The sequence below is a fragment of the Angustibacter luteus genome (genome assembly GCF_039541115.1).
GTDB classification, from domain to species: domain Bacteria; phylum Actinomycetota; class Actinomycetes; order Actinomycetales; family Angustibacteraceae; genus Angustibacter; species Angustibacter luteus.
In genome coordinates, this window is record NZ_BAABFP010000005.1 from 1 (window position 1) to 56860 (window position 56860).

Genomic DNA, 56860 nt, shown 5'->3' on the forward strand with positions numbered 1-56860 from the left:
GGCGGCACCCGCGGCGCCGACCCCGGCGCCGCCCGTCCCGGCTCCGGTCGCGCCCGCGGCCGAGCAGGCGCCAGCCGCCCCGGCAGCGCCGGCAGCGGCTGTGGAGGCGCCGGCTACTCCGTCGGCCCGTCCGTCCGCTCGTCCCGGTCCGGCCGCGCCCAGCGCCCCGGCTGCTGAGTCCGCTCCGGCGGCCCCTGCCGCCCGGGCCGAGGGCGGCGGTCGCCCCGGTGCGCCGCGTCCGGGGAACAACCCGTTCGCACCGAGCCAGGGCATGCCGCGACCCGGTGCGCCCCGGCCGGGCAACAACCCGTTCGCGTCCGAGCAGGGCATGCCTCGCCCGCAGGGTGGGCCTCGGCCCGCGCCGCGGCCCGGCGGCTCGGCCGGTGCGGGCGGACCCCGCCCGAACCCCGGCATGATGCCGGCTCGCCCGAGCCCGGCCGTCGGCCGTCCCGGTGCGGCCGGCCGTGGCGCGCCCGGCCGTGGTGGTCCCGGTGGGGCCCCCGGCGGTCGTCCCGGCGGGGGCGGCGGCGGCGGTGGCTTCGCCGGTCGTCCCGGTGGCGGTGGCGGCGCGCCCGGTGGTGGCGGCGGTTTCGCCGGCCGTCCCGGTGGCGGCGGCCGCGGCCCGGGTGGTCGTGGTGGCACGCAGGGCGCGTTCGGCCGCGGTGGTGGCCGTCCCGTGCGCGGACGCAAGAGCAAGCGCGCGAAGCGTCAAGAGTTCGAGCAGATGCAGGCTCCGTCGCTCGGTGGCGTCACGGTTCCCCGCGGCGACGGCAAGACCGTCGTCCGGGTCCGTCGTGGCTCCAGCCTGACCGACTTCGCCGACCGCATCGGTGCGAACCCGGCGTCCCTGGTGACGGTGCTGTTCCACCTCGGTGAGATGGCGACCGCGACGCAGTCGCTCGACGAGGACACGTTCCGCGTGCTCGGCGCCGAGCTCGGCTACGACATCCAGGTCGTCTCGCCCGAGGACGAGGAGCGCGACCTGCTCGGCCAGTTCAACATCGACCTCGAGGCCGAGCTGGCCGACGAGGGCGACGAGGACCTGGTCGCCCGTCCGCCGGTCGTCACGGTCATGGGTCACGTCGACCACGGCAAGACGCGCCTGCTGGACGCCATCCGCTCCGCGGAGGTGGCCGAGGGCGAGGCCGGCGGCATCACCCAGCACATCGGTGCCTACCAGGTGCACACCGTGCACGAGGGCCAGGAGCGCGCCATCACCTTCATCGACACCCCGGGTCACGAGGCGTTCACCGCCATGCGTGCCCGTGGTGCGAAGGTCACCGACATCGCGGTGCTCGTGGTGGCGGCCGACGACGGTGTCATGCCGCAGACGATCGAGGCCCTCAACCACGCGCAGGCGGCCGACGTGCCGATCGTGGTGGCGGTCAACAAGATCGACAAGGAAGGCGCCAACCCGGACAAGATCCGCCAGCAGCTCACCGAGTACAACCTGGTGGCTGAGGAGTACGGCGGCGACACCATGTTCGTGAACGTGTCGGCCAAGCAGGGCGAGAACATCGACGGCCTGCTCGAGGCGGTGCTGCTCACCGCGGACGCCGCGCTCGACCTGCGCGCCAACCCCGACAAGGACGCTCGCGGCGTCGCGATCGAGGCCAACCTCGACCGTGGCCGTGGTGCGGTCGCGACGGTGCTGGTGCAGAGCGGCACGCTGCGGGTCGGTGACGGCATCGTCGCCGGCAGCGCCTACGGCCGCGTGCGCGCCATGCTCGACGAGCACGGCCAGAACGTGGAGGAGGCGGGTCCGTCCCGCCCGGTCCAGGTGCTCGGTCTCGCCTCGGTGCCGCGGGCGGGTGACACCTTCCTGGTGGCGCCCGACGACCGCACCGCCCGGCAGATCGCCGAGAAGCGCGAGGCGGCGGATCGCCAGGCCTCGCTGGCCAAGGCGCGCAAGCGGATCAGCCTGGAGGACCTCAACGAGGCGCTCGCGGCCGGCAAGGTCGAGACGCTGAACCTGATCCTCAAGGGCGACGTGTCCGGTTCGGTCGAGGCGCTCGAGGACGCGCTGCTGCAGATCGACGTCGGCGAAGAGGTCGACCTGCGGATCATCGACCGCGGGGTCGGCGCCATCACGCTGAACAACATCAACCTGGCCATGGCCTCGGACGCGATCATCATCGGCTACAACGTCCGGGCCGAGGGTCAGAACGCTGACGTCGCGGACCGCGAGGGCGTGGAGATCCGGTACTACTCGGTGATCTACCAGGCGATCGACGAGGTCGAGGCGGCGCTCAAGGGCATGCTGAAGCCGGAGTACGAGGAGGTGCAGCTCGGTACCGCCGAGGTGCGCGAGATCTTCCGCTCCAGCAAGTTCGGCAACGTGGCCGGTTCGCTGGTCCGCTCGGGCGAGATCCGTCGCGGCGCCAAGGCGCGCATCCTGCGCAACGGCACCGTGGTGGCCGAGAGCGTCGAGATCGCCGGCCTGCGGCGCTTCAAGGACGACGTCACCGAGGTCCGCGACGGTTTCGAGTGCGGTATCAACCTGGGCTCGTTCAACGACCTGCAGATCGAGGACGTGATCGAGACCTACGAGATGCGCGAGAAGCCGCGCAGCTGACCGCCGTCCGGCCCGGCGTGCCCCCTGCCTGCGGGTGGGCGGGCACGCCGGAGCCGCGGCTCGCAGCAGGACGAGAAGGCCCCGTTTCCGTCGGGGCAGGAGCACACGAGGACGTGACGAGATGACCGACCACCCCCGCGCCCGCAAGATCGCCGACCGGATCAAGGTCATCGTCGCCGAGACGATCGAGCGTCGGATCAAGGACCCTCGCCTCGGGTTCGTCACCGTCACCGACGTCCGCGTGACGGGTGACCTGCAGCACGCCTCGATCTTCTACACCGTGTTCGGTTCGGAGGAGGAGCGGGCGGGCACCGCTGCCGCGCTGGAGAGCGCCAAGGGCGTCATCCGCCGCGAGGTCGGTGCGGGTACCGGCCTGCGGCTCACCCCGAGCATCGAGTTCTTCGCGGACGCGATGCCGGAGAACGCCGCGCACATCGACGACCTGCTGCGGCAGGCCGCGGAGCACGACGCCGAGGTCGCGGCCCGGGCCAGCGGCCAGGTCTTCGCCGGCGAGGCCGACCCGTACAAGAAGCCGCACGAGGACGACGACGAGGCCGACGCCGAGCAGACGCCGTAACGTCCGAGTGGATGGCTGCTGTGACAGCCATCCATTCGGACGTCAGCGGGTTCGCCGGACGGTCAGCCGACCGGCGCTGCCTCCGCCAGCAGCACCTCGACCGGCTCGCTCGAGCTGCGCGGGGAGCGGCGGGGCAGCCAGCGGGCCGCGACGGCGCCCACCGCCACGACAGCCGCGCCGGTCAGGATGGCCGGCCGCAGCGCGTCGGTGTAGCCCTCCGGCGTGATCGTGCCGCCGGCGCCCTCGAACACCGCGACCAGCACCGCGACCCCGAGCGCCACGCCGATCTCGCGGATGGTCGCGTTGGTCGAGCTCGCGGTGGCGTGGTCGTCGTCGGCCATGTCGGCCAGCACGGCCGTGGAGCTGGGCGCGAACGTCAGGCCCATGCCGATCCCGGCCAGCGCAAACGCCGGCACCAGCTCCGCGTAGGTGCCGCTGGGGGTGGTGACCAGGGCGATCCAGGCGAGCGCAACGGCCTGCAGGGTGAGCCCGACCGAGAGCAGGGCTCGGACGCCGACCCGTGGGGCGAGCAGCCCGGCCACCGGTGCGACCAGCATCGGGGCCGCCGTCCAGGGCAGGGTCCGTACGCCGGCCTCGAGGGGGGAGTACCCGTCGACGACCTGCAGGTACTGCACCAGCAGGAAGACGGAGCCGAACATGCCCATCGAGAACGCGAACCCGGCGATGTTGGCGATCGAGAAGCTGCGCGAACGGAAGAGCCGCAGCGGGATCAGGGGGTACGCCGTCCGGCTCTCCCGGACGAGAAAGGCGACGAGCAGCACGGCGCTGGCGGCCAGGGCGACCAGCACGCGGGTCGACGTCCAGCCGTCGATGTTGCCTCGGGTGATACCCCAGACGCCGCTGAAGACGCCGGCCCCCACGAGGGCCAGGCCGGACACGTCCAGCGGGTCGCGGCGGCCGTAGCTCTCGGGCAGGGCCCGCAGGATGAAGGGGACGGCGACGAGCGCGATCGGGACGTTGATCCAGAAGATCGCCTGCCACGAGACACCCTCGACGACGGCGCCGCCGATCAGTGGGCCGAGCGCGACGCCGAGACCGGCGACGCCGCCCCAGACGCCGATGGCCATCGCCCGCTTGGCCGGCGGCACCGCCGCGGCGAGCAGGGTCAGCGACAGCGGCATGATGGCGGCGCCGCCGACTCCCTGCAGCGCGCGGGAGGCGATCAGCATCGCCGGGGTGGTGGCCAGGGCCGAGGCGATCGAGGCGAGGGTGAACAGGCTGATCCCCGCCACGAAGATCCGGCGACGGCCGAACCGGTCACCGAGCGTGGAGGCGCCGAGCATCAGCGTGGCGAAGGTGAGCGTGTAGGCGTTCACGAACCACTGGAGCTGCTCGACGCTGGCGCCGAGATCCGTCCGGATCACCGGGAGCGCGTTGGTGATGACCAGGTTGTCCAGGGTGGCCATGAACATCGGCAGGGACGCCGCGAGCAGTGCGAGAGCGAGCGGAACGCGTCGGGTCGAGCCGGACGACGTCCGGGCTTGCCCCAGAGTGTCGGATGTCATCGGAACTCCTTGTAAGCATTGATTGATTACTAAGCGACGACAGTAGGCATCGACTGATAACATGTCAACCATGAATTCCACGGAGATGTCAGCGGCGCCCCGACGGATGTCCGGCGAGCAGCGGCGGGACCAGATCCTGAAGGCGGCGCTCGGTGCGTTCGCCGCCGGTGGCTACGCCGGCACCAGCACCGACCAGGTGGCCCGCGCGGCGGGGGTCTCCCAGCCCTACGTCGTCCGGCTCTTCGGCTCCAAGCAGGAGCTGTTCGCCCAGGTGTACGAGCACGCGAGCAAGCGGGTCATCGACGCGCTCGCCGCGGTCCCCGCCGGCCCGGACGCCAAGCACGAGATGGGCGAGGCCTACGTGCGGCTGCTGGCCGACCGCGACCTGCTGCTGGTGATCATGCACGGCTTCATCGCGGGCGCCGACCCCAAGGTCGGGCACATCGCCCGCTTCACGCTGGCCGAGGCGTTCCGGCTGCACCGCGAACGCACCGGCGCCAGTGCTGACGACGCCCGGATGTTCGTCGCCCACGGCATGCTGATCAACGTGCTGATGGCCAGTGGCGCCCCGCTGCACCTGGGCGAGGACCCCGACCTCGACGCGCTCACCGAGTGCACGTTCGGCGCGGCGATGAGCGACGTGGCGGCGCTCGCCGCGGGCGCGTGAGCTCGCCCCCGGGGCGGACGGACGCGCCGCCTCGCCGACCGACCGCGCCGGACGGTCTGGTGGTCGTCGACAAGCCGGCCGGCTGGACGAGCCACGACGTGGTCGCCCGGATGCGCCGGCTGGCGGGCACCCGCAAGGTCGGCCACGCGGGCACGCTCGACCCGATGGCCACCGGCGTGCTCGTCGTCGGGGTCGGCCGCGCCACCCGGCTGCTGACCTACCTGGTCGGCGCCGACAAGACCTACACCGCGACGATCCGGCTCGGCGTCACGACGGTCACGGACGACGCCGAGGGCGACGCGACGTCCCGGTTGGATGCCGGGGGGCTGACCCGCGCGGACGTCGACCCCGCGGTGCGGGCGCTCACCGGAGCAATCGATCAGGTGCCGAGCGCGGTCAGTGCGATCAAGGTCGACGGCCAGCGCTCGTACGCCCGGGTGCGCTCCGGGGAGCAGGTCGAGCTCGCGGCCCGGCCGGTCACCGTGCACCGGTTCGACGTGCTCGACGTGCGGCCCGGGGTGGACGAGAGCGCCGACGACGCACTGGCCGTGCTGGACCTGGACGTCGAGGTCGAGGTCTCGTCCGGCACCTACGTGCGCGCGCTGGCCCGCGATCTCGGTGCGGCATTGGGGGTCGGCGGGCACCTGACCGCACTGCGCCGCACCGCGGTCGGGCCGTACGCGATCGGCTCGGCCCGGACGCTGGAGCAGCTCGAGGAGCGGCTCGATGTCCTGCTGCTGGCCGACGCCGCCCGGGCCGCCTTCACCAGCCGCGAGCTGTCCGAGGCCGACGTCCGGACGCTGCGGTACGGCCAGCGCGTCCCGGCCAGCCCGACGGACGACGTCCCCGTCGCCGCGTTCGGACCGGACGGCTCGCTCGTCGCCCTGCTCGAGAACCGCGGGGACAGCGCGCGGTCGCTGCTCGTCGTCCCGCCCATCGACTGACCCGCCCGCCGACTGACCTGGCGTCCGTCCGGCGCTAGTGAGCCAGCAACGGGGGAGCGGCGAGCTGGGCGAGCTGGAGCGCCTGCGCCGGGAACCAGTCGCCGGCGGCGGGGTCCGTGATGCCGCCCCACTCGGGGTCGGTGGTGGCGCCCGCGACGCCACGGTTGCACTGCCCGTCGGACTGGCCCGGGGTCTTGATCCAGAGCTTGGCGTCCAGCAGCGGGTTGCCGGTGACGGTGGTGGGGCGGTCGCCGAGGCCGCGTCCGGGCGGGTTGCACCAGTCCTGGGCGTCCGGGTACGCGACGGCGGGCTGCCACGGTCCCTGGCCGTTACGGCTCGTGTCCACCACGAAGTGCGCGGTCGGCGCGGTGCTGCCGAGCATCGAGGCGTACCGCTCGTTGACCCCGAGGGTGTTCAGGTCGGCCGCGCTGGCGGTGTCGCTCCACACGCCGTAGTTGTTCAGCGCGACGCCGTTCCACCCGTTGCTCGGACCGCCGTTCCAGTACTGGTTCGGGCAGCCGTTGTAGTCGCCCACGTTGACGCTGGTGGCGTACGCCAGGCACTGCGAGACCCAGGTGCCGTACTGCGACAGGTTCGGCGTGTACTGGTAGTTCGAGGCGTTCACGAAGAACCCGGCCGCACGCTGGACCCCGGCCTTGACCAGCCGGTCGGCCGACTCGCCGACGTTCTGCCAGGCGGTGTGCGTGGCGTCCAGGTACACCGAGACCTGCGGGTGCGAGGTCAACGTGTCCACGGCGTGGTTGAGCTGGTCGAACCGGTTCTGCGGGGTCGGCGCGCCGTCGGCCGGCGCGCCCGGCGGGGTGGCCAGGGTGCAGTTCGAGCTGCCGTCGAGCGCCGAGACGTAGTTCGGGATCAGGCCGAGGCCGTCGGGCTCGAGGACGACGGTTGCCCGCCGGTCGCCGATCCCGGCGGCGAACGCGTCGATCCACGCGTCGTACGCCGCGGTCCCGGCCGCACCGCCCGCGGAGTACTGACCGCAGTCCCGGTAGGGCAGGTTGTAGGCGACCAGGGTCGGCACAGCGCGCTGCAGCGCGGCGCCGGCCATCGTCTTGCGCACCGCCGCGCGGACCTGCGCCGGCGTGCCCTTGGTGAACCAGACCGCCTGCGGCGTGGTGACCTCCTTGAGCACCAGCGCGGCGTCCCGGAGGCGACCGCGGGGCGCCAAGGTGGCGACCTGGGTGAGCGAACCGTCCGGCGGTGGCGGCACGTAGAGCCGGGAGCTGCTCGGGTGGGACGAGCCGCCGCTGCTCCGCTCGCTGCCCTCGGCTGCGGGCGCGGTGAACGCCAGCAGCACGAGCGCGACGATCAGGACGAGGGTGGCGCGGGCGGGCGTCCGGGACATGGCACTCCTTGCGTCGTTGCGAGGAGGGACGGCTCTCGGCTGGATGGTGTGAGAGCGCTCCCACGGCCGCCACCATCCCGCCGGAACCGACCCGTTGTCAACGGTTTGGGACGGCTTGCCCGTCTCGCGCGGCCAGTTGGTCGAGGGTTGCTGCCGCTTCTCGAGGGTCGTTCGCCTCGGGAAGCGGGTCTGCACCCACTGAACGTGATCAACGCGGGGAGTTGACAGGCGATGTAGTGCCGATATATCGTCAACGCATCGCCACCCAGTCGGTAGATGGTCCCGAACCAAGCGGACCGCCCGAGGGTGGCAGCAAGGAGAACCACCATGAGCACCACACAGACGCAGCCCGGCCGTGACGGCCGGCAGCACGAGAAGCACGAGAAGCACGAGCACGACCACAGCGAGCACCACCGCGGCCACCACTTCGGGCGTCGCGGCGAGCGCCGTCCCGACTGGAGGATGGGTGAGGGCGATGACCTGGACGACGGCCGTGAGAGTCGCCGTCGCGGCCCGCGCGGTCGCGGCGGCCAGGGCGGCGGACGCGGCTTCGGTCCCGGTTTCGGGCCAGGCTTCGGTCCCGGCCCTGGTGGGTTCGGCCCCGGCGGTCCGCGGGAGCGCGGTCGCGGTCGACGCGGTGGGCGCGGAGGTCGCGGCGACGTCCGCGCGGCCATCCTGACCCTGCTGGCCGAGCAGCCGATGCACGGCTACCAGCTGATCCAGCAGATCACCGAGCGCAGCGGCGGGGTCTGGACGCCGAGCCCCGGCTCGGTCTACCCGGCGCTGTCCCAGCTGGAGGACGAGGGCCTGGTCACGTTCGAGCGGGTCGACGGTCGCAAGACCGCCAGCCTGACCGAGGCCGGTCGCGAGCACGTCGAGCAGCACGCGGCCGAGCTGGGATCGCCGTGGGACGACGTCAGCGGCGGCGTGAGCAGCCAGGCCCGTGACCTGATGGGTGAGATCGGTGCCCTGATGGGCGCCGCCCGGCAGGTCGCGCACGTCGGCACGCAGGCTCAGGTCGCCCAGGCCGCAACGGTTCTGGCCGATGCGCGACGGTCCCTCTACCGGATCCTCGCGGACGAGCCGCAGGGCGACGCCTGACGTAGCCGCACCAGCACCAGCACCAGCACCAGCGCCGGCCGCCGCGGGGGCTCACCCCTCGCGGCGGTCGGCGTTCGCGTGCACGGCGTCGTGCACGTACTGGGCGAGCCCGGTGGCGACGTCCTCGTAGTGCCTCGTGAAGCGAGGGTCCGCCAGGTACAGGTCCGCGAGCCCGCGGTGCATCGTCGGCGAGCAGTCGTAGAACCGCTCGATGCCCCGGCGGTGCCGCTCGGCCAGGTCCAGGGCGCGTTCGTCGGTCGCGGGGACGCCGTCGCGCATCGCCTGGGCGAGCTCGGCCTCGAGTGCCTCGGTCTCGGCCCTGATCGCCAGCCAGTCCTGCTTGCTCCAGCGCGCGGTGCGGCGCCGGCTCTGCCGCCAGGCGTCCGTGTCACCCCACCGTTCCTCGGCCTCGGCCGCGAGCTCCTCGCCTCGCCATCCCTCGCCGAAGACCTCCAGCTGCTCGCTCGGGGTCAGGTTGATGCCCATCTGCTCCGCCTCCAACATCTTCTCCAGGTGGGACAGCACGTTCTCGAGGCGACCGATCCGGTCCCGCACGAGGCGGTGCTGCTCGCGCAGGTGGGACGCGGGGTCCGCCTGCGGGTCGTCGAGGAGCGCGGCGATCTGGTCCAGCCCGAAGCCGAGCTCCCGGTAGGCCAGCACGTCGTGCAGCCGCGCCAGGTCGCCGTCGTCGTAGAGCCGGTAGCCCGCTGCGGTGCGTCCGCTGGGGCGCAGCAGCCCGATCTGGTCGTAGTGGTGCAGGGTGCGCACGCTGACCCCGGCCATCGCGGCCACCTCACCCACGGCGTGCTCGACGCTCTCGTCGCCCACGACGGCCTCCCTTCCTCGACCTGCTGAGCGTGCCGCCTCACGTCGCGTCAGGGTCAAGCCGAAATTCTCGGTGCGCAACGGCGACCGCGGCCAGTACGGTGCCGCGATGAGCACGAAGATCCGCCTCATCGGCCCCGACGACGCCCAGGATGGCGAGCTCCTCGACGCCCTGGCCCGGCTGCTGGCGACCCGCCACCAGGCTCACCGGGTCACTGCCCCCCTGCTGGACCCGGGCTACGAGGAAGCGGCGGTCTGCCGGGAGCACCTGGGCGCGCAGCTGAGCGACGAGAACGTGAGCGGCGCCGTCGCGGTGCGCGAGGGCCGGACCGTCGGGTACCTGATCGGTCGGACGGGGGACGGCCCGCCCTGGGGACCGAGCGTCTGGATGGAGTCCGGCGCGGTGGCCAGCCAGGACGCCGAGACCGTGCGCGATCTCTACGCGGCCGCCGCGCAGTCGTGGGTGGACGCCGGGAAGGTCGCGCACTACGTGCTGGTCCCAGCCAGCAGCGCGGCGCTGGTGGACGGCTTCTTCCGGCTGGGCTTCGGGCTGCAACACGTGCACGGGGTCCGCGAGCCCGCCCGCCGCGAAGCGCTGCCTGGCATCACGATCCGGCGAGCCGACCGCGCCGACATCCCGGTGCTGGCCGAGCTCGACCGCGAGCTCCCGCTGCACCAGGGCCGATCGCCCGTGTTCTCGGCCGGCCACCTACCCACGCTGGACGAGGCTCGCGAGGAGTGGGAGGAGGACTGGGGCGACGACCGGTTCACCACGTTCGTCGCGGTGCTGGACGGTGAGCCGGACGGCGCTGTGCTGGGCTCGGCGATCGCCTGCCCGCTCGAGCTGTCCAGCCTGCACCGCGGCCCCGCCCTGGCCGACCACAGCGGGTTCCTGGGCTTCGCGGCCGTACTGCCCGCGGCCCGCGGACGCCGGATCGGCCGCGCGCTCGGCGAGGCCGTCATCGACTGGTCGGCCCGCTCCGGCTACCGCAGCGTGGCCACGGACTGGCGGGCGACCAACCTGCTGTCCTCGCGCACCTGGCCGCGACTCGGGTTCGAGCCGACCTTCCTGCGCCTGCACCGGCTCGTGGGGCACTGAGCCGGCGCAGGCGCAGGTCGGACGCGTCTGCCGTTCGGGGTCAGTGGCCGCCGGTCACCGCCGCGTACGCGTTCACGAGGCCGTTGCCGTAGAACCCGTTCTTGGACGCCGGACCCTCGCACTTCGCGGATGCCGTGGCGACCGAGCCGTCCGGCCGGATCCGGGTCCAGGTGAACGTGCGCGGCTGCGGGCAGGCGTGGTCGACGGCCGTCTTGAGCAGGATCCGCTCCGTGGTGGCCGGGTTCAGGGTGAGGCCACCGTGCCGGGCGTCCCGCTTGCCGTACTGGCTGACGATGAGCGCGGCGACGCCGACCGCGTGCGGGCTGGCCATCGACGTCCCCTGCAGGTACTGGTAGTACCCGCAGGTGCCGCCCTGGCAGTCCTGCACGACGAAGTCGTTGTTCGGCGTTCCGTCGGGGTTGAGGTCACCGTTCGCCTCGGCGTCGTACTTCGGGTAGGCCGCCAGCACCAGGTTCCGCGGGTCGAGGGTCTCGTCCGTGGAGTCGTACGCGTCCCCACCCGGCGCGGACACGTCGGTCTGCTCGGTGCCGTAGTTGGAGAAGTACGACATCCGGGTCGAGGGACCGGTCGAGCTGACCGACACCACGCCCCGGCTCTCGGACGGGACGCTGATGCAGCGGTTGTCGATGGTGCGCTCGTGCGCGGCGCCGGCCGGGTAGTCCGGGCTGGTGTCGTCGAACGTCGGGTGGCCGAGGTCGGTCAGCTCGTTGCCCATGGCCGCGATCGGCAGGACGCCGTGCGCCCGGGCGTAGTCCAGGGCGCGCTGGGTGGTCTCGCGGATGACGCGCTGCTCGGTCTGCTCGGCGGGGGAGTCCGCCGGGTTGTTGACGCAGTTGAACAACCACGGGTCGGTGTAGAAGCTCATGTTGACGACGTCGACCCCGATGTCACCGGCGTAGGTGATGGCCTGGATGGTCGGCGCGAGGAAGAAGTAGCCGGAGTCCTGACCGGCGCGCAGGTTCAGCAGCGTGACGTTCGGTGCGACGCCCGCGATGCCCAGCCCGTTGATCGGTGAGCCGATGGTGCTGGCGACGTGGGTGCCGTGCCCGTCGTCGTCGTGGTCCACGGGGTCGATGCAGGACGGGTACTCGCACGGGCCGTCGATCACCGGGAGGTCGGTGACGAAGTTGTGCGACTCCGCGGCGTCGAAGTTGGGGGCGATGTCCGGGTGGGTCCCGTCGACGCCGGTGTCGATGACGCCGACCTTGACCGTGGCCTTGCCGGGCTGCACGGCGTAGGAGCCGTCCGGGGTCGCGCCGATCTGACGCATGTCCCACTGCCGGTTGGCGAGCGGCTCGGCGGCAGGGGCAGCGGCCGGCGCGGCGTCGGCCTGCCCGCGCCCACCCTGGCCGGTGGCCTCGCGCGCGGCGCGGTCCTTCGTCAGCCGCTCGACGTCGTCCTTCGTCAGCGCCTTGGCTCGGGCGTCCTTGGGGGCGTACCCGATGACGCGGTCCCGCGCGGCGCCGCGGACGGCGGCGGACGTGGACACCGCGGTGGAGAACGAGGACGCGCCCGAGCGCACCACGGCGAAGCCGACCTCGGTGTTCTCCGAGACGATCGTGCCGCCGGCGGCCTTGATGGCCGCGCGGGCCGAGGCCGACGCGCCGGCCGAGGTGTAGAGGACGACGTACTGCTGGCTGCCCGAGGCGGCTGCGGTCGTGGAGGTGCCGGTGGCGGCGGCCATGGGGGCTGCCGACGCCGGGGCGATGGCGGTCGCCGCAGCGACGGCCAGGACGGAACCGAGGACGAGAACGGCGGATCTGCGCATGTCGCGCTCCCTTGGTGGGGGTCCGGGTCAACCGGTGTGTCCCGCAACGTAGACCCGGGGGTCGCCACGTGGAAGGGCCGGCGAATCGCCTGCCGGTAGCGGCGTCGTCCCCGCGCCGTACGCTGTCCGCCGTGGAGCGCTGGAACGACCTGGACGACGTCCCGACCGACCTGTCGGGCGCTGTCGTGACCCTCGGCAACTTCGACGGTGTGCACGCGGGGCACCGCGCCGTGCTGGCCCGGGTCGTGGAGCGCGCCCGCGCGCTGTCTGCCACGTCCGTGGCGATCACGTTCGACCCGCACCCCGTGCAGGTGCTCTTCCCGGACCGCGCGCCCGAGCTCGTGACCAGCCTGGACCAGCGGCTGGACCTGATGTCGGCCACCGGTCTGGACGCCGCGCTGGTCATGGCGTTCACGCCGGAGCTGGCCCAGTGGTCACCGGAGCGCTTCGTGGAGCGCGTGCTCGTGGACGTGCTGCACGCGCGGGCCGTGGTGGTCGGTGCCGATACCCGGTTCGGCCACCGCAACTCCGGCGACGTGCGCACCCTGCGCGAGCTCGGGGAGCTGCACGGCTTCGACGTCGACGTCCTGGAGGACCTGCACCCCCAGGCGTCCGCCGCGCGCTGGTCCTCCACCGGGGTGCGCGAGGCGCTCGCCGAGGGCGACGTCGAGGGCGCTGCCCGGGCGCTCGGCCGGCCGCACCGCGTCACCGGCACGGTCGTGCACGGTGACCACCGCGGTCGCGAGCTGGGGTTCCCCACCGCCAACCTCGGTCCTGACTCGCAGGGGATGGTCCCGGCGGACGGCGTGTACGCCGGCTGGTTGCTCCGCCCCTCGCTCGACGAGACGGCCCAGCGGGTGCTGCCCGCCGCGGTGTCGATCGGGACCAACCCCACGTTCGACGGCACCAGCCGCCGGGTCGAGGCCTACGTCCTGGACCGCACCGACCTCGACCTGTACGGCGAGCGCGTCGTGCTGGAGCTGGTGCAGCGGCTGCGCCCGACGTTGCGCTTCGAGTCGGTGGACCGGCTGGTCGAGCAGATGCGCCTCGACGTCCAGGAGTGCCGTGAGGTCCTCGGTCACGGGGTGGTGCCGCGGTCGTACGGACCGACCTACCCGGTGCACCCGCAGGGCGACGAGCACGTGGACGGGACGACCTCGGCGGACTGATACCCTGGACACCGCCGTCAGAACGGCCGCGGAACCAGAGAGCCCGGGTGGACAAGCCCCGGTGCACCGCGCAACGACCGAAACCAGGAGAACCGCCTTGCCCCTCGACGCCGCAGTCAAGACCAAGATCATGTCCGAGTACGCGACGCACGAGGGCGACACCGGTTCGCCCGAGGTCCAGGTCGCGATGCTCACGCAGCGCATCAAGGACCTCACCGAGCACCTGAAGGAGCACAAGCACGACCACCACAGCCGTCGTGGTCTGCTCCTCCTCGTCGGCCAGCGCCGCCGGCTGCTCGGCTACCTGCGCGACAAGGACATCGCCCGGTACCGCTCGCTGATCGAGCGCCTGGGCCTGCGCCGCTAGCGCAACCGCCGCGGTCCCCATCGGGGGCCGCGGCGTTCTCATGTCGGGCGTGCCCCGGCGGAGCACCGAACCGCACCACCAGATCGCACCACCAGATCGCACCAGGCAGACCGCACCACCAGCTGGACCACAACTGAACACGCAGCACAGCGAGACGACGGCCGTACGGAGCGCCGGTCCTCGGTAGTGGCCCCCGGGAGGCACCCGCCAGTGAGCGGACGCCGGCCGTGGGCCTCGATCGAAGACCGGGACCACGCGCCGCTCACGCCGTCGGTACGACAGGCCGCCCGTGTCGGGCGGTCTGCAGACGATGACTGATGAGACGAAACGGAGAGTGACCCCGACATGGAGGGTCCCGACACCCAGTTCGCGGAGGCCGTGCTCGACAACGGCAGCCACGGCACCCGCACCATCCGGTTCGAGACCGGACGGCTCGCCAAGCAGGCAGCCGGTTCCGCCGTCGCCTACCTGGACGACGACACGATGCTGCTCGCGGCCACCACGGCCGGCAAGCACCCCAAGGACCACTTCGACTTCTTCCCGCTGACGATCGACGTCGAGGAGAAGATGTACGCCGCGGGCAAGATCCCCGGCTCCTTCTTCCGCCGCGAGGGTCGGCCCAGCACCGACGCCATCCTGACCTGCCGGCTGATCGACCGCCCGCTGCGCCCGTCCTTCGTCAAGGGCCTGCGCAACGAGGTCCAGGTCGTCATCACCGTGCTCGCGCTCAACCCGGACCACCAGTACGACGTCCTGGCCATCAACGCCGCGTCGATGTCCACCCAGCTGTCCGGCCTGCCGTTCAGCGGCCCGATCGGCGGCGTCCGCGTCGCGCTGATCGACGGCCAGTGGGTGGCGTTCCCGAACCACAGCCAGATGGAGCGCGCCGTCTTCGACATGGTCGTCGCCGGCCGCGTGGTCGAGACCGCCAACGGCTCCGACGTCGCGATCATGATGGTCGAGGCCGAGGCCACCGAGAACGCCTGGCCGCTGATCAAGGGCGAGAACGTCCCGGCGCCGACCGAGGAGGTCGTCGCGCAGGGGCTCGAGGCCGCCAAGCCGTTCATCGCCGAGCTGGTTCGCGCGCAGGCCGACCTGGCCTCCCGCGCCACCAACACCCCGCTGGAGTTCCCGACCTTCCCGGACTACGCGGACGACGCGTACGCCGCGGTCGAGCAGGCCGTCGCGGCCGACCTCGAGCAGGCCCTGCAGGTCGCCGGCAAGGCGGACCGCGAGGGTCGCCTCGACGAGATCAAGGCCGCCATGGTCGGCCACCTGGCCGGCGAGGACGGCGCGTTCGAGGGTCGCGAGAAGGAGCTGTCCGCCGCGTACCGCAGCGTGCAGAAGAAGCTCATCCGCCAGCGCATCCTGCGCGACGAGGTGCGCATCGACGGCCGTGGGCTCAGCGACATCCGTCAGCTGTCCGCCGAGGTCGAGGTCATCCCGCGCGTGCACGGCTCGGCGCTGTTCGAGCGCGGCGAGACCCAGATCCTGGGCGTCACCACGCTGAACATGCTGCGCATGGAGCAGCAGCTCGACACGCTCTCGCCCGAGACGCGCAAGCGCTACATGCACAACTACAACTTCCCGCCGTTCAGCACGGGCGAGACCGGCCGCGTGGGCTCGCCCAAGCGCCGCGAGATCGGGCACGGCGCACTGGCCGAGCGCGCGATCATGCCCGTCCTGCCGAGCCGCGAGGAGTTCCCGTACGCGATCCGTCAGGTGTCCGAGGCGCTCAGCTCCAACGGCTCCACCTCGATGGGCTCGGTCTGCGCCTCGACGCTGGCCCTGCTCAACGCGGGTGTGCCGCTGCGCGCGCCGGTCGCCGGCATCGCGATGGGCCTGGTCAGCGACCAGGTGGACGGTGAGACCCGCTACGCGGCGCTCACCGACATCCTCGGCGCCGAGGACGCCTTCGGCGACATGGACTTCAAGGTCGCCGGCACCAAGGAGTTCGTGACGGCGATCCAGCTGGACACCAAGCTCGACGGCATCCCCGCCTCCGTGCTGGCCAGTGCGCTCACCCAGGCGCGCGACGCCCGGCTGCACATCCTGGACGTCATGGCCGAGGCCATCGACGCCCCGGACGAGATGTCGCCGTACGCGCCGCGGGTCATCGCGATCCACGTCCCGGTGGACAAGATCGGCGAGGTCATCGGGCCGAAGGGCAAGATGATCAACCAGATCCAGGACGAGACCGGCGCCCAGATCTCGATCGAGGACGACGGCACCGTCTACATCGGCGCCACCGACGGTCCGTCGGCGGAAGCGGCTCGCAACATGGTCAACGCCATCGCGAACCCGCAGATGCCGGAGGTCGGCGAGCGCTTCCTGGGCACCGTGGTCAAGACCACGACGTTCGGCGCGTTCATCAGCCTGACGCCCGGCAAGGACGGCCTGCTGCACATCTCCGAGATCCGCAAGCTCGTCGGCGGCAAGCGCATCGACTCGGTCGAGGACGTGCTCGCCGTGGGCCAGAAGGTCCAGGTCGAGCTCAAGGAGATCGACCCGCGCGGCAAGCTCAGCCTGGCTGCGGTGCTCGCCGAGGACGCCGGCCAGGACGGCGGCACCGCGGACGTGACCGCTGCCGAGGCCCCGGCCGAGGTCTGAGCCACACCTTGCGAGAGCTACCAGTCCGCGCGGCGGGCGCAGTCCCGCTGCCGCTGACCGGTGAGCTGACCAGCACCCTGGCCGGGGAGGCCGGCGACGCACTCGTGCGACGTACGGTCCTCCCCGGCGGGGTGCGGGTGCTGAGCGAGCACGTCCCCGGCGTCCGCAGCGTCACGCTCGGCTGCTGGGTCGGCGTGGGCAGCCGCGACGAGGCCGAGGGCTTCCGCGGCGCCACGCACTTCTTGGAGCACCTGCTCTTCAAGGGCACCTCCCGCCGCTCCGCGCTCGACATCGCCGTCGCCTTCGACACGGTCGGTGGCGAGGCGAACGCGGTGACCGGCAAGGAGCACACCTGCTACTACGCCCGGGTGCTGGACGACGACCTGGGCCTGGCCGGTGACGTGATCACCGACATGGTCACCTCCGCCACGCTGCGAGCCGAGGACGTGGACGCCGAACGCGGCGTCATCCTCGAAGAGCTCGCGATGAACGACGACGACCCCGCGGACGTCGTGCACGAGCGGATCGCCGAGGCCGTGCTGGGTGACCACCCGCTCGGCCGCCCCATCGGGGGCACGCCCCAGACCATCGCCGCGATCGACGCCGTGCACGTCCAGGGGCACTTCCGCCAGCACTACACCTCCGACACCCTGGTGTTCACGGCCGCCGGCAACGTCGACCACGACGCGCTGTGCCGGCTGCTCGAGGCCGAGCTGGACCGCTCCGGCATCGCACGCGGTGCGGCCCATCCCGCGGCCCGCCGGGTGGGCACCACGGTCACCGCCGGCCACGGCGCCGGCGGCACCGTCGTCGTCCGCCGGCCGACCGAGCAGGCCAACGTCATCCTCGCCACCACCGGCCTGACCGCGACCGACGAGCGGCGCTACGCGCTGTCGGTGCTGAACGCGGTGCTCGGCGGTGGCATGAGCAGCCGGCTGTTCCAGGAGGTGCGCGAGAAGCGCGGTCTGGCGTACTCGGTGTACTCGTTCGCGTCGAGCTACGCGGACTCCGGCTACTTCGGTCTGTACGCCGGGTGCACGCCGGGCAAGGCCAAGCAGGTCATCTCCCTGATGAACGCCGAGCTGGAGCGCATCGCCGAGGACGGCATCGACGCCGAGGAGCTCGTGCGCGGCATCGGGCAGATGCGCGGCGGCCTCGTCCTCGGCATGGAGGACACCGGCTCCCGGATGACCCGGCTGGGCAAGGCCGAGCTGGTCTACGGCGAGTACGTGACGATGGACGACGTGCTGGCCCGGATCGAGGCGGTCTCGGCGGACGAGGTGCGCGCGGTGGCAGCCGACCTGGCCGCCCGCCCGCGCTCGCTCGCGGTCGTCGGACCCTTCGACGAGGACACCGCGTTCGGCCTCTAGGCTGACGGGCGTGACAGCCACCCGGGTCAGTGTGATCGGAGCCTCCGGCCGGATGGGCGGCGAGGTCTGCCGCGCGGTCCAGGCGGCGGACGGCCTGGAGCTCGTCGGCCGCTTCGACGTCGGCGACGACCTGGGTGACCTGGGCGGCGCTGAGGTGGTGGTCGAGTTCAGCGTCCCGGACGCCTCACCGGCGAACGTCCGACACTGCGTCGAGCAGGGCGTGCACGTCGTCGTCGGGACGACCGGCTGGAGCTCCGCTCGGCTGGACGAGCTGCGGGCGAGGCTGACCGAGCACCCCGAGGTGGGCGTGCTGGTGGCCCCGAACTTCGCCATCGGCGCCGTGCTGATGATGCGCTTCGCCCAGCTGGCGGCGCGGTTCTACGAGTCCGTGGAGGTCGTCGAGCTGCACCACCCCGACAAGGTGGACGCGCCGAGCGGCACGGCGGCCCGAACGGCGTCGCTGATCGCTGCCGCCCGGGCGGACGCTGGCCTCGGCGCCGTCCCGGACGCGACGACGACCGACCCGGACGGGGCGCGGGGGGCTGACGTCGACGGGGTGCGGGTCCACGCCGTGCGGCTGCGGGGCCTGGTGGCCCACCAGGAGGTGCTGTTCGGTGCCGAGGGGGAGCAGCTGACCCTGCGGCACGACTCGTTCGACCGCGTCTCGTTCATGCCCGGTGTGCTGGCCGGCGTGCGCGCGGTCGGGGGGCACCCCGGCCTGACAGTCGGTCTCGAGCACGTGCTCGACCTCGGCTGAACCGGGCCCCTGCTGATGCGCACCAAGCTCGTGGTCGTCGTCCTGGTGCTCGCGTTCGCCTTCTACGCGCTCACGATCGGCTGGCGTGGGGTGCTCCTGGTCGGCGACGGCCGCCCGGTGACCGTGCTGCTCGGCCTCGCGGTGCTCGTACTGCCGTTCGTGGCCGGCTGGGCGGTCTGGCGGGAGGTGCGCTTCGGGCTGGCCACCGAACGGCTCGGGCGACGCCTGGACGACGAGGGTGGGCTGCCGCCGGACGACCTGCCGCGCCGGCCGAGCGGCCGGGTTGACCGCGGGGCGGCTGACGCGGCGTTCACCGGGTACCGGGACGCCGTCGAGTCCGACCCGCAGAACTGGCGCGGCTGGTACCGCCTGGCACTGGCCTACGACGCGGCGGGGGACCGGCGTCGCGCCAGAGCCGCTGCGCGAGAGGCGATCGCCCGGGCCCGCAGCGCCGAAACGTAGCAAAGCGATCAAGCGGCCGAAGGCCGGTAAACAGAACGAATCGTCGCAGACCCGGGTACCGGCGTCCGTTCAGCGACGCCCGGCGTCCGCTTCGGTCGTCGTGTCGCCGGGGTTAAGCGCTTGTTGCCCAATCGTTACCGCGTGAACGTGAAGGTCTTGTGGACACCCTCGGTGCAAGCGCTTAGATTTTCGGCTCAACCCACCCGGCACCGGCGCCGGGCGGGACCCAGATGGGAGGCGGCCTCGATGGCCCTTCGCGTGACCCGGTCTTCCAAGGCCCTCGCCATCACGGCGGCTGCAGGCCTTGCGCTCATGCTCACCGCCTGCGGGAGCAACGACGACGACAGCAGCAGCTCGGCGAGCAGCACGGACTGCGCCGCCTACAAGACGTACGGTGACCTCAAGGGGAAGACGGTCAGCGTCTACACCTCGATCGTGGCCCCTGAGGACCAGCAGCAGATCGACTCGTACAAGCCTTTCGAGGAGTGCACGGGCGCGACGATCAAGTACGAGGGCTCCAAGGAGTTCGAGGCCCAGCTGCCGGTCCGCGTCAAGGGCGGTAACGCGCCTGACATCGCGATCGTCCCGCAGCCCGGTCTGCTGAAGACCCTGGTCGCCACCGGCAAGGTCAAGAAGGCCCCCGACGCGACCGCGGCCAACGCCGACAAGTGGTTCGGGCCGGACTGGAAGGGCTACGGCACGGTCGACGGCACCTTCTACGCGGCGCCGCTGGGCGCGAACGTGAAGTCGTACGTCTGGTACTCGCCGTCCGCCTTCAAGGACAAGGGCTACGAGGTCCCGCAGACGTTCGCCGACCTGATGACCCTGACCCAGAAGATCACCGACGACAACGGCAAGGGCTCGGCGTGGTGCGCCGGCATCGGCTCCGGTGACGCCACCGGCTGGCCGGCCACCGACTGGCTGGAGGACATGCTGCTGCGCACCGGTGGCGTGGACGTCTACGACCAGTGGGTCAACCACGAGATCCCGTTCAACGACCCCAAGGTCGCGGACGCGCTCGCCAAGGTCGGCGGCATCCTGAAGAACCCGAACTTCGTCAACGGCGGCGACGTCAAGTCCATCGCCACGACGACGTTCCAGGACGCGGGCCAGCCGATCCTCGACGGCTCGTGCTGGATGCACCGGCAGGCCTCGTTCTACGCGGCCAACTGGCCGGAGGGCACCAAGGTCGGCCCGGACGGCGACGTGTGGGCGTTCTACTTCCCGGCGGTCGACCCGGCTCAGGGCAAGCCCGTCCTGGGTGGTGGCGAGTTCATCACCGCCTTCGCCGACCGTCCCGAGGTGCAGGCGTTCCAGACCTACCTGAGCTCGGACACCTGGGCCAACAACAAGGCCAAGGCCACCCCGGCCGGCGGCTGGGTCAGCGCGAACAAGGGCCTGGACGTCAACAACCTGGTCAGCCCGCTGGACAAGCTGTCCGCCCAGATCCTGCAGGACCCGAAGGCCAAGTTCCGGTTCGACGGGTCCGACCAGATGCCCGGTGCTGTCGGTGCCGGAACCTTCTGGAAGGGCATGACGGACTGGATCACCGGCAAGTCCGACGCGGACACGCTGAACTACATCGAGAACTCCTGGCCGAAGAGCTGATCTTTCGGTAGGACTGAGCCCGACGAGCAAGGAAGTCTCGATCCTGGCCGGGGGCACCCCCTGGGTGCCCCCGGCCAGAACACCAAAGGCGGTGGTTCGGTGTCAGCAGCGGAGAAGTTCGGCCAGATGTTCTTCGCCATCGGTCTGTTCGCGGTGGTCTTCATCGGAATCCTGTTGCTGGCCAGCCTCGCCAAGGGCCGCAAGGGCGAGCGGGTGCAGAGCCTGGCCTTCGTCGGCCCGGCGCTCCTGCTCCTGGCGGTCGGCCTGCTGTACCCGGCGATCCGCACGGTCGGGCAGTCGTTCAAGAACGGTGACGGCACCAAGTTCATCGGCTTGGACAACTACACCAACATCTTCACCAGCCCCGAGCAGCTGCTGGTCATCCGCAACACGGCGGTCTGGGTGCTGCTCGTGCCGATCTTCGCCACGGCGATCGGCCTGATCTACGCGCTGCTGGTCGACAAGGCGCGCGGCGAGTCCTTCGCCAAGGCCTTGATCTTCCTGCCGATGGCCATCTCGATGGTCGGCGCGTCGATCATCTGGAAGTTCATGTACGACTACCGGCCGAAGACCCGGCCGCAGATCGGTCTGCTGAACGCCATCTTGGTCAAGCTCGGCTTCGACCCGCAGAACTTCATCCTGAACGCCCCGGCGAACACGGTCTTCCTGATCGTCATCATGATCTGGATCCAGTGCGGCTTCGCCATGGTGATCCTGTCGGCAGCGATCAAGGCGATCCCCGAGGACATCATCGAGGCGGCCCGGCTGGACGGTGTGCGCGGGATGCAGATGTTCCGCTTCATCACGCTGCCGAGTATCCGTGGCGCCGTGGTGGTCGTCCTGACCACGATCGGCATCGCCGTCCTCAAGGTCTTTGACATCGTCCGCACGATGACCGGTGGGCAGTTCGACACCAGCGTCGTCGCGAACGAGTTCTACAACCAGACGTTCCGCTACGACAACACCGGGCTCGGTGCGGCGCTGGCCGTGGTGCTCTTCGTCCTGGTGATCCCGTTCATTGTGTACAACGCTCGGCAGCTGCGACGTTCGGAGGGCCGATGAGCACGCTGACCCCGGCAGTGACCCCCGAGGACACGCCGGCCCCACCGACCAAGAACCGTCCGTCCGCGCTGGCCAACGCCAAGTCGATGCTGTCCTCGCGGGTGGCCACGGTCATCGCGATCGTCATCGCCGTGCTCTGGACCATCCCGACGGCCGGCCTGCTGATCACCTCGTTCCGCAAGCCGCTGGACATCAACCGCAGCGGTTGGTGGACGGTCCTGCAGAACCCCAGCTTCACGCTGGACAACTACCGCCTGGCCCTGGGCAGCGGGACCTCCAGCCTGGCCGACGAGTTCGTGAACAGCATCGTCATCACCATCCCGGCCGTGCTGCTGCCGATCCTGCTGGCCACCCTCGCGGCGTACGCGTTCGCCTGGATGGACTTCAAGGGCCGCAACCTGCTGTTCGTGGCGGTCTTCACGATGCAGATCGTGCCCATCCAGGTGACGATGATCCCGCTGCTGTCGCTGTACGTGAACACGCTGCACCTGAACGGGACGTTCTGGAGCGTGTGGCTCTCGCACACGATCTTCGCCCTGCCGCTGGCGGTCTTCCTGATGCACAACTTCATCAAGGAGATCCCCGCCGAGCTGGTCGAGGCCGCGCGGGTGGACGGCGCCGGGCACGTGCGGATCTTCTTCCGCGTCATGCTGCCGCTGCTCACTCCGGCGCTGGCGGCGTTCGGCATCTTCCAGTTCCTGTGGGTGTGGAACGACCTGCTGGTCTCGCTGGTGTTCCTGGGCGGCTCCCCGGAGTTCCGGCCGATCACCGTCGCCATCTCCGAGCTCGCCGGCACCCGTGGCAGCGCCTGGTTCCTGCTGTCCGCCGGGGCGTTCATCGCGATGGTCGTGCCGGTCGTCGTCTTCCTGTCCCTGCAGCGGTACTTCGTCCGTGGCCTGCTCGCCGGTGGCCTGAAGGGGTGAACGGGCCTGACGGGTCCGCTCGGGTGCTCGGGTGAGCCGGATCGAGGACGTCGCCAAGGCGGCGGGCGTGTCGACCGCGACGGTCTCGCGGGCCCTGCGTGGGCTGCCCAAGGTCAGCGAGCAGACCCGGGCGAAGGTGCTGGCCGCGGCCACCGAGCTGGAGTACGTCGCCTCACCGACGGCCTCCAGCCTGGCCTCGGGCAAGACCCACGTGGTGGGGGTCGTCGTCCCGTACGTGACCCGGTGGTACTTCGCCGGCCTGATCAGCGGCGCCTCGGAGGTACTGCGCGAGCACGGGTTCCACGTCCTGCTGTTCGACGTCGGCGACGAGGGCCCGCAGCGGGCGCTGCTGCTGGACTCCCGCATGCTGTTCAAGCGGGTGGACGCCGTGCTGGTGCTGTCCCTGCGGCTGCACGAGGCCGAGCGTGAGCTGCTCTGCCGGCTCAACATCCCCGTGGTCACCGTCGGTGTGCCGGATCCGAACTGGCCCTGCGTGCGGATCGACGACCTGGGTACGACGCAGCAGGCGACCGAGCACCTGATCGGGCTCGGCCACACCAGGATCGGCTACATCGGTGGCGACACCGTGCCCTCGATGGACTTCCCGACGCCGGCCGACCGGGCCCGCGGCTTCCGGGACGCGATGGCCCGGCACGGGCTGGACGTCGAGCCCAGCTCGGTGGTGATGGGGGACTGGTCACCGCTCAGCGGGTTGACGGTGGGCCTGGAGCTGCTCGGCCGCCCGGATCGCCCGACTGCCGTGGTCGCGGCGTCGGACGAGCTGGCCCTGGGGATCCTGGCGGCGGCCCGGCAGCTGGGGCTGCGGGTGCCGCAGGACGTGTCGGTGGTCGGCATCGACGACCACGAGATGGCCGAGCTCTACGGGCTGACCACGATCGCGCAACCGGTCGTCGAGCAGGGTCGGATGGCGACCCGGCTGCTGCTCTCCGCCGTCGCCGGCCTCGACACGGGCCACGACGTCGCGACCGTGCCCACGACCTTGGTGCTGCGCACCTCCACGGCCCCGCCGACTCAACCCTGAGTCGCCGCCTACGCCCTGAGCCGGCCGAACAGGCGCCCGACCGCACTGCTCGCGACGTGCACGAGTGACTCCAACGGCCCGCGCGCGAACGTCCGCCGCCACAGCACGGCCGCCAGCATGGCGACCGCCACGTGGGTGAGCAGCAGCGCCTTGCGGTGCACCACGTCCTGCTGGGCGTCGGCTGCCACGACGTGGAGCGTGTAGAGGGTCAAGGTCATGGAGCCGGTGGCGGCCAGGGCTCCGACGATCCCGCCGGTGAGCCGACCGAGGCGGCGGTCGCAGACGAGCAGGGCGAGACCGAGCACCGCCAGCGCGGAGCCGGTCGTGCTGACCAGGTCGAGCGTCGTCCCGGAGTGCGCGCTCGCGACGGCCTGCCACCACCAGGTCGTCGTCGGCGTCGTCCCGTAGAGGCCGCGCAGCTCCAGCTGCGTGACCCCCAGCCAGGGTGCGACGACCTCGGTCGGCCCGGCGGCGACCAGCCGGTCCCAGCCGCCCGCGGCGAGCAGGAGGCGGGAGGCGACCGCGGCGGTGACCACCATGACCGCGCCGGAGCCGAACAGGAGCCATGCGGTCCGCCTGCGCCGCAGCGACATCCGTCCCACCGCGATGCCGACGGCGAGGAACACCAGCCAGGTCAGCACGGGGTAGTAGCCGGTCAGGGACAGCCGGGTGATCAACCCGAGCGGGTCCGCCGTGAGGTCCGAGAACGAGGGTTGCTCACCCGGGCCGGGGGCGAGGTCCGCTCGCCACGCCTGGCTGAGCAGGGGCATCACCACGGCCCACGCGGCGGCTCCCACGAGGAGCGCCCGGGACGGGCACCACAGCAGGGGCAGGGCGAGGACGAACAGCACGGCGTAGTTCACCAGGATCACGGCGATGGGCGGGTCGAGCTGGACCAGCAGCAGGCCGATCACGGCGATCAGCGCCGCCCGGGTCACCACCCGGGCGACGACGACCCGGGCGGGGCGCAGCCGGGGCTGCCGCCCGCCCGTGGCCAGCGCGAGGCTGACCCCGGCCAGCACCGCGAACAGCGCCGACGCACGCCCGCCGGCGAACCAGAACCAGGGGGTGACGTGGTCCTGGGAGTCGAGCTCGGGCAGCAGGTGCGTGCCCATCATCCCGATCAGGGCCAGGGCACGGGCGGCGTCCACCCCGCGCAGCCGCTGGCCGGCCAGCGCCGGACCGCTCACGCCGCCCAGCCCGCTGCGCGCACGGCGGCCGCCACGGCCGCCGCGACCAGGATGACCACCAGGAACGGGGCGCGCAGCAGCAGCGCGACCACGGCTGCCGCGAGTCCGGCCACCCTCGCGTCCAGCACCAACCGGCCACCAGGGGCGCCGAACGCCTGGACCGCGACCAGCCCGGCGAGCAGGCTGACCGGCAGCAGCACGAGCGCCCGGCTGGCCAGCGGTCCCTCGAGGAGTCGGGGAGGAACCGAGAAGCCGATCCGCTTGAGGGCGAACGACAGCGCGCACGCCACGAGGACGGCGACGACCAGCGTCGTCCCGCTCACGGTCGGGCCTCGCCCGTCGTCGGCCGCTCCCGCCGCCGTTGCAGCACGGCACTGGCGAGGGCGACCACGCCCGCTGCGAGCACGGGCAGCCCGGCGGGCAGGACCGGGACGCAGACGAGCGCCACCGCGGCGGCGAAGACCGCCACCACCCGCGGCTCGCGGGCGGTGAGCCGTGGCCAGAGCAGCGCCAGGAACGCGGCCGCCGCCATGGCGTCCAGCCCGTAGCGTCGTGGGTCGCCCAACCGGTCCCCGGCAAGGGCGCCGACGGCGGTCATGAGATTCCAACCGGCGAAGACCGTCACGCCCGTGACCCAGAAGCCGATCCGGCGGGCCACCGGCTCGGCCTGGGCGCTGCCGACGGCGAACGACTCGTCGATGGTCAGGTGCGCCGCAACCACCCGTCGCGGTCCGCGCACGTGCAGCCAGCGGGCGACCTGCATGCCGTAGACGGCGTTGCGCACGCCGAGCAGGGTGGAGGTCGCGACCGCCGCGAACGGTCCACCGCCGGCGGCCACGACCCCGACGAACGCGAACTGCGAACCGCCGGTGAACATCAGGGCGGACAACGCGATCGTCGACCAGAAGCCCACGCCCGCCGCGACGGACAGCGCGCCGAAGCTGACCCCGTACAGGCCGGTGGCCAGGCCGACCGAGAGCCCCTGGCGCACCACCTCGCGTCGCCGCCCGGCCGGCAGCGGCGGTGCGACGCAGGTCACCGGCGGGTCACCGGTCGGCCGCCGACCCGATCGCGGCCGACCAGCGCAGCTCGCGCACGGTCGCCGTCCCGTCGCCGGACGCATCCAGCACCCGGGTCGCCCCGTCCACCGTGAACCCGGCCTCGGCCAGGAACCGCTGCCGATCCTCGTCGGGCTCGGGCACCCAGGCCCGCAGCACGCCGAAGCCGTTGTCCCGCAAGGTGTCTGCGCTCGCGTTGAGCAGTCGCGAGCCGTGCCCGCTCCCGGTGCTGGCGGGGTCGACGAGCAGCACGAGGATCTCGGCGTCCTGCCCGTCGACCGCGTCGGCGTCCGTGCCCGGGCTGAGCGCCACGAACGCGACGACGTCGGGCCCGGCGGTGGCCACCAGTACCCGGTGCTGCGGCGAGGGCGGGTCGGTGATGGCAGCCAGCCAGGACTCGGCGAGGGCTGGTGGCGCCAGGGCCGCCGCGGTGCGGTCCGGCAGCAGCTGCGCGTAGGCGGCCTGCCAGGCGTTGGCGTGCACCTGTCCGATCGCGTCGGCGTCCTGAGGGCGCGCGGGGCGGACGCCAGCGTCCGGGGTCGGGGTGCTCATCCGGGCATTCTCGCAGCACGTAGGGTCGTGCCCGTGACCGATCAGCTGCCCCGCACCGCCCTCGCCGGCCGGACGTTCGCGGCCGTCCTGTTCGACCTCGACGGCACGCTCGTGGACTCGACGGCCGCGGTGGTGCGCAGCTGGGTGACCTGGGCGGTGGAGCACGACGTCGACCCGGTGCGTCTGCAGGGCTTCCACGGCGTGCCCTCGCAGCAGATCGTCCGGGAGGTGCTGGGGGAGGAGCGGCTGCCCGGTGCCCTGGCCCGGATCGACGAGCTCGAGCTGCAGGACGTCGACGGCGTGGTCGTCCTGCCCGGCGCCTCGCAGGCGATCGCGGCCGTGCCCGGCGGCCGCGCCGCCATCGTCACCTCGTGCACCCGGCGGCTGGCGGCGGCGCGCATCGGGGCGTCCGGGCTGCTGGCACCGCAGGTCGTCGTGACGGCGGACGACGTCACCCGTGGCAAACCCGATCCGGAGCCGTTCCTGCTCGGAGCGCAGCGCCTCGGGGTCGCCGCGCGCGCCTGCCTGGTCGTCGAGGATGCACCCAGCGGCCTGGCCGCGGCTCGCGCGGCCGGGATGGCGACCCTGGCCGTCACCACCACGACCTCGCGGTCCGAGCTGGACGCCGACCTGGTGGTCGGGACCCTGGAGGACGTCGTCTTCCGGGCGGTGCCCGACGGCATCCAGGTCGTCGCCGGCTAGCTGGCGGCCATCCGCCGGTAGCGACGGAACCGGTACGGCAGGCCGTTGGCGGACTGGTGCCAGCCCTCGGCCGGGTCGGTGCCGGCGAGCGCCCAGTCCGCGCCGGTCAGGGCCGGGGCGTACGCGTCGCCCGCGACGTCGAGGTCGATCTCGGTGACGACGACCTCGTCGGCCAGTGGCAGCGCGGCGGCGTAGACCTGCGCACCGCCGATCACCCATACCGTGCCTGCGCTGGCCTCGCAGTGCAGGGCTTGGGCCAGGTCGTCGGTCACCTCGGCACCTTCCGCCTCGAACCCGGCGTCCCGGGAGAGGACGACGTTGCGGCGTCCGGGCAGGGGGCGGAACCTCTCGGGCAGGGACTGCCAGGTGGCCCGGCCCATCACGACCGTGCTCCCGGACGTGGCCTCGCGGAAGTGTCGCTGGTCCTCGGGCAGGTGCCAGGGCAGGGTGTTGCCGGCCCCGATCACCCCACCCCGGGCCTGCGCCCAGATCAGGGCGACGCTCACACGGCCACCGGGGCCTTGATGGCGGGGTGGTGCTGGTAGTCGACGACGGTGAGGTCGTCGTACTCGTACTCGAACAGCGATGCGGCCCGGCGCAGCTCGAGCTGCGGGAACGGGTACGGGTCGCGGCTGAGCTGCTCGGTGACCTGCTCGACGTGGTTGTCGTAGATGTGGCAGTCCCCGCCGGTCCAGATGAAGTCGCCTGGCTCGAGGCCGACCTGCTGGGCGACCATCCGGGTCAGCAGCGCGTAGCTCGCGATGTTGAAGGGCACGCCGAGGAACAGGTCGGCGCTGCGCTGGTACAGCTGGCAGGACAGCCGGCCCTGCGCGACGTAGAACTGGAACAGGGCGTGGCACGGCGCCAGCGCCATCTGCGGGATCTCGCCCACGTTCCAGGCCGACACGATCATGCGGCGCGAGTCCGGGTCGCGGCGCAAGGTGTCGAGCAGGTCGGTGATCTGGTCGACGTGCCGCCCGTCCGGCGTCGGCCAGGCCCGCCACTGCACGCCGTAGACCGGGCCGAGGTCGCCGTTCGCGTCGGCCCACTCGTCCCAGATGGTGACGCCGCGCTCCTGCAGCCAGCGCACGTTGCCGTCGCCGCGCAGGAACCAGAGCAGCTCGAGCGCCACGGACTTGAAGTGCACCCGCTTGGTGGTGACCAGGGGGAACGCCTGGTCGAGCGGGAACCGGAGCTGGGCGCCGAACACGCTACGGGTGCCGGTGCCCGTGCGGTCGCTCTTGGCCGCGCCGTTCGCCATCACGTGCCGCAGCAGGTCCTCGTACTGGGTGTCGGGCCGCCCGGCCAGGTCCGCGTGCATGCCACCACGGTAGCCAGCGCCCCCGACAGCCGACGGGTGCCGCGCCGCCCGAGCCGACGGCGGTAGGTTGGTCCCATGCCCAGCACGCCTTCGGCGAACCTCGACCAGACCCCGTTCGGTCGCGTCCTGACAGCCATGGTCACCCCGTTCACCGACGACGGTGCCCTCGACCTCGCCGCCGCCCAGACCCTCGCCACGCACCTGGTCGACCAGGGCAACGACGGCCTGGTGGTCAGCGGGACCACGGGGGAGTCGCCGACCACCACCGACGACGAGAAGGTCCTGCTGGTCCGCGCGGTCGTGGAGGCCGTGGGTGACCGGGCCCAGGTGGTCGCGGGCGTCGGGACCAACGACACCGCGCACAGCGTCGCGGGCGCCCGCCAGGCCGCAGCGGCCGGCGCGCACGGGCTGCTGGTCGTGACTCCCTACTACAGCAAGCCGCCGCAGGCCGGGCTGCTCGCCCACTTCACGACCGTGGCCGATGCCACGGACCTTCCGGTCATGCTCTACGACATCCCGGCTCGCAGCGCGACGGCGATCCACACCGAGACGCTGGTGCGGGCCGGTGAGCACGAGCGGATCGTCGCCGTGAAGGACGCCAAGGGCGACCTGTACGCGGGCGCCTGGGTGATGGCCCGCAGCGACCTGGCCTTCTACTCCGGGGACGACGCCGCGAACCTCGCGTGGCTGGCGCACGGGGCCGTGGGCATGGTGAGCGTGGTCTCGCACGTCGCGTCGTCGCACTACCGGGCGATGGTGGAGGCGGTGCTCGAGGGCGACCTGAACACCGCCCAGCGCATCTACCGCGAGCTCCTGCCCGCGGTGCGCGGCATCATGACCCGCACCCAGGGCGCCATCATGGCCAAGGCCGCCCTGCAGCTGCAGGGCGTGCTGAGCTCCAGGGCCGTCCGCCTGCCACTGGTGGAGGCGACCTCCGACGAGGTCTCCCTGCTGAAGACCGACCTGTCCGAGTCAGCCCTGCTGGAGGCACGCGCGTGAGCCATCCCCATCCCGAGCTGTCGCCGCCGCCGCCGCTCCCCCCCGGCGCCCTGCGCGTCGTCCCGCTCGGCGGGCTCGGCGAGGTCGGCCGCAACATGGCCGTGCTGGAGTTCGACGGCAAGCTGCTGATCATCGACTGCGGGGTGCTGTTCCCCGAGGACCACCAGCCCGGCGTCGACCTGATCCTGCCGGACTTCGAGTACATCGCCGACCGCCTCGACGACATCGTGGCCGTCGTGCTGACGCACGGTCACGAGGACCACATCGGCGCCGTCCCGTACCTGCTCCGGCTGCGCCGGGACATCCCGCTGGTCGGTTCGCAGCTGACGCTGGCGCTGGTCGAGGCGAAGCTGAAGGAGCACCGGATCGCCCCGCTCACGCTGGGGGTGCGTGAGGGCCAGACCGAGCAGTTCGGACCCTTCGCCTGCGAGTTCGTCGCGGTCAACCACTCGATCCCCGACGCGCTCGCCGTCGCGGTGACCACGGGCGCCGGCACGGTCCTGCACACCGGCGACTTCAAGATGGACCAGCTGCCGCTGGACGGCCGGATCACCGACCTGCGCGCGTTCGCGCGGTTGGGCGAGGCCGGAGTGGACCTGTTCATGGTCGACTCGACGAACGCCGAGGTGCCGGGCTTCACCGTCTCCGAGCGCGAGATCGCGCCCGTGCTGGACCGCGTCTTCGCCGGGGCCGAGCGCCGCCTGATCGTGGCCTCCTTCGCCTCGCACGTGCACCGCGTGCAGCAGGTGCTCAACGCCGCGCACGCGCACGGCCGCCGGGTCGCGCTGGTCGGCCGCTCGATGGTGCGCAACATGGGCGTGGCCAAGGAGCTGGGCTACCTCAACGTGCCCGACGGCGTGCTGATCGACGTCAAGGCGGTCGACGACCTGCCGGACGACCAGGTGGTGCTGATGTGCACCGGGTCGCAGGGCGAGCCGATGGCCGCGCTGTCCCGGATGGCCGGCAACGACCACCGGGTGCGGATCAACGAGGGCGACACCGTGGTGCTGGCCTCGTCGCTGATCCCGGGCAACGAGAACGCGGTCTTCCGGGTGATCAACGGGCTGACCCGGCTCGGCGCGAAGGTCGTGCACCAGGGCAACGCCAAGGTGCACGTGTCCGGCCACGCGAGCGCGGGCGAGCTGCTCTACTGCTACAACATCCTGCGCCCGCGCAACGTGATGCCCGTCCACGGCGAGACCCGGCACCTGGTCGCCAACCGGGACATCGCCGTCTCCACCGGCATCCCGTACGACCGGGTCGTGATGGCCGAGGACGGCGTCGTCGTCGACCTGCAGGACGGCGTGGCCCGGGTGGTCGGCGCCGTGCCCTGCGGGTACGTGTACGTCGACGGTTCCAGCGTCGGTGAGATCACCGACGCCGACCTGAAGGACCGCCGCATCCTCGGCGAGGAGGGCTTCATCTCCATCGTCGTGGTGGTCGACTCCGGCACCGGCAAGATCGTCGCCGGTCCCGAGATCCACGCCCGCGGCTTCGCCGAGGGCGACGAGGTCTTCGACGGGATCCGGCCGCAGCTGGAGTCCGCGCTGGCCGAGGCGATCGACCAGGGCACCACCGACAACTACCAGCTCCAGCAGGTGGTGCGCCGGGTCGTGGGGCGCTGGGTCGGCGGCAAGCTGCGTCGTCGTCCGATGATCATCCCGGTGGTCGTCTCCGCCTGAGCCGTCCTGGTCAAGGTCGCGCCGCTTCGTGCCGACACTTCAGCGCACCAGGTCCGAGGGCGACGAGGAGGTCACCATGCCGGCGTGGAGCGCCCTGGGCGCCCGATCTCGTCGGCGTGCCCGCCAGACGGGGCTGGCAGCGGTGGTCGACCGCAGCTTCCGGCTGGTCATCGCCGGCTCGCTGGTGATCGTCGTGGTGCTCGGCCTGCTGCTGCTCTGGCTGACCACGACGTCGCGTGACGAGGTGGACCGCTACGAGCGCGCCCTGTCCGCGACCCAGGCCGGGCACACCGCGATGCTGGACCAGGAGAGCAGCCTGCGCGGGTTCGTCTCCACGAACGACCTGGCGTTCGTGCGCTCGTACGCCAAGGCGCGCGGTGACATGGAGCTGGCGAACCAGCGACTGCTCAGCACGGACGGGCGGGGTCAGGTCACCAAGGCCCTGGTCGACCTGCGGCTCGCGCAGCAGCGCTGGGTCAGCGAGTGGGCGGTCGAGGCCGCCGGTGGCCTGGCGCCCGGCGCGGTCGGCAGCGACGAGCGGACGGCCTTCCTGCTGCACGACAAGGTCCTGTTCGACCAGTACGGCGACGCGCGGGCCGATGCGGACGAGCTCATCACCGCCCAGCTCGCTACCGCGCGTCACCACCAGGTCGTGGCGCTGGGACTGGTCGCCGGAGCCAGCATGGCGATCGGCCTGGGCATGTTCGTGGTCGCCCTGAGCCGGCGCCGGCGGCTGCGCCGCGACGTCCTCGCACCGGTCCGGGGCGTGCTGGACGGGTTGGACGCGGTCGCGGACGGACGCTACGACGAGCCGGTACAGGTCCAGGGCGCCCGCGAGCTGATCGACGTCGTCGACGGCCTCAACCGGATGACCGACCGGCTGGCCCGGGCCCGCGACGCCGCCGCCGCTCGCGAGCAGCACATCTCCGACCAGTCGGAGCAGCTGCGCAGCATCCTGACGATGGTGCGCGAGATCGGCGGCAGCCTGAACCTGGACTACGTGGTCGCGTCCGTGGTCGGTGGCGTGGGCCGGATCGTCGGCGCCGACCGGGTCGCGGTCTGGCTCACCAGCCCGGACGGCGGTGCGCTGGTCGAGGCGCTCGGTGCGCGTCCCGCCGGCAGCCCGACGCGCCCCCCGGTCGAGCTGGGCGGTGGCGTGATCGGCCGGGCGGCGAAGTACAGCCGGCTGGTGACCGACACCGGCGAGGGCGGCAGCCAGCGCCTCGCCGTCCCGCTCGTCGTGGGGTCCCGCGTGGTCGGGGTGCTCGACCTCGAGCTCGACGACCTCACGCCGCTGACCGACGGCGCGATCGAGGTCCTGGAGACGCTGGCCGTGCACTCGGCGACGGCGCTGGAGGCGGCCCGCCTGCACGAGGACGCCTCGCACGCGAGCGAGCACGACGCCCTGACCCAGCTGGCGAACCGCCGACGTCTGGACGCCGACCTGGCGCTCGAGTGCGAGCGCAGCGCGCGCTACGCCCGGCCGCTGGCGTTCGTGATGCTCGACCTCGACCACTTCAAACGGGTCAACGACGAGCACGGTCACGCCCGGGGCGACCAGGTGCTGCAGGCCGTCGCGGACGTGCTGACCGCAGCCCTGCGGGCGTCCGACACGGCGTACCGCTACGGCGGTGAGGAGCTCGCGATCATCCTGCGCGAGAGCGACCTGAGCGCGGCGATCGAGGTCGCGGAGCGGCTGCGCGAGCGGATCGAGACCGTGTTCTCGGCCCCGGGCGAGGTCGCCGTGACCGCCTCGTTCGGGGTGGCCGAGCTCGGGCCCCGGACCGCCATGCCGTCGGCGATCGTCGCGGCGGCCGACGAGGCCCTGTACGAGGCCAAGCGCGGTGGCCGCAACCAGGTGCGCGCCGGCGGTCAGCACTCCGCGGCCTGAGGGCGACCCGAGCCCGAGTCACCTGGTGTGCGTGTGGCGGACGTGAAAACTGTGACTCGGGCGGTACCGTGCTCATCATGGCGACCCGTACGTCTTCCCCCGTACGTCGGTCGGGCAGCACCCGCACGAGCAGCAAGACCGGCAGCACGCGGACCACGTCCCGCAGCTCCGGCGGCTCGCGGGGGAGCACGCGCCCGGCCGGCCGCAAGCCTGCCCCCAAGTCCGGACTGCCGCTGCCGCTGCGCGCGCTGCGCGGGCTGTGGATGGGCACCGCCCACCTTGCCGGCGGGACCGCCCGCCGGATCGGGCACAGCGCGCGCGACCTGGACCCCGCGCACCGTCGTGACGGCATCGGCTTCGCGCTCATCGCGGTGGCCATCGTCGTCGCGGCCCGCGAGTGGTGGGGCCTGGACGGCCCGGTGGGCGACGGGGTGCACGCGATCGTCGCCGGCACCTTCGGGCGGGTCGCGCTGGTGCTCCCGCTGGTGCTGCTCGCGCTCGGCGTCCGGATGCTGCGCCACCCGGAGGCGACGGGTGCCAACAGCCGGGTGTCCATCGGCCTGACCACGCTGGCGGTCGCGGCCTGCGGGCTGGTGCACATCTCCCGCGGTATGCCGGACATCAGCGACGGCTGGGACCAGGTGCGCGACGCCGGTGGGGTCATCGGCTTCCTCGCCTCCAGTCCGCTGGACCAGGCGATCACCGTCTGGGGCGCCGGGCTGCTCCTCGGCCTGGTCGGCTTCTTCGGCCTGCTCGTGATCACCGCGACCCCGGTGCACGCCATCCCGAGCCGGCTGCGCCACCTGGTCGACGTGCTGACCGGGCACGCCGGCGACGCCGACGCCGCCGCACCGGTCACCGACGAGGACGCGCCGACCCCGCGCGGACGCCGGGCCCGGCGCAGCGCGGCTGACCTGGCCGACGGCGAGCGGGACGGCGACGAGGCCTTCGAGAAGGCGGCCGTGGTGGATGCGGAGGGCCGGCGCCTGCGGCCGGGCCAGAAGCGCCCGGCCGGGTCAGGCTTCCCGGGTGCCCTGGCCGAGACCGCTGCCGCCGGGTCGGCCGCCGTGCCGGCCACACCCTCGCCGGCCGAAGAGGACCTGGTCGCCCCGCCGACCAACCCGCTGCCGACCCGGGTCGAGCAGCTCGCGCTGGCCGGGGACGTCACGTACACGTTGCCGGGCAACGAGATCCTGGCGCCGGGCAGCCCGCACAAGGCCCGCAGCGCAGCCAACGACCGCGTGGTGGAGGCGTTGTCCGGGGTGCTCGAGCAGTTCGACATCGACGCCCAGGTCACCGGCTTCACCCGGGGTCCCACCGTCACCCGCTACGAGGTCGAGCTCGGCAAGGGCACCAAGGTCGAGCGGGTCACCGCGCTGAGCAAGAACATCGCCTACGCGGTGGCCAGCGCCGACGTCCGGATCCTGTCCCCGATCCCGGGCAAGAGCGCCATCGGCATCGAGATCCCGAACACCGACCGCGAGAAGGTCAGCCTGGGTGACGTCCTGCGCAGCAGCACCGCCCGGGACAACCACCACCCGATGGTCATGGGTGTCGGCAAGGACGTCGAGGGCGGCTACGTCATCGCCAACCTGGCCAAGATGCCGCACCTGCTGGTGGCGGGTGCGACCGGCGCGGGCAAGTCGTCCTTCGTGAACTCGATGATCACCTCGATCCTGATGCGCTCGACGCCGGACGAGGTGCGGATGGTCCTGGTCGACCCCAAGCGGGTTGAGCTCACCGGGTACGAGGGCATCCCGCACCTGATCACCCCGATCATCACGAACCCGAAGAAGGCGGCCGAGGCGCTGCAGTGGGTCGTGCGCGAGATGGACACCCGGTACGACGACCTGGCGGCGTTCGGGTTCAAGCACATCGACGACTTCAACCGGGCGGCGCGGGCCGGCAAGGTCGTCCCGCCGCCGGGCAGTGAGCGGGTCGTCAAGCCCTACCCCTACCTGCTGGTCATCGTCGACGAGCTGGCCGACCTGATGATGGTCGCGCCGCGTGACGTCGAGGACTGCATCGTCCGGATCACCCAGCTGGCCCGGGCCGCCGGCATCCACCTGGTGCTCGCCACCCAGCGCCCGAGCGTGGACGTCGTCACCGGCCTGATCAAGGCCAACGTGCCGAGCCGGATGGCGTTCGCCACCTCCAGCCTGGCGGACAGCCGGGTCGTGCTCGACCAACCCGGCGCCGAGAAGCTCATCGGGCAGGGCGACGCGTTGTTCCTGCCGATGGGGGCGAGCAAGCCGATGCGCGTGCAGGGCGCCTGGGTGACCGAGAGCGAGGTCGCCAAGGTCGTCGAGCACGTCAAGAAGCAGCTCAGCCCTCGCTACCGGGACGACGTCGTGGTCACCCAGGCCAAGAAGCAGGTGGACGAGGACATCGGCGACGACCTCGACCTGCTGCTGCAGGCCACCGAGCTCGTGGTGACCACGCAGTTCGGCTCGACGTCCATGCTGCAGCGCAAGCTGCGGGTGGGCTTCGCCAAGGCGGGGCGGCTGATGGACCTGCTCGAGTCGCGCGGCGTGGTCGGCCCGAGCGAGGGCAGCAAGGCTCGCGACGTGCTGGTGAAGGCCGACGACCTGCCCGCCACGCTGGCGCTGCTGCGGGGCGAGGAGCCGCTGCTGGACGACGTCTACGACGCCGCGGCCGACGCGGTCGGGCCGGACCCCCTCGGCGGCACCTCGCGGGACTACTCGGACGACGGCTCGGACGACGCCTCCGAGGACGCCTGGGACCTGACCGACCGGCGCTGACCTGCTGGTTCGGGTGGCCGGACTGGGGGACGCCTATGTCACTCGGCGGTCCGATTCGCCCGTAGGATGGTGGGGTTGATCAGCAGCGGGAGGACCCCGGCATGAGCGGGCAGGAGCACGGCGAGAACGCCGCGCCGCTCGGTCATGCCCTGCGTGAGGCGCGCGAGGCCAGGGGCCTGTCGGACGTCCAGATCGGCGAGGCGATCAACCTGCGGGCGACTGTGGTGCGAGCCATCGAGAGCGACGACTTCACCCTCTGCGGGGGTGACGTGTACGCCCGCGGGCACGTCCGCGCCTACGCCAAGCAGGTCGGCCTGGACGCCGCACCGCTGCTCGACGCGTACGCCCAGCGCAAGGGAGTCCAGGCTCCGCCGCCCGTCCGGACCACCGGTCCGGTGGACCGGCCGCTGACCGGTCCGATCCCGACCAACCGGCCCGGCCGCTCCGGTCAGCCGACGGTGGTGCCGGACGGTGCGGTCCCACCCACGGGCCCGATCGCGGCCCGGCCGACCCTGCGGCGCGCCCCGGGCTGGAGCTCGAAGGAGCGCCCGCTCGAGCGTTCCGGGCCGAACCGGGCGCTCATCGTGGGCGCTGCCCTCGCCGTGCTGCTGGTCTTCCTGCTCGTCCAGGTCATCGGCGACCTCCGCTCACCGGGCCGCGGGACCACCCAGGTCGCGTCGCCCAGCGTGTCCGTGCCGGCCGGGCAGGCCGGGGAGCCGACCCCGAGCCCGACGCCCAGCGCCACCTCGACGTCCACGGGCGAGCCGACGTCCACGTCGTCGCCCACGTCGACGAAGCCGTCGAACGCGGCGGGCGTCGCGGTCGCGATGAACGTCACCGGTGACTCCTGGGTCTCGGTGCGGGACGCGTCGGGCAAGTCGGTGTTCTCGGGCCTGTTGGTCAAGGGCGACAAGCGCAAGTTCAGCGACGGCAAGGGGTTGCGGCTCACCCTGGGCAACGCCGGTGGCGTCCGGCTGACCGTGAACGGCAAGCCGCTCGGTGCGGCCGGCGCGGAGGGTCAGGTCGTCCGGCTCAAGTTCGGACCTGACGACCCTGCGTGATGTGTGCTGCCGCAACGAGTTTAGTTGCTGAACGTCACTGATCCTTTGCGGTTCGTGACCGTTGTGGCCCGTATGAGGTCTTGATCCGACATAGCCATCGAATGTGGCTATGGTGTGCTCGGGCTCGAGGCGCGGGGGCGTCTTGTCGTCGGGCCGGGGGATGCCGAGATGCGAGGTACGGATTCGTGGTGGTCGTGGCCGCACTGCGCGGCGGGGGAGCCGATGCTCCGGGAGTCGTGCGCTGCGAGGTCGCTGAGACGGGGTCGATCCTGGCGGCGGTGCCTCCCGGTGACGAGGCCGTCGTGGTCCTCGGCGAGGAGCGCGACGCGGCCCTGGTCCGGGCCCAGGCCAGCGTGCTGGCGGACCGGGACGACGACCGCGCGGTAGCCGCTCGACCCATCCCGCACTCTCCGCTCGCCGTGCTGGCGCTCGCCGCGCTGGCCGCCGGCAGCCCGTCGCGCGACGCCGGCCAGGTCATGGCCGAGCTCGACGCCGCGATCTCCGCCACCCTGTCGCTGGCCTGGACCCGGGGCGTCGGCGGCCTCGCCGAACCGCAGCCGACCCTGCGCCAGCACCTGCGCTCCTGGCTGCCCTGGGGCGCCGGTTTCGTCGTCCAGCACTTCCCCGCCCGGGGCGTCCTGCCGGTCGGCGGCAGCCCACGCACCCCGTGGCCCGCCGGCTCCGAGGCCATCCGGCACGAGCTGTGGGTCAGCGGCGACGCACCGCAGCGCGCCCTGGACTGGGCGCACGCCGCCGGTGGCACCCAGACCGCCCGTCGGGTCGCCGCCGCGGTGGACCCCAAGCAGCGCTACGGCGCGCCCGGCGCCGTCGAGATGTGCGCCGTGCCCACCAACCCCGGCGCGCTCGTCCGCTGGGTCACCGACTCGACCTGCCCCGTCTGCACCCGACTGACTCCCACCGGCACGTGCGCCTTCTGCAAGCGCTCGTCGTCTCCCATCGCCCTTCTTGGAGGTACCGAGTGAATCCTCGTCAACGACGAGGCGTCCTGCTGATGGTGATGGCCGGGCTCGCCGCGGTCGTCGTGTTCGTGGCGCTCGCTTCCTACGTCGGCCAGGTCAACAGCCAGGTCGGCGCCAAGATGACCGTCTGGAAGGCCAGCAAGGACGTGCCGGCCTTCAGCCAGCTCACCTCGGCCGACCTCGAGCAGGTCTCCGTGCCCGAGAAGTGGGCCCCCAGCACCAGCGTGACCAACTCCGAGCAGCTGGACGGGCGCAAGGTCGGCTTCAACGTCAAGGCCGGCACCTTCATCACCCAGGACATGCTGGTGCCGCCCTCGGACCTGAGCCCGACCGAGCGCGAGATCGCCATCGACGTGAACGCCGTCACCGGCGTGGCCGGGCGGGTCCAACCCGGCGACTTCGTGGACATCTACGCGGTGTTCGCCGACGTCCCCGGGCTGGCCAAGCAGGTCCGGGTGCTGGTCCGCAACGTGCGGGTGATCTCGGTGGGTGGTCGTCAGACCGTCCAGGCCGACCCGTCCCAGGACGAGGACGGCAAGGCCTCGGACGTGATCCCGGTCTCCCTCGCGCTCGAGCCGAACGACGCGCTCGCGGTGACCTACGCCGGTGCCTTCGCCGAGGAGGTGCGCCTGGTGAAGCTGCCGACCGGCAACACCCAGAACCGCAGCGGCGAGAGCGACAAGTACGACGCCGAGCGGCTGGGCGGCAAGGCCGTGGCCGAGGAGGGCAAGTGATCGTCGTCGTCCTCGGCTGCGCCGAGCAGGCCCTGAGCTACGAGCTCCGCTCGCGACTCGCCGAGATCGGCGACGTCGAGGTCGCCTACGTCGCCGAGTCCAGCCAGGAGCTGACGAACGCGGTGCTGCGCTTCGAGCCCGACGTGGTGTTCCTGCACGACGAGCTCGGCCCCCAGCCGTACGCCGACGTCGTGCGCGACCTGTCGATCCGTCGTCCCGGCACCGCCTCGGTGGTGGTCAGCAGTGACACCGGGAGCGAGTCGTACGCCGCCGCGATGGAGGCTGGCGCTCGCGGCATCGTCACCTACCCGCTCAGCTTCGAGGAGGTGCAGACGCGCCTGCAGTCCGCGAACGACTGGGCCCGCACCATGAAGCGCATCGTCTCCGGCGACAGCGGGCAGGACGGGCTGGGCGGCGCGAACGTGATCGCGCTCTCCGGTGCCAAGGGTGGCGTGGGCACCACGACGCTCGCGGTGCACTTCGGGCTGGACGTCGTCGCCCAGGTCGAGGGGTACCGCGTCGTGCTGGTCGACCTAGACCTGGAGAAGGGCGACGTCACGAGCCTGATCGACGTCCGCTGGCGCAGCTCGATCGCCGACCTGGCGAAGGTCGCCGACGACCTCAGCGCCCGGACCGTGGTCGACGCCGTCGTCCCGCACGAGAGCGGCCTGCACCTGCTCCCGGCGCCGACCGACGTCCGGGACGTCGAGTACGTGACGCCGTCCGCGGTGCGCCGGATCATCACGCTGCTGCGCCAGCACTACGACCTGGTGCTGCTGGACGTCGGCAGCCACGTGACACCGGTCCAGGCCGCCGCGGTCGAGCTGGCCGACGAGGTGCTCGTGGTGACCACGCCGGACGTGCTGGCCCTGCGGGCGTTGCGTCGTCAGACCACGGCCTGGGAGCAGCTCGGCGTCCGCAAGCACGACATGGTGCGGGTGCTCGTCAACCAGGCCAGCCGGGACGACGAGGTGCAGGCCGACACGCTGCGCAAGCTCGCCCAGTCGCCGGTCGTCTCCGCCGCCATGCCCGCTCTCTACCGCAAGCTCGAGCCCGCGGTGAACGCTCGGGACGCGTCCGCGCTGAAGGAGCCGGTGTGGTTCCAGGCGCTGCGGGCCATCGGTGCCGAGGTCGGCATGGTCCGGGTCACCGCGAACGAGGGCGCGGCGGCCGCCGCGCTGGAGGAGTCGGCGACCCGTCGCGGCCGGCGGCGCGAGGCGTCCCGGCTGAGCCGTCGCCGTCAGCCCAGCCCGGACGCCGGACAGGTGACGCTGGAGACGGTGGCCCTCCTGCCGCTCGTGCTGCTGATCCTGGCGATCTGCTGGCAGATCGGCGTCACGGCCATGTCGTCGGTCTGGCTGAACAGCGCCGCCACGGCTGCCTCGCACGCCGTGTCGGTCGGGAGCAGCGCCGCCGAGGTCAACGACGCGGCCAAGGACCGCGTTCCGGACGGCTTTCGCGACCGGGTCGCGGTGACACCCGCCGTCGGCGGCGACCCGAGCCGGGTGCGGGTCACCGTCAACGTCCCGCTGGTCACCTTCGCGCTGGGCTCGCCGTGGGACCTCTCGGTGACCCGCAAGGTGGTGACCGAGCCGTGAGCCCCACCCGTGCGAACAGGGTCCGTCCGCGCCGGGCTGGCGGCGACCGCGGCGTCGCGTCGCTCGAGCTCGTCGCCCTGCTGCCGGTGACCCTGTTCATCATGGCCGTGGTGGTCCAGCTCGTCCTCGGCCTGGCCACGGTGCAGGCCACCAACGACGCCGCGCGGCAGGCGGCCCGGGCCTACAGCCAGGGCCGCAGCGCCTCGCAGGCCGCGCAGGACTCGCTGCCGGCCCGGATGGACGTGGAGTCCCTGAGCACGTTCGGCCCGGACTACGGCGTCTCGATCACGGTCCAGGTGCCGATGGTCGCTCCCGGGCTGCCGGCGTGGACGGTCACCCGCAAGGCCGTGATGCCGTGAGGGGCCAGTTCTCCGAAGGCTTCGCCGGGCCGGGCCGCGACGACGACACCCGGACCGGCTCGGCCGCGGCCACCGGCACCTCCGGCGCCTCGGCCGGGGAGACCGACCAGCGGCTGGTCGAGCGCTTCAAGACCAAGCTGCTCGACGAGGTCGACCTGCACGAGCTGGGCCGGCTGGACGCCGCTCAGCGCCGCGTGCGGCTCGAGCGGGTCCTCGCCCACCTGGTCTCCCGCGAAGGCATCATCCTGTCCAGCCGGGAGCGCAACGCGCTCATCCGGCGCGTGGTGGACGACGCCGTGGGCCTCGGCGTGCTCGAGCCACTGCTCGGCGACGACACCATCAGCGAGATCATGATCAACGGCCACCAGGAGCTCTACGTCGAGCGCTTCGGCCAGCTCCAGCGGATGCCCTCGGGGTTCACCAGCGAGGAGCAGCTGCTGCAGACCATCGACCGGATGGTCAGCACCGTGAACCGCCGGGTCGACGAGTCGAGCCCCATGGTCGACGCCCGGCTGCCACCGGACGCCCGGATGCCGCGCGGCGCGCGCGTCCACGTCGTCCTGCCGCCCCTGGCCCTGAACGGACCGACGGTCACGATCCGGCTGTTCCCCAAGGCGTACGGGCTGGACGAGCTGCTCAAGCGCGGCAGCCTCAACCGGCAGACGGCCGAGCTGCTGGCCGCCTGCGTGCGGGCCCGGATGAACATCATCGTGTCCGGCGGTACGGCTTCGGGAAAGACGACGATGCTGAACGCGCTGTCGGCCTTCATCCCCGAGCACGAGCGGATCATCACCATCGAGGACGCCGCCGAGCTGTCCCTGCAGCAGCAGCACCTGGTCCGGCTGGAGACGCGCCCGCCGAACGTCGAGGGTCGCGGGCAGGTGACGATCCGCGACCTGGTGCGCAACGCCTTGCGCATGCGGCCCGACCGGATCATCGTCGGCGAGGTCCGGGCCGGCGAGGCGCTGGACATGCTGCAGGCGATGAACACCGGTCACGAGGGCTCCCTCGCCACCGTGCACGCCAACACCAGCGCGGACGCGCTGGCCCGGCTCGAGACGCTGGCGTCGATGAGCGACGTCGAGGTGCCGTTCCGCGCGTTGCACGAGCAGGTGAACGAGGCGGTCGACATCGTCGTCCAGCTGCAACGCGGGTCGGACGGCACCCGGCGGATCACCGAGGTGGCCTGCCTGGAGTCCCGCCGCGACGCACCCTTCGAGGTCCGGCCGGTGATGACCTGGGAGCCGGAGCACATCGGGCCGGACGGCAAGCGCGGAAGCTTCGTCAGCCACCCGGTCCCGCGTTCGCTGGTGCGCAAGCTGCGCCGCGCGGGCGAGGAGCTCCCGGGATCGGTGCACGCTCTGGACCCGCTGACCGGCTCGTCGATGGAGTGGGCCGAGTGATGCTCGCGCTCGCCTTCGCCGCGCTGCTGGTCGCCTCCTTCCTGGCGGTGGCCGGACTGCGGGACGTGCTGGTCGCCACCGGCCGCACGCAGCGGCTGCGGCTGCTGGTCGTGGACGACTCCCTGGACGCGCGGGCCTCCGCCATGTTCGTCTGGAACCGGCGCTTCGTGCGGACCCGCCCGGGTCGCTGGGTGCAGCGCCAGCTCGTGCTGGCCGGCGTGGAGCGGCCGCCGCTGCTGGTGGCGATCGTGGTCGCCGCGGCCGCCGTGGCCTCGGGCTGGGCGCTGTTCGTGGTGCTCGCGCCCGTGTTCGCCCTGCTCGGCGCCGTGATCGGCCTGCAGGGGCTGCGGGTCTTCCTGGCCCGGGCCCGCGACCGCCGCCTGGAGGCGTTCATCAACCAGATGCCCGAGCTCGCTCGGGTGCTGGCGAACGCGACGAGCGCCGGGCTCTCGATCCGCACCGCGATCGACATGGCCGCCGACGAGCTGGCCGACCCGGCCAGCACCGAGCTGCGCATCGTGGCCGACCAGATGCGCGTCGGTGCGGACCTGGAGACGGCGATGGCGCAGATCAACGAGCGGCTGCCGTCGCGGGAGATCCGGGTGCTGATCTCGACGCTGCTGGTCTCCTCCCGCAGTGGCGGCTCGCTGGTGACCTCGCTGCGCGACATCGCCGACACCCTCGAGATGCGCAAGGAGGTGCGCCGCGAGGTGCGCACCGTCCTGGCGCAGGCGGTCCTCACGGGCTACCTCGTGGTCGGGCTGGGCCTGATGCTCACCGCGGGGTTGAACCTCTTCCACTCGGGCACGGTGCAGCGGATGACCACCGAGCCGCTCGGTCAGGCGGCCCTGCTCACCAGCGGCGTCCTGTACGCGATCGGGCTGCTGATGATCCGCCGGATCACCCGGATCGAACCATGACGGCGCTGTTCGCGGTGCCCGCGCTGTGCGGACTCGTGGGGCTGGGGCTGGTCGTGCTGTTCGCCGTGGGCTACCGGATGACGAAGTCCGACGCGACGACCGGGCTGGCCGTCGAGGACCTGGTGCTGCTGCGCGACGAGCAGCGACGCGAGGCTCGGGGGCTGGGGCCGCTGGAGCGGCTGGCCGGCAAGCTGGTGCCGTCGGTCCGCTCGGTGATCGGGGTCCGTGGAGTGGCCTCCCTGCAGCGGCGGATCGACGCCGCCGGCCGTCCGGACGGCCTGACCGTCGACGTGTTCCTGCGCCGGGTCGCCATGTGGCTGCTGATCTTCCTCGCTCCGGGTCTGGTGTTCCTGGTCAACGGTCAGCCCCTGTTCACGGTGCTCTGCGTGGTCGCGGCGGTCTTCCTGCCGCTGGGTCGGCTGGCGGGCGCACAACGGATCCGGTCGGAGACGATCGACCGCGACCTGCCGGACTTCCTCGACGTCCTCGCGGTGACGGTGACCGCCGGCGTCGCCTTCCGGCCGGCGCTGGCCCGGGTCAGCGAACGCTTCCAGGGCCCGTTGGCGGACGAGATCCTGCTCACCCTCGGTCAGCTCGGCAACGGGGCCAGCCTGCGCAGCGCCTTCAACGCGCTGCGCGATCGCACCGGCTCGGAGCCGGTCTCGCAGTTCGTCACGGCCTTCCTGCAGTCCGAGGAGCTCGGCGCCCCGCTGGCCGACACGCTCAACCAGATCGCGGCGGACATGCGGCGCGACAGCGGCCAGCGGATGCGGCGACGGGCCGCGCGGGCTGCACCGCGGGTCACCCTGGTCACCTCCATGATCCTCGTGCCCGCGGTCATGGTCACCCTGCTGGTGGGCTTCTTCATCGGGTCCGGTGTGGACTTCGGGGCGCTGTTCGGTGGCTGAGGCGACGTGGGTCGTCGGCGACCAGGAGCACGACGGCGGGCTCGGCCGGATGATCCGGCTGTCCTTCCTGCTGCGCCTGGGGACGGTCGCGCTGACCACCGTCTCGTTCGTGCGGACGCCGCCGACGCCGTGGGTGCTGGCGGCGACGGTCGCGGTCGGTGCCGTGAGCATCGCCGGCTTCCTGGCCGAGGAGCGCGTGACGGCGCTGTGCGTGCGTCATCCGCTGATCGTGCTCGCCGACGTCGTCGGGTCGATGGCGGTGGTGAACATCGTCGGCGTGAACAGCCCCCTGGTGCTGGCCAGCCTGACGACGGTGTTCATCGTCGGCCTCATCCTGGAGCTGCGGGCCGGCACCGTGGTCGTGGTCGGCGCGGTCGCCCTGTACCTGCTGGCGGTCGCGGACAGCGAGAACCCGGACTTCCTGACCTCGGCGGTCATCCCGCTGCTCTACGTGGCGCTGTTCACGATCGCGCACGCCTACCGACGCTCGACCCGTGAGCAGGTGCGGGGCTTCGAGACCCTGGCCCGGGTCCGCGCCGACGAGAGCACGGCGAACGAGCGCGCCCGGCTCGCCCGCGAGATGCACGACTCGCTGGCCAAGACGTTGCACGGCATCGCCATGGGGGCCACGGCGCTGCCGGACTGGGTGGAGCGCGACCCCGCCCGGGCCATCGAGTACGCCCGCGCGCTGGCGGACGGAGCGGAGCAGGCTGCCGCCGAGGCCCGCGCCATCCTGGTGCGGATGCGGGCCGACCAGCCCGATCGCCCGTTGGCGGAGATCCTGGGTGCGCTCTGCCAGGAGTTCGCCCAGGAGGCGGGCCTTCGCTGCACCTTCGAGGCGCACGACGTGGCCGACGTGCCGCACGAGGCGCGCTACGAGCTGGTCAGCATCGCCGGTGAGGCGCTCGAGAACGTCCGCCGGCACGCGGACGCCTCCGAGGTCGGGGTCAGCCTGCAGGGGCGCCCCGACTCCGTCGAGCTCGTGGTCGCGGACAACGGCCGGGGCTTCGACGCCACTGCGGCCGGCCCCAAGGGTCACTTCGGGATGCAGGGCATGACCGAGCGCGCGCGCCAGGTCGGCGGCGACCTCACGGTCACCTCGTGCCCCGCTGAGGGCACGACGATCCGGGTGCGGATCCCGGTGGCTCAGGAAGGCGACGAGAGAGGGATCGCATGAGCAGCGCACCGACGCCGGACGTCGACAGCCAGGACGTGCCGCGCGAGCGGCCGGTCACGGTGGCGGTGGTGGACGACAACTCCCTGATCCGGATGGGCCTGCGCAGCCTGCTCGAGGCCGACCCGCGGGTGCACGTGGTGGGTGAGGCGGGCGACGGCGAGGCCGCCGTGCAGCTCGTCCGGCAGACCCTGCCGGACGTCGTGCTGCTCGACGTCCGGATGCCGCGCCGGGACGGCGTCTCGGCACTGGCCGAGATCCGGGACCACTCCAAGGTCGTCATGCTCACCTACAGCGACGCGCCCGACGTCATCCGGGCCGCGCTCGAGGCCGGGGCCACGGGCTACCTCGTGCACGGGCAGTTCCGCCCCGAGGACCTCGTCTCCTCGGTGCTGGGGGCCGCCGCCGGGTCCTCCGTGATGTCCGCACCGGCGATGGACGCCTTGCGGAACGCCCTGATCCAGCAGGCGCCGGAGCCTGCGGCGCCGCACCGTCCGGACGCCGGGCTGAGCGAGCGCGAGGTCGAGGTGATGGACCTGATCGGGCGGGGCCTCACGAACGGCCAGATCGCCCGCGAGTGCTACCTGTCAGAGAAGACGGTCAAGAACCACGTGAACCACATCTTCGCGAAGCTGGGCGTGCGCACCCGCGCCGAGGCGGTCTCGCTCTGGCTCGGTGGGGCGTCGTGACCCACCGGAGCAGTCCCGCGGGTGGGCCCGGCGGTAGGTCCGGAAAGTGGGTCCGGCGTGGGCCCTGCGGCTCATGAACCAGGCTCCGACGGCTCATAACGTTGTCCTTGTCAGCAGGGCCCCCCGGCGGGGGGAGCGGGGCAGGCCCGCAACGACAAGGACTTCGACCAGAGGAGCAGATCATGACCAAGGCACTCGTCGCCATGCAGGTTCGCGCGCAGAAGGCGCTGGAGAGCCGCGAGAGCGGCCAGGGAACGCTGGAGTACGTCGGCATGATCGTGGCGGTCGCCGTGATCGTGGGGGCCGTCGTCCTGGCGCTGAACAACCAGAAGCTGGGCGACAAGGTCACCACCGCGTTCAGCAAGGCGTTCCCCGGCTGATCGACGCACCGACCCGGCCGGTGGGTCGCTCGGGAGGCACAGGGCCTCGAGCGGCCCACCGCCGCGTGCCAGGGCAGACGGACTACAGCGCGGAGGTACGGCGGTGAGCACGAAGGTGCTGCGGGCGCGGCTGAGGCGGCCGACCGGGGACGACGGCCAGGCAGTGACCTGGCTGATCGTGGTCGGCCTGCTCGGCATGGGCATGCTCGCCATGAAGCTCGCGCTGCCCCTGGCCGAGGGAGGGGATCGGCTGGGGAAGGGCCAGACCGGCGCGGAGAGCGCCGCGCTGGCCGGCGCGAAGGACATCAGGTCGAACGTCGTGCTTCAGCTGCTGCGCGACGTGACCAGCGAGGACGACTTCCAGCACCGCACCTCCAGCACCTGTAGCAGTTGGGGGTCGGACGCCGCGGCGGACCTGGCCCAGCGCAACGACGAGGACGTCGTCTCCTACTGCTACGACTTCCGGGACGACCGGGTCCGGGTCACCGTGCACAGCAGGACGCCGACCTCGACCGGCCACCGCGTCGAGGCGAAGGCGGAGGCGAAGGTCGGCATGCCCTGGGGGAGCTGCCGCTTCGCCGACCGCCCCACGCCGTCGACGACGACCACGCCGCCGGCCCCGTCGCCCACCACACCCACCACACCTGCCACACCCACCACACCGCCACCGCCCCCGGACGTGGACCTGCCGCTGGACTGCGGGCCCTTCTCACTGCACTTCGTGATCGACGGCGACACCGGCAAGCTACGGCTCGAGAACGCGGACGACCTGCTGGATCGGCTGGAACCGCGGCTGACCCGGTGACGTCGTAGCAGGAGCGAGCCGCTGGTACCGTCGCGGCGGGACGAACTGGACATGCGGTCGGCGAACCGACCGCACGGGAGGGTGACACGTGATTCGGCGAACATCGTCGCTTGCCGCCTTGGGCGGACTGCTGGCGCTGGCCCTGCTGGGCCCCGCTGCCGGGGTCGCTGCCGCGGCCCCGGTGGACGACGTCCCCGTGGCCGGGTCGTTCGACTTCTCGCCGAACCGCTCGGCGCAGGACGGGCAGCTGCGCGGCGTGGTGAACGCGGTCCGCCGGATCGACGGCGGCACGGTCGTGTACTGGAGCATCGGGCTGCCCCAGGGCGCGAAGGACGTCGTGGTCGGGCCGCAGACGCTGAACGACATCTCGGTGCTCGACAAGTCCGGCTACCGGCCCGGCGACGTCTTCAACGTCGACGTGATCGACCCGGTCGGGCTCAAGCGCTACCGGCCGATGGTGTCGGGGGACGCCTGCCTGTGCTCGCGCTACCAGGACTTCGAGGTCAGCAGCTTCGCCCCGGGCACCCTGTACGCCGGCTACGCGGTCGTCCCGCCGCTGCCGGCCTCGGTGACCTCGGTGTCGGTGATGGCGTTCGGGGCCGCGGTCAGCGACGTCCAGGTGGGCGACGGCGCCCTGACCCCCGTCTCCCCGCAGGGCAAGGGGATCGTGGAGCTGACGACGGGCTGGCCGACGGTGCCGACCGACGCCATCGCCGCCGTCGGTAACCCGGGCAGCTTCATCCTGCCGCTGCAGGAGCGCACGAGCGACCTGGAGAAGACGGTCCGCAAGACCGAGACGCCGACCAAGGTGACGGTCGACCTGGCCGCCGACGTCCTGTTCGCCACGGACAGCGCCAAGCTCAGCCCCAGGGCCGCCAGCAAGATCGACGCCGTCGGCAAGGACATCGCCGCCCGGGGGACCGGCACGGTCACGGTGACGGGGTACACCGACTCGACCGGCTCGCCGGCCCACAACCTCGTGCTGTCCCGCCAGCGGGCGGACGCGGTGCTCGCCGCGCTGAAGCCGGTCGCGGGTGGCGACGTGACGTTCGAGGCCGCCGGCCGGGGCGAGGCCGATCCGGTCGCGACCAACGCCACCGCCCAAGGGCGCCAGGAGAACCGCAGGGTCACCATCACCTACTCCGTGAAGGGCAAGTGACGATGACCAGGCACCTGCTGCGCTCCGTCGCGCTCCCCGTCACGGTGCTCGCCCTGGTCGCCGGGCTGGCCGCCTGCTCCGGGGACGACGACAAGAAGTCGTCCGGCCAGACCAGCCCCGGCGCCTCGGCGTCGCCGAGTGGGCAGTCGGCCGACCAGCTGGCCCAGCAGCTGCTGGCGACGGCCACCGCCTCGCCGCCCATCGCGTCCGCGCAGGCGAACGTGCAGCTGAACCCGCAGCTGAGCGGCAGCACGCCCCTGGCGCTCACCGCGGACGTCATCGAGGTCAGCGCCGCCGACACCATGACCGTGCTGCACTGGCGGTTGCGCAGCACCAGTGGCGACTCGGTCCAGCCGAGTGGCACCTGGTTGAACGGCGGCACCGCCGGCTCCGACACCAGCCAGGTCGCCATGGTGGACACCGCGGGCAAGCTGCGGCTGCTGCCCTTCAAGACCGACACCGGCGACTACGCCACCGGCTGCATCTGCTCACCGATGCCGCGCGACGTCGACGGGACCGGCGTGGACATGTACGCCACCTACCCGGCGCTGGCCGCCTCGGCGACCACGGTGGACGTGGCGCTCCCGCAGTTCCCGGTGATGAAGGGCGTGAAGGTCACTCGCTGACCCGCTCGGTTGGTTGGTCCGGGGCCCTGCCCAGGGCCCGTAGAGTTGAGGTCATGCCCGCACGAACCGTCGCCCTCGTCACCCTCGGCTGCACCCGCAACGAGGTGGACTCCGAGGAGCTCGCGGGGCGGCTGGAGGCCGAGGGCTGGACGCTCGTGGACGATGCCGAGGCGGCCGACGTCGCGGTGGTCAACACCTGCGGCTTCGTCGAGTCCGCGAAGAAGGACTCGGTCGACGCGCTGCTGGAGGCCAGCCAGCTCAAGGACGACGCCTCGGCGCGCACCCAGGCCGTCGTCGCGGTGGGCTGCCTGGCCGAGCGCTACGGCAACCAGCTCGCCGAGTCGCTGCCGGAGGCCGACGCGGTGCTCGGTTTCGACTCCTACGCCGACATGTCCGCGCACCTGGACTCGATCCTGCACGGTGGGCGACCGGCGTCCCACGTCCCGCGGGACCGCCGCACGCTGCTGCCGCTGACCCCGGCCAGCCGGCAGGACGCCGCCGGGGACCAGCTCGTCGCCGTCCCGGGCCACGCGAACGCGCCGGACCTGCCCGCGGGGGTCGCGCCGGCGTCCGGGCCCCGGGTGCTGCGCCGACGGCTCGACGGCCGCCCGTGGGCGCCGCTGAAGATCGCGTCCGGCTGCGACCGGCGGTGCGCGTTCTGCGCGATCCCGGCCTTCCGCGGCGCGTTCCTGTCCCGTCGTCCTGCGGACGTGCTCGCCGAGGCCCGCTGGCTGGGCGAGCAGGGCGTGCGCGAGATCTTCTTGGTCAGCGAGAACTCCACGTCGTACGGCAAGGACCTCGGCGACCTTCGGCTGCTCGAGACGATGCTGCCCGAGCTGGCGGCCGTCGAGGGCGTGGACCGGGTGCGGGTGTCCTACCTGCAGCCTGCCGAGATGCGTCCGTCACTGCTGGAGGCGATGGCCTCCACGCCGGGTGTGGTGCCGTACTTCGACCTGTCGTTCCAGCACGCCGCGGGGCCGCTGCTGCGCCGGATGCGCCGCTTCGGCGGCACCGAGTCGTTCCTCACCCTGCTCGAGCAGGTGCGAGCGGCCGCGCCGCTGGCGGGGGTTCGGTCGAACGTGATCGTCGGCTTCCCCGGGGAGACCGAGGACGACGTCGACGAGCTCGAGGAGTTCCTGACCGAGGCCCGGCTGGACGTCGTGGGGGTGTTCGGCTACTCCGACGAGGACGGCACGGAGGCCGAGTCCTACGACGGGAAGCTGCCGTCCGACGTCGTGGCCGACCGGGTCAACCGGCTGACCGACCTGGTCGAGCAGCTGACCGCCCAGCGCGCCGAGGAGCGGGTGGGGGAGCGCGTCGAGGTACTCGTCGAGCTCGTCGAGGACGGCGAGGCCGAGGGTCGCGCGGCGCACCAGGGCCCGGACGTCGATGGTGTCGTGCGGCTACCCGCCGGCGGTCTCCAGGTGGGTGACCTCGTCCCCGCCGTCGTGACCGGCAGCGAAGGGGTCGACCTGCTCGCCGAGCTGGCCCGGTAGCGGCCCGTCAGGTCGCGGTGTAGCCGTTGGGTGTGCTCACCGGGGCGCGATCGTCGGCTGCCACGCGCGTGCAGGCGACGGCGACGAGCACGAGCCAGAGCATCAGGTCGGCTACCGCGGTCGCGGGGCCGGCGTCCAGCACGAGCTGGGTGACGAAGCTCCGACCGCTCCACGAGTAGGGGTTGATCAGGTAACCGAGGGTGGCACCGGCGAGGACGCTCGGGTAGAGAGCGGTGGCGGCGATCCGCGGCTGCCGGTCCAGGACCGAGGGCAGCACGAGAGCCAGCAGAACGGCGACCATCAGCGAGCGCAGGACGATGTCCAGGGTCACCTGGTTCTTGGGCGTGGAGATGATGCCGGCGACCAGGGCGATGGCCGTCGACCCGAGTCCCGTCACGAGTGCCGTGACGGCGACGGCGCGCAGGTCGATCCGGTGCTGGGGCGGTGTGGTCATGCGTTCCTCCTGCTCTGTGCTTGGCGGCGCCCCCTGGCAGCCAGGCCGATGGTTCCGATGATCAGGGCGCCGATCCCGGCGAAGGCCAGCAGGCCGGTCAGCACGAGTCGCGGGGTCCTGTTGTCCTGGGTGACGAGCACGCTCTGCAGGTGCGGTCCGCTGCAGGTCAGCGTGCGGTCGTCCGTCCAGCCGTGCTTGATGGAGACGAAGGGGCGGTAGGTCACGTCGTCCCGGACGGTCTTCGCACCGCCCAGGATCGGGCTCGTGCGGTTGTCGCCGGGGGAGACCCGGCAGGCGTCGTCCAGCGTGGTCTGCGCGTCGTCCTTGGTCGCGACCAGCACCGTGAGCCCGGCACTGGTCGCCTCGTCGGACAGGGTCAGCGCCGTGCCCGCCGGGCCCTGGGCGAGCACGGTCGTCCCGGTGCCCAGCACGGACAGCCCGCTCACCACGGCCGCGACCAGCATCAGCAGGCCGACCACGACCAGCACCGGGCCGAAGATCCTGGCCGGGCGGACCCCGGCCTCGACGAAACCGCTCATCGTCGCGTGCTCACCCACCGCATCCGGTCCAGGGGACGAACTTCGTGCCGTCCCAGTACTGGCCGCCGGTCGCGGTCCGGCTGTTGGTGGCGACCTCGACCTTGCCGCCGACCTTGGCGATCGCCTCGGCGTCGAAGTTGGCGCCGTTGGTGCTGCTCTCGTGGTCGTACGACTGCTCGGTGATGAAGCCCCGGGCCTGCGCGGCGTGCGCGAAGGCGGTCGTGGCGCCCAGCAGGTCGGGTGCGCCGGCGACCTGGGTGGCCAGCCCCGGCGGCACGTTGATCCCGGCCACCTCGGGCATGCCCATCGCGGTCAGGAAGCGGTCGGCCAGCACCCGGTCCGAGTCGTTCTTGACCGGCAGCTCCACGGTCCGCTCCACGTAGCCGCTGTGGTCGACGTCGTCACTCTCCAGGGTGTCCTCGTTGGCGTCCGCCTCGCCCGCCATGATCGAGCGGACCCGCACCGCGGTGATGTTGCCCTTGGCGTCGCGCTCGATCTCGATGATCGCGGTGACCTCGCCCTCGGCCTTCGCCTTGGCGAGCTGGTAGCTCGAGTCGTCCTCGTCGCCGCCGAGGACCGACGCCTGGGCGTAGCCGTCGACCGAGGCCCGCAGGTACTCCGTCGTGGAGCCGTCGCGCTTCTTCTGGTAGCCGAGGATCTCCTTGACCCCGGCGCCGGCGGCCGCGCTCGCGGTCCCGAGCGTCGCGTTGGCGTCCGCGTCGAGCGAGATGCCGCCCTCGACGAACTCCGCGTCGGGGGTCGGCAGCGGGTGGTCCTGCCCGACGATGCCCTCGGCGTGGTCGAGCAGCCACCGGCCCGGGCCGCTGTCGCCGGCGACCTGGTCGTCCGCGACGTCCTGGGCGTGCGCCACGATCAGCTTGTTCAGGTCGTCCTCGTTCTTGACGTAGAACACCTGACCCGCACCGAAGGTCGCGGTCGCGCTCGCCTCGGCCTTGGCGGCGGCACCGTACTTGTTGTCGTCCACCGTGACGGTGACGTCGAAGCCGACGCCGGCCTCCACCCCCACTCCGCTGCTGCTCGACCGGGTGACGCGGTAGGTGCCGTCGCTGAGCTGGTCCACCTGGAACTTCTCGCCGTTCGACAGCGTCACCACGAAGCTGACCTCGGCGTTCGCGTCGTAGCCATCGCTCTTGACGACGCACGGGGCGGTCGGCTTGTGCTCCTGGGCAGTCGTCCGGGCCGGGGCGCAGTCGCCCTGACCGAGGGTGAACACCAGGCAGAACGCGCGCTGGACGTTGTCGCTGAAGACCGGGCTGGCCGCGATCAGCACGCCGACCACGGCGGCGACGAGCAGGGCGACGCCGGCGATCATGCCGGTGGTCTCCAGGGACGCGGCGCCGTCGTCCCGACCCATGGCCCGCCGGATGCGCGGCATCGCCTTCGCCTGGCTCATCGAGGCCCCCCGTCCGCTGGTGTGGTCACCGGACCATCCTGTCGGTCGCCCGGCGCCGTGGCGTGGGTCCTGGTACCCGGTTCGGGCCCATCGTGGTTGGGTCTGGTGGGGCCGTTCGCGTGCCTATAGTGGACGTCGAGCCGCAGTCGGACGTCGTCCGGCGGCTCTTTCCGTTCCGTCGAGGGGGATCGTCCGCATGCTGCGCAGGACTGCTCTGCTGCTCGTTCTCGGTGTCGTCGCGGTGACGACCGCGGGGTGCAGCGGCGACGGTGGGTCGTCGTCCCAGCCGGCCGGGAAGCCGACCGCCACGCCAGCGGTCACCCCGGGGGCCGCGCCCGCCGATACGAAGTCCGTGACCGTGGGCCCGATCAGCATCGCGGTGCCCACCACGATGACGCTGTTGAGCGGGCTGAGCGCCCAGCCGGGCCAGACCGTGGTCGGCTACCGGACCGCCGCCCCTGGCGCCGACGGGCGTTCCGGCGCGCTGGTCGTGACGACGTCCGTGGATGCCACCCGGACCGCGCAGGCCGAGGCCGAGGCGCTGGCCAAGGCCAAGGTGGACCTGCACCAGGCCAAGGACGTCCAGGTGGCACCGGTCACCTGGCCCGGCCTGGACAGCGCCTACACCGTGACCTACGAGGACGCCTCCGGCACGGCGGCCGGGCAGCAGCCCCTGCACACCCTCGTGCTGATCGGCACCACCGCCGACAAGAAGGGCGTCAACGTGACGGCCAAGGCGCCCCCGGACGTGTTCACCAGCCAGTCGTTCGCGCAGATCGTCGGCTCGGTGCGCGCGGCGGGCACCAGCAGCTGAGCACGCGGGTCCCCGGCGTCCGCACCGGCGTGACGTAGGGTGACGGCGTGACAGCGTCGACGCCGCGGCCCTCAGCCGCAGAGCCGGCCCCGACGCCCGTCCCCGTGACCATCTGGAACGTGGCCAACGCCCTCACCGGGCTGCGTCTGGTGCTGGTGCCGGTCTTCGGGGTGCTCCTGCTGCACGACGACGGGACGCAGGCGGGGTGGCGGGTCGCCGCCTTCGTCGCCTTCTTCGTCGCCTCCATCACCGACCGCTTCGACGGCGAGCTGGCCCGCAAGCGCGGCCTGGTCACCGACCTCGGCAAGATCGCCGACCCGATCGCGGACAAGGCGCTCACCGGGATGGCGCTGATCGGGCTGTCCCTGCTCGGCGAGCTGCAGTGGTGGGTCACCATCGTCGTGCTGGTCCGCGAGGTGGGCATCACCGTGCTGCGCCTCGTCGTGATCCGGCACGGCGTGATGCCGGCCAGCCGCGGCGGCAAGATCAAGACCTTCGTCCAGGCCCTGGCGATCGGGCTCTACGTCCTGCCGCGCGACGTCATCCCGCTCGAGGTCGCTCAGGTGGTGATGGCGGTCGCCGTGGTGATCACGGTGGTGACCGGGCTGGACTACGTGGCCCGGGCGGTCCGGCTGCGCCGCACCAGCCCGCGGGCCGCCGCCAAGCGCGCTCGCCGGCAGGCCGGTGGCTGAGGAGCGGGTGGCTGAGGAGCGGGTGGCTGAGGACCCCGAGGCCGCCCGGCTGGTGTCGCTGCTGACTGCGGCGAGGCTGACCGTCGCGACCGCGGAGTCGCTGACCGGCGGGCTGTTGGCCGGGGCGGTCACCGCCGTGCCCGGCGCCTCCCAGGTCTTCCGTGGTGGCGTGGTCGCCTACGCCACCGACCTGAAGCACGACCAGCTCGGCGTGGACGCGGACCTGCTGGCGGGGGTCGGTGCCGTGCACCCTCGGGTCGCGGCCGCGATGGCGGACGGGGCGCGGCGCCGGCTCGGCGCCGACCTCGGGCTGGCCACCACGGGGGTCGCCGGACCCGATCCGCAGGACGGCCACCCACCCGGGGTCGTGTGGGTCGGTCTGGCGGACGCGCGGGGATCGTGGGCCGTCGACGCGACCACCGACGGAGCCGCCGGGCGCGCGGGTGTGCGGGCCGCCACGGTGCGCGCGGCGCTCGCCGCCGCCGTCCGGCTGCTGACCGGGGAAGATCCGCCAGCCGCCCACCGTTAGTCCGTTCGGCGTGCCGTGCCGCAGGGGGCACGCTGTGGCTGCGACCGACGAGGTACGGTGGTCGTTGCAGGGCGAGTACGTGCCGGGGTCGAACGGCCGCGGGCACCCGAGAGGGACCAGGGAGGCGTCATGGTGCTGCTCCGTCAGGAGATCGGTGATGTGCTGCGCGAGCAGCGCCAGCAGCAGAGCCGCACCCTGCGCGAGGTCTCGGCCAAGGCCCGGGTCTCCCTGGGGTACCTCAGCGAGGTCGAGCGGGGCCAGAAGGAGGCGTCCAGCGAGCTGCTGGCCTCGATCTGCGGCGCACTGGACTTCCCTCTCTCCCGCGTCCTCAGCCAGGTCAGCGAGCGGGTGGCGGACGCCGAGCGCGTCGTCACCTCGGGTCAGCCGCACGTCGCGGCGCTGCCGGTGAGCCCGCAGACCATCAGCAACAGCCTGGTCAGTGCGGCCTGACGGTCGCTAGACCGGCAGCACGCTCGCGCGGATCGTCGCGCCCTCGTCGCGGGACGGGTAGGACGTCTGCGTCCCTTCCCGACTGACGCTCCACGACGCGCACGCGCAGCCCAGCCGGGCGGCCTCGACCGCACCCAGACCCTCGGCGAGGCCGACGGCAAAGGCGCCGACGAAGCCGTCGCCGGCCCCGGTGGTGTCCACCGCGCTCGTCGGCGGAGCAGGCACCCGGTGCACGGCGCCCTCGACCAGCACGCTCGCGCCGTCCGGGCCCAGGGTCACCACGACCGCGCACCCCAACGCCCGGCCCAGGGCCTGCACCTGGGCGTCGTCGTGCGCGTCCGCGTCGTCCGCGCCGCAGATCCCGTGCTCCACGGCGAGCTCAGCGAACTCGACCTCGTTGGGTGCCACCCAGTCGGCCGCAGCCAGCAGGTCGGGCTGGACGGACGAGTACGGCGCCGGGTTGAGCACCGTGACCGCGCCACGGCGCCGTGCCGCGGCCAGTCCGGCTGCGGTGGCGGCCTGGGGAACCTCGAGCTGCCCCACCACGACCTGGACCTCGTCAAGCCCTTCGACGGCCGTCGCGGCGTCCGGTGCCGTCAGCGCCGCGTTGGCGCCGGGGACCACGATGATCCGGTTGGTGCCGTCCGCCTCGACCCAGATGGGTGCCACGCCGCTCGGGCCGGGTCGGCGCGCCAGGTGCCCGACGTCCACGCCCTCGTCCGCGAGGTGGCGGTGGTACGCCTCCCCGTAGGCGTCGTCCCCCAGGCACCCCACGAACACCACGCGGGCGCCGAGCCGGCTCGCCATGACGGCCTGGTTCGCGCCCTTGCCGCCAAACCCCACCACGAAGCGGTCGCCGACGACGGTCTCACCGGCCGCGGGCGCGCGCGCCACGTACGTCACGAGGTCCGTCATCGTGCTGCCGACTATGGCGATCACCGGGGAGGTCATGGCGGTGATCCTGCCGCAGGTGGCTGGCAGTGCGGGCAGAAGAACGCGACCCGCTCGCGCGGGGCGCTGCCGATCGGCTCGACCCGGATCGGCGTGCCACACCGTCGGCACGGCTGGCGTGCCCTGCCGTGCACCCAGCTGGTGGCACCACGGCGGGTGTCGCCGGTCGTGCTCTGCACCGCCCGGTCGACGTTCGAGCGCATCAGGGCGCCGATCCGTTCGAGCAGCCGGTCGCGACGACGGACGTCGGCGACGGGCGTCCAGGGGCTGGTGCCGTGCAGGAAGAGGCTCTCGGCCATGTACAGGGTGCCGACCCCGGCGAGCACCCGCTGGTCCAGCAGCGCGTCCCCGATGCGGCGGTCCGGCTGCCCGTCGAGGGTGGCGAGGACCACGGCGGCGTCCCAGTCCGGGCCGAGCACGTCCGGACCCAGATGGCCGACCAGCGTGTCCTCCTCGGCCGTCGGGACCAGGTCGAGCATGCCGAGCCGGTGTCCGACCGCCGTCCACTCGTCGTTGGCCAGGATCGCTCGGACCCCGTCGGCGCCGCGGGCCGACGTCCACGGCCCGCCCGTGCGGTGGACGTGCCACGAGCCTTCCATGCGCAGGTGGCTGTGCAGCGTCCGCGGCGTGCTGCCGGTGACCCTGATGAGCAGGTGCTTGCCGCGCGGAACGACCTCGCGCACGGTGCGGGCGCTCAGGTCGACGGTGGCCAAGGAGGGCCACCGCAGGTCA

At 72.4% G+C, this 56860-nt stretch carries 55 protein-coding genes (1 of these 55 cut by a window edge); 40 read left to right on the forward strand and 15 right to left on the reverse strand.

Translation table 11 applies throughout. The annotated features are described in order from the left end of the window. Both infB and rbfA read left to right on the forward strand, forming a co-directional pair. Positions 1-2575 (forward strand): translation initiation factor IF-2 (infB, locus tag ABEB17_RS09130; RefSeq protein ID WP_345716392.1); only part of this gene is annotated, 2575 nt, incomplete at its 5' end. A gap of 121 nt (positions 2576-2696) precedes the next feature. Continuing rightward, positions 2697-3152: a 30S ribosome-binding factor RbfA gene (rbfA, locus tag ABEB17_RS09135; protein ID WP_345716393.1), complete on the forward strand. Its 456-nt coding sequence runs from the start codon at positions 2697-2699 to the stop codon at positions 3150-3152. A gap of 62 nt (positions 3153-3214) precedes the next feature. Here rbfA and ABEB17_RS09140 read toward each other — a convergent pair whose 3' ends face one another. Continuing rightward, positions 3215-4678 (reverse strand): MFS transporter, encoded by a 1464-nt coding sequence (locus ABEB17_RS09140; protein ID WP_345716394.1) that lies wholly within the window; start codon positions 4676-4678, stop codon positions 3215-3217. A gap of 70 nt (positions 4679-4748) precedes the next feature. On the opposite strand from ABEB17_RS09140, the gene ABEB17_RS09145 reads away from it, so the two are divergent. Together ABEB17_RS09145 and truB are read left to right on the forward strand one after the other, a co-directional pair. Beyond that, complete coding sequence (locus tag ABEB17_RS09145) at positions 4749-5345, forward strand: TetR/AcrR family transcriptional regulator (protein WP_345716395.1); 597 nt, start codon at positions 4749-4751, stop codon at positions 5343-5345. Continuing rightward, entirely contained in the window at positions 5342-6289 is a 948-nt protein-coding gene (gene truB / locus ABEB17_RS09150) for a tRNA pseudouridine(55) synthase TruB (protein ID WP_345716396.1), read from the forward strand. Before ABEB17_RS09145 ends, truB begins: the two co-directional genes overlap by 4 nt. 34 nt (positions 6290-6323) lie before the next feature. Here the strand turns inward: truB and ABEB17_RS09155 are convergent, their stop codons facing one another. Next, positions 6324-7652, reverse strand: coding sequence for a glycoside hydrolase family 6 protein (locus tag ABEB17_RS09155; RefSeq protein ID WP_345716397.1), 1329 nt, complete (start codon positions 7650-7652; stop codon positions 6324-6326). A 462-nt stretch (positions 7653-8114) separates the two neighbouring features. Between ABEB17_RS09155 and ABEB17_RS09160 the strand changes: the two genes are divergently transcribed. Beyond that, positions 8115-8753, forward strand: coding sequence for a PadR family transcriptional regulator (locus ABEB17_RS09160; protein WP_378226963.1), 639 nt, complete (start codon positions 8115-8117; stop codon positions 8751-8753). A gap of 51 nt (positions 8754-8804) precedes the next feature. Here ABEB17_RS09160 and ABEB17_RS09165 read toward each other — a convergent pair whose 3' ends face one another. Continuing rightward, positions 8805-9581, reverse strand: a complete 777-nt coding sequence (locus ABEB17_RS09165) for a MerR family transcriptional regulator (RefSeq protein ID WP_345716399.1) — start codon at positions 9579-9581, stop codon at positions 8805-8807. Between the two features lie 106 nt (positions 9582-9687). Here ABEB17_RS09165 and ABEB17_RS09170 point away from each other — a divergent pair, with 106 nt between their 5' ends. Beyond that, positions 9688-10677 carry a GNAT family N-acetyltransferase gene (locus tag ABEB17_RS09170; protein ID WP_345716400.1) on the forward strand — a complete coding sequence of 330 codons (990 nt, stop codon included), beginning with the start codon at positions 9688-9690 and terminating at the stop codon, positions 10675-10677. Between the two features lie 40 nt (positions 10678-10717). On the opposite strand, the gene ABEB17_RS09175 is transcribed toward ABEB17_RS09170, so the two are convergent. Beyond that, positions 10718-12466: a S8 family peptidase gene (locus ABEB17_RS09175; RefSeq protein WP_345716401.1), complete on the reverse strand. Its 1749-nt coding sequence runs from the start codon at positions 12464-12466 to the stop codon at positions 10718-10720. Positions 12467-12597: 131 nt separating this feature from the next. On the opposite strand from ABEB17_RS09175, the gene ABEB17_RS09180 reads away from it, so the two are divergent. The 10 genes from ABEB17_RS09180 to ABEB17_RS09225 all read left to right on the forward strand — a co-directional run bounded on the left by ABEB17_RS09180 (position 12598) and on the right by ABEB17_RS09225 (position 23836). Further along, the gene (locus ABEB17_RS09180; RefSeq protein WP_345716402.1) at positions 12598-13635 is read left to right on the forward strand and encodes a bifunctional riboflavin kinase/FAD synthetase; all 1038 of its coding nucleotides are present in this window, start codon (positions 12598-12600) and stop codon (positions 13633-13635) included. A gap of 97 nt (positions 13636-13732) precedes the next feature. Then, entirely contained in the window at positions 13733-14002 is a 270-nt protein-coding gene (gene rpsO / locus ABEB17_RS09185) for a 30S ribosomal protein S15 (RefSeq protein ID WP_345716403.1), read from the forward strand. A 345-nt stretch (positions 14003-14347) separates the two neighbouring features. Continuing rightward, positions 14348-16612, forward strand: a complete 2265-nt coding sequence (locus ABEB17_RS09190) for a polyribonucleotide nucleotidyltransferase (protein ID WP_345716404.1) — start codon at positions 14348-14350, stop codon at positions 16610-16612. Between the two features lie 8 nt (positions 16613-16620). Continuing rightward, complete coding sequence (locus tag ABEB17_RS09195; RefSeq protein WP_378226916.1) at positions 16621-17982, forward strand: M16 family metallopeptidase; 1362 nt, start codon at positions 16621-16623, stop codon at positions 17980-17982. A gap of 10 nt (positions 17983-17992) precedes the next feature. Beyond that, complete coding sequence (gene dapB / locus ABEB17_RS09200) at positions 17993-18739, forward strand: 4-hydroxy-tetrahydrodipicolinate reductase (RefSeq protein WP_345716405.1); 747 nt, start codon at positions 17993-17995, stop codon at positions 18737-18739. Between the two features lie 15 nt (positions 18740-18754). Next, positions 18755-19201: a hypothetical protein gene (locus ABEB17_RS09205; RefSeq protein WP_345716406.1), complete on the forward strand. Its 447-nt coding sequence runs from the start codon at positions 18755-18757 to the stop codon at positions 19199-19201. 246 nt (positions 19202-19447) lie between these two features. Beyond that, the gene (locus tag ABEB17_RS09210) at positions 19448-20809 is read left to right on the forward strand and encodes an ABC transporter substrate-binding protein (protein WP_345716407.1); all 1362 of its coding nucleotides are present in this window, start codon (positions 19448-19450) and stop codon (positions 20807-20809) included. A gap of 99 nt (positions 20810-20908) precedes the next feature. Beyond that, positions 20909-21871, forward strand: a complete 963-nt coding sequence (locus ABEB17_RS09215) for a carbohydrate ABC transporter permease (RefSeq protein WP_345716408.1) — start codon at positions 20909-20911, stop codon at positions 21869-21871. Continuing rightward, the gene (locus tag ABEB17_RS09220; protein ID WP_345716409.1) at positions 21868-22794 is read left to right on the forward strand and encodes a carbohydrate ABC transporter permease; all 927 of its coding nucleotides are present in this window, start codon (positions 21868-21870) and stop codon (positions 22792-22794) included. Before ABEB17_RS09215 ends, ABEB17_RS09220 begins: the two co-directional genes overlap by 4 nt. A 31-nt stretch (positions 22795-22825) precedes the next feature. Beyond that, positions 22826-23836, forward strand: a complete 1011-nt coding sequence (locus ABEB17_RS09225; protein ID WP_345716410.1) for a LacI family DNA-binding transcriptional regulator — start codon at positions 22826-22828, stop codon at positions 23834-23836. Between the two features lie 8 nt (positions 23837-23844). Here the strand turns inward: ABEB17_RS09225 and ABEB17_RS09230 are convergent, their stop codons facing one another. The 4 genes from ABEB17_RS09230 to ABEB17_RS09245 are packed head-to-tail and all read right to left on the reverse strand — an operon-like array spanning position 23845 to position 26636. Continuing rightward, entirely contained in the window at positions 23845-25026 is a 1182-nt protein-coding gene (locus ABEB17_RS09230; protein ID WP_345716411.1) for a heparan-alpha-glucosaminide N-acetyltransferase domain-containing protein, read from the reverse strand. Next, positions 25023-25349: an AzlD domain-containing protein gene (locus tag ABEB17_RS09235; RefSeq protein WP_345716412.1), complete on the reverse strand. Its 327-nt coding sequence runs from the start codon at positions 25347-25349 to the stop codon at positions 25023-25025. The genes ABEB17_RS09230 and ABEB17_RS09235 overlap by 4 nt, the downstream gene beginning before the upstream one ends. Next, positions 25346-26065: an AzlC family ABC transporter permease gene (locus ABEB17_RS09240; protein WP_345716413.1), complete on the reverse strand. Its 720-nt coding sequence runs from the start codon at positions 26063-26065 to the stop codon at positions 25346-25348. Before ABEB17_RS09240 ends, ABEB17_RS09235 begins: the two co-directional genes overlap by 4 nt. Before the next feature lie 7 nt (positions 26066-26072). Then, a complete protein-coding gene (locus tag ABEB17_RS09245; RefSeq protein WP_345716414.1) occupies positions 26073-26636 on the reverse strand; it encodes a GNAT family N-acetyltransferase in 564 nt (187 codons plus the stop codon). Between the two features lie 33 nt (positions 26637-26669). On the opposite strand from ABEB17_RS09245, the gene ABEB17_RS09250 reads away from it, so the two are divergent. Continuing rightward, positions 26670-27338: an HAD-IA family hydrolase gene (locus tag ABEB17_RS09250; RefSeq protein WP_345716415.1), complete on the forward strand. Its 669-nt coding sequence runs from the start codon at positions 26670-26672 to the stop codon at positions 27336-27338. On the opposite strand, the gene ABEB17_RS09255 is transcribed toward ABEB17_RS09250, so the two are convergent. Both ABEB17_RS09255 and ABEB17_RS09260 read right to left on the reverse strand, forming a co-directional pair. After that, a complete protein-coding gene (locus ABEB17_RS09255; protein ID WP_345716416.1) occupies positions 27335-27844 on the reverse strand; it encodes a dihydrofolate reductase in 510 nt (169 codons plus the stop codon). The genes ABEB17_RS09250 and ABEB17_RS09255 overlap by 4 nt on opposite strands. After that, positions 27841-28659 (reverse strand): thymidylate synthase, encoded by an 819-nt coding sequence (locus ABEB17_RS09260; protein WP_345716417.1) that lies wholly within the window; start codon positions 28657-28659, stop codon positions 27841-27843. Before ABEB17_RS09260 ends, ABEB17_RS09255 begins: the two co-directional genes overlap by 4 nt. 75 nt (positions 28660-28734) lie before the next feature. Between ABEB17_RS09260 and dapA the strand changes: the two genes are divergently transcribed. The 19 genes from dapA (at position 28735) to rimO (ending at position 50285) form a co-directional block, all read left to right on the forward strand. Then, positions 28735-29658 (forward strand): 4-hydroxy-tetrahydrodipicolinate synthase, encoded by a 924-nt coding sequence (dapA, locus tag ABEB17_RS09265; protein ID WP_345716418.1) that lies wholly within the window; start codon positions 28735-28737, stop codon positions 29656-29658. Then, on the forward strand, positions 29655-31340 hold the full coding sequence (locus tag ABEB17_RS09270) for a ribonuclease J (RefSeq protein ID WP_345716419.1): 1686 nt from the start codon (positions 29655-29657) through the stop codon (positions 31338-31340). Before dapA ends, ABEB17_RS09270 begins: the two co-directional genes overlap by 4 nt. 28 nt (positions 31341-31368) lie before the next feature. Beyond that, a complete protein-coding gene (locus ABEB17_RS09275) occupies positions 31369-33231 on the forward strand; it encodes a diguanylate cyclase (RefSeq protein WP_345716420.1) in 1863 nt (620 codons plus the stop codon). Positions 33232-33308: 77 nt separating this feature from the next. After that, complete coding sequence (locus ABEB17_RS09280; protein ID WP_345716421.1) at positions 33309-35993, forward strand: DNA translocase FtsK; 2685 nt, start codon at positions 33309-33311, stop codon at positions 35991-35993. A gap of 101 nt (positions 35994-36094) precedes the next feature. Then, a complete protein-coding gene (locus ABEB17_RS09285; RefSeq protein WP_345716422.1) occupies positions 36095-37054 on the forward strand; it encodes a helix-turn-helix domain-containing protein in 960 nt (319 codons plus the stop codon). 278 nt (positions 37055-37332) lie between these two features. Continuing rightward, complete coding sequence (locus tag ABEB17_RS09290; protein WP_345716423.1) at positions 37333-38037, forward strand: hypothetical protein; 705 nt, start codon at positions 37333-37335, stop codon at positions 38035-38037. After that, positions 38034-38768, forward strand: coding sequence for a Flp pilus assembly protein CpaB (cpaB, locus tag ABEB17_RS09295; protein ID WP_345716424.1), 735 nt, complete (start codon positions 38034-38036; stop codon positions 38766-38768). Before ABEB17_RS09290 ends, cpaB begins: the two co-directional genes overlap by 4 nt. Next, positions 38765-40366 (forward strand): CpaE/TadZ family protein, encoded by a 1602-nt coding sequence (locus tag ABEB17_RS09300; RefSeq protein ID WP_345716425.1) that lies wholly within the window; start codon positions 38765-38767, stop codon positions 40364-40366. Before cpaB ends, ABEB17_RS09300 begins: the two co-directional genes overlap by 4 nt. Next, positions 40363-40725: a TadE/TadG family type IV pilus assembly protein gene (locus ABEB17_RS09305; RefSeq protein WP_345716426.1), complete on the forward strand. Its 363-nt coding sequence runs from the start codon at positions 40363-40365 to the stop codon at positions 40723-40725. The genes ABEB17_RS09300 and ABEB17_RS09305 overlap by 4 nt, the downstream gene beginning before the upstream one ends. Next, positions 40722-42128 (forward strand): TadA family conjugal transfer-associated ATPase, encoded by a 1407-nt coding sequence (locus ABEB17_RS09310; RefSeq protein WP_378226920.1) that lies wholly within the window; start codon positions 40722-40724, stop codon positions 42126-42128. The genes ABEB17_RS09305 and ABEB17_RS09310 overlap by 4 nt, the downstream gene beginning before the upstream one ends. Then, the gene (locus ABEB17_RS09315) at positions 42128-43048 is read left to right on the forward strand and encodes a type II secretion system F family protein (RefSeq protein WP_345717313.1); all 921 of its coding nucleotides are present in this window, start codon (positions 42128-42130) and stop codon (positions 43046-43048) included. The genes ABEB17_RS09310 and ABEB17_RS09315 overlap by 1 nt, the downstream gene beginning before the upstream one ends. Next, positions 43045-43956, forward strand: a complete 912-nt coding sequence (locus ABEB17_RS09320; RefSeq protein ID WP_345716427.1) for a type II secretion system F family protein — start codon at positions 43045-43047, stop codon at positions 43954-43956. The genes ABEB17_RS09315 and ABEB17_RS09320 overlap by 4 nt, the downstream gene beginning before the upstream one ends. Further along, positions 43949-45133 carry a sensor histidine kinase gene (locus ABEB17_RS09325; RefSeq protein WP_345716428.1) on the forward strand — a complete coding sequence of 395 codons (1185 nt, stop codon included), beginning with the start codon at positions 43949-43951 and terminating at the stop codon, positions 45131-45133. Before ABEB17_RS09320 ends, ABEB17_RS09325 begins: the two co-directional genes overlap by 8 nt. Beyond that, a complete protein-coding gene (locus ABEB17_RS09330; protein WP_345716429.1) occupies positions 45130-45819 on the forward strand; it encodes a response regulator in 690 nt (229 codons plus the stop codon). Before ABEB17_RS09325 ends, ABEB17_RS09330 begins: the two co-directional genes overlap by 4 nt. A gap of 182 nt (positions 45820-46001) precedes the next feature. Then, on the forward strand, positions 46002-46199 hold the full coding sequence (locus ABEB17_RS09335; protein WP_345716430.1) for a hypothetical protein: 198 nt from the start codon (positions 46002-46004) through the stop codon (positions 46197-46199). A gap of 103 nt (positions 46200-46302) precedes the next feature. After that, positions 46303-47004 (forward strand): hypothetical protein, encoded by a 702-nt coding sequence (locus tag ABEB17_RS09340; protein WP_345716431.1) that lies wholly within the window; start codon positions 46303-46305, stop codon positions 47002-47004. 118 nt (positions 47005-47122) lie between these two features. Next, on the forward strand, positions 47123-48163 hold the full coding sequence (locus tag ABEB17_RS09345; RefSeq protein ID WP_345716432.1) for an OmpA family protein: 1041 nt from the start codon (positions 47123-47125) through the stop codon (positions 48161-48163). 2 nt (positions 48164-48165) lie between these two features. Further along, positions 48166-48789 carry a hypothetical protein gene (locus ABEB17_RS09350; protein WP_345716433.1) on the forward strand — a complete coding sequence of 208 codons (624 nt, stop codon included), beginning with the start codon at positions 48166-48168 and terminating at the stop codon, positions 48787-48789. Between the two features lie 53 nt (positions 48790-48842). Then, the gene (gene rimO / locus ABEB17_RS09355) at positions 48843-50285 is read left to right on the forward strand and encodes a 30S ribosomal protein S12 methylthiotransferase RimO (protein WP_345716434.1); all 1443 of its coding nucleotides are present in this window, start codon (positions 48843-48845) and stop codon (positions 50283-50285) included. 7 nt (positions 50286-50292) lie between these two features. On the opposite strand, the gene ABEB17_RS09360 is transcribed toward rimO, so the two are convergent. From ABEB17_RS09360 to ABEB17_RS09370, 3 genes are read right to left on the reverse strand one after another with little or no spacing between them, the layout of a single operon-like run. Next, positions 50293-50739, reverse strand: coding sequence for a hypothetical protein (locus ABEB17_RS09360; protein ID WP_345716435.1), 447 nt, complete (start codon positions 50737-50739; stop codon positions 50293-50295). After that, complete coding sequence (locus ABEB17_RS09365; RefSeq protein ID WP_345716436.1) at positions 50736-51278, reverse strand: hypothetical protein; 543 nt, start codon at positions 51276-51278, stop codon at positions 50736-50738. The genes ABEB17_RS09360 and ABEB17_RS09365 overlap by 4 nt, the downstream gene beginning before the upstream one ends. Positions 51279-51288: 10 nt before the next feature. Beyond that, the gene (locus tag ABEB17_RS09370) at positions 51289-52692 is read right to left on the reverse strand and encodes a hypothetical protein (RefSeq protein WP_345716437.1); all 1404 of its coding nucleotides are present in this window, start codon (positions 52690-52692) and stop codon (positions 51289-51291) included. A 196-nt stretch (positions 52693-52888) separates the two neighbouring features. On the opposite strand from ABEB17_RS09370, the gene ABEB17_RS09375 reads away from it, so the two are divergent. The 4 genes from ABEB17_RS09375 to ABEB17_RS09390 all read left to right on the forward strand — a co-directional run bounded on the left by ABEB17_RS09375 (position 52889) and on the right by ABEB17_RS09390 (position 55177). Next, positions 52889-53506 (forward strand): hypothetical protein, encoded by a 618-nt coding sequence (locus ABEB17_RS09375; RefSeq protein ID WP_345716438.1) that lies wholly within the window; start codon positions 52889-52891, stop codon positions 53504-53506. A gap of 47 nt (positions 53507-53553) precedes the next feature. Then, entirely contained in the window at positions 53554-54198 is a 645-nt protein-coding gene (gene pgsA, locus ABEB17_RS09380; protein WP_345716439.1) for a CDP-diacylglycerol--glycerol-3-phosphate 3-phosphatidyltransferase, read from the forward strand. After that, entirely contained in the window at positions 54191-54727 is a 537-nt protein-coding gene (locus ABEB17_RS09385) for a CinA family protein (protein WP_425551682.1), read from the forward strand. Before pgsA ends, ABEB17_RS09385 begins: the two co-directional genes overlap by 8 nt. 129 nt (positions 54728-54856) lie before the next feature. Further along, a complete protein-coding gene (locus ABEB17_RS09390) occupies positions 54857-55177 on the forward strand; it encodes a helix-turn-helix domain-containing protein (protein WP_345716440.1) in 321 nt (106 codons plus the stop codon). 6 nt (positions 55178-55183) lie between these two features. On the opposite strand, the gene ABEB17_RS09395 is transcribed toward ABEB17_RS09390, so the two are convergent. Further along, on the reverse strand, positions 55184-56128 hold the full coding sequence (locus tag ABEB17_RS09395; protein ID WP_345716441.1) for a ribokinase: 945 nt from the start codon (positions 56126-56128) through the stop codon (positions 55184-55186). Continuing rightward, positions 56125-56860, reverse strand: the 3' portion of a protein-coding gene (locus ABEB17_RS09400; protein WP_345716442.1) for a DNA-formamidopyrimidine glycosylase family protein. Its footprint extends 77 nt past the window's final position; the window shows 736 of its 813 coding nt (coding positions 78-813); the start codon falls outside the window, past its right edge; the stop codon is at positions 56125-56127. Before ABEB17_RS09400 ends, ABEB17_RS09395 begins: the two co-directional genes overlap by 4 nt.

What these genes read in the sequence shown, in the direction of transcription:
- ABEB17_RS09320 (WP_345716427.1), top strand. Translation starts at nt 43,045, where the DNA reads ATGACGGCGCTGTTCGCGGTGCCCGCGCTGTGCGGACTCGTGGGGCTG.
- dapA (WP_345716418.1), top strand. Translation starts at nt 28,735, where the DNA reads ATGCCCAGCACGCCTTCGGCGAACCTCGACCAGACCCCGTTCGGTCGC.
- rbfA (WP_345716393.1), top strand. Translation starts at nt 2,697, where the DNA reads ATGACCGACCACCCCCGCGCCCGCAAGATCGCCGACCGGATCAAGGTC.
- ABEB17_RS09170 (WP_345716400.1), top strand. Translation starts at nt 9,688, where the DNA reads ATGAGCACGAAGATCCGCCTCATCGGCCCCGACGACGCCCAGGATGGC.
- ABEB17_RS09280 (WP_345716421.1), top strand. Translation starts at nt 33,309, where the DNA reads ATGGCGACCCGTACGTCTTCCCCCGTACGTCGGTCGGGCAGCACCCGC.
- ABEB17_RS09335 (WP_345716430.1), top strand. Translation starts at nt 46,002, where the DNA reads ATGACCAAGGCACTCGTCGCCATGCAGGTTCGCGCGCAGAAGGCGCTG.
- ABEB17_RS09220 (WP_345716409.1), top strand. Translation starts at nt 21,868, where the DNA reads ATGAGCACGCTGACCCCGGCAGTGACCCCCGAGGACACGCCGGCCCCA.
- ABEB17_RS09245 (WP_345716414.1), bottom strand. Translation starts at nt 26,636, where the DNA reads ATGAGCACCCCGACCCCGGACGCTGGCGTCCGCCCCGCGCGCCCTCAG.
- ABEB17_RS09365 (WP_345716436.1), bottom strand. Translation starts at nt 51,278, where the DNA reads ATGAGCGGTTTCGTCGAGGCCGGGGTCCGCCCGGCCAGGATCTTCGGC.
- ABEB17_RS09260 (WP_345716417.1), bottom strand. Translation starts at nt 28,659, where the DNA reads ATGCACGCGGACCTGGCCGGGCGGCCCGACACCCAGTACGAGGACCTG.
- ABEB17_RS09145 (WP_345716395.1), top strand. Translation starts at nt 4,749, where the DNA reads ATGAATTCCACGGAGATGTCAGCGGCGCCCCGACGGATGTCCGGCGAG.
- ABEB17_RS09395 (WP_345716441.1), bottom strand. Translation starts at nt 56,128, where the DNA reads ATGACCTCCCCGGTGATCGCCATAGTCGGCAGCACGATGACGGACCTC.
- ABEB17_RS09390 (WP_345716440.1), top strand. Translation starts at nt 54,857, where the DNA reads ATGGTGCTGCTCCGTCAGGAGATCGGTGATGTGCTGCGCGAGCAGCGC.
- ABEB17_RS09190 (WP_345716404.1), top strand. Translation starts at nt 14,348, where the DNA reads ATGGAGGGTCCCGACACCCAGTTCGCGGAGGCCGTGCTCGACAACGGC.
- ABEB17_RS09205 (WP_345716406.1), top strand. Translation starts at nt 18,755, where the DNA reads ATGCGCACCAAGCTCGTGGTCGTCGTCCTGGTGCTCGCGTTCGCCTTC.
- ABEB17_RS09285 (WP_345716422.1), top strand. Translation starts at nt 36,095, where the DNA reads ATGAGCGGGCAGGAGCACGGCGAGAACGCCGCGCCGCTCGGTCATGCC.
- ABEB17_RS09160 (WP_378226963.1), top strand. Translation starts at nt 8,115, where the DNA reads ATGGGTGAGGGCGATGACCTGGACGACGGCCGTGAGAGTCGCCGTCGC.
- ABEB17_RS09175 (WP_345716401.1), bottom strand. Translation starts at nt 12,466, where the DNA reads ATGCGCAGATCCGCCGTTCTCGTCCTCGGTTCCGTCCTGGCCGTCGCT.
- ABEB17_RS09210 (WP_345716407.1), top strand. Translation starts at nt 19,448, where the DNA reads ATGGCCCTTCGCGTGACCCGGTCTTCCAAGGCCCTCGCCATCACGGCG.
- ABEB17_RS09370 (WP_345716437.1), bottom strand. Translation starts at nt 52,692, where the DNA reads ATGAGCCAGGCGAAGGCGATGCCGCGCATCCGGCGGGCCATGGGTCGG.
- rimO (WP_345716434.1), top strand. Translation starts at nt 48,843, where the DNA reads ATGCCCGCACGAACCGTCGCCCTCGTCACCCTCGGCTGCACCCGCAAC.
- ABEB17_RS09315 (WP_345717313.1), top strand. Translation starts at nt 42,128, where the DNA reads ATGCTCGCGCTCGCCTTCGCCGCGCTGCTGGTCGCCTCCTTCCTGGCG.
- ABEB17_RS09155 (WP_345716397.1), bottom strand. Translation starts at nt 7,652, where the DNA reads ATGTCCCGGACGCCCGCCCGCGCCACCCTCGTCCTGATCGTCGCGCTC.
- ABEB17_RS09140 (WP_345716394.1), bottom strand. Translation starts at nt 4,678, where the DNA reads ATGACATCCGACACTCTGGGGCAAGCCCGGACGTCGTCCGGCTCGACC.
- ABEB17_RS09375 (WP_345716438.1), top strand. Translation starts at nt 52,889, where the DNA reads ATGCTGCGCAGGACTGCTCTGCTGCTCGTTCTCGGTGTCGTCGCGGTG.
- ABEB17_RS09350 (WP_345716433.1), top strand. Translation starts at nt 48,166, where the DNA reads ATGACCAGGCACCTGCTGCGCTCCGTCGCGCTCCCCGTCACGGTGCTC.
- ABEB17_RS09330 (WP_345716429.1), top strand. Translation starts at nt 45,130, where the DNA reads ATGAGCAGCGCACCGACGCCGGACGTCGACAGCCAGGACGTGCCGCGC.
- ABEB17_RS09360 (WP_345716435.1), bottom strand. Translation starts at nt 50,739, where the DNA reads ATGACCACACCGCCCCAGCACCGGATCGACCTGCGCGCCGTCGCCGTC.